The organism is Bacteroidetes Order II. bacterium, from assembly GCA_016788705.1.
GTDB lineage: Bacteria > Bacteroidota > Rhodothermia > Rhodothermales > UBA2364 > UBA2364.
In genome coordinates this window covers 115,343-164,398 of the sequence record JAEUSQ010000053.1, presented here as the reverse complement: position 1 = coordinate 164,398, position 49,056 = coordinate 115,343, and the positions used below count along the sequence as shown (strand labels likewise).

Annotated in this window: 33 protein-coding genes and 1 tRNA gene (1 of these 34 running past the window's edge); 14 read left to right on the top strand and 20 right to left on the bottom strand. The window is 45.9% G+C overall.

Annotated features, from left to right (window positions below; all coding sequences use genetic code 11):
• Positions 1 to 134 precede the first annotated feature (134 nt).
• The 3 genes from JNN12_14230 to JNN12_14220 all read right to left on the bottom strand — a co-directional run bounded on the left by JNN12_14230 (position 135) and on the right by JNN12_14220 (position 3,979).
• Complete coding sequence (locus JNN12_14230; protein MBL7979492.1) at positions 135 to 518, bottom strand: hypothetical protein; 384 nt, start codon at positions 516 to 518, stop codon at positions 135 to 137.
• Positions 519 to 1,108: 590 nt separating this feature from the next.
• The gene (locus JNN12_14225) at positions 1,109 to 2,278 is read right to left on the bottom strand and encodes a SpoIID/LytB domain-containing protein (protein MBL7979491.1); all 1,170 of its coding nucleotides are present in this window, start codon (positions 2,276 to 2,278) and stop codon (positions 1,109 to 1,111) included.
• 12 nt (positions 2,279 to 2,290) lie between these two features.
• On the bottom strand, positions 2,291 to 3,979 hold the full coding sequence (locus JNN12_14220) for a hypothetical protein (GenBank protein ID MBL7979490.1): 1,689 nt from the start codon (positions 3,977 to 3,979) through the stop codon (positions 2,291 to 2,293).
• A 159-nt stretch (positions 3,980 to 4,138) separates the two neighbouring features.
• Here JNN12_14220 and JNN12_14215 point away from each other — a divergent pair, with 159 nt between their 5' ends.
• From JNN12_14215 to JNN12_14190, 6 genes are all read left to right on the top strand, one after another.
• A complete protein-coding gene (locus JNN12_14215; protein ID MBL7979489.1) occupies positions 4,139 to 5,545 on the top strand; it encodes a sugar transferase in 1,407 nt (468 codons plus the stop codon).
• A 131-nt stretch (positions 5,546 to 5,676) separates the two neighbouring features.
• Positions 5,677 to 7,317, top strand: coding sequence for an MFS transporter (locus tag JNN12_14210; protein ID MBL7979488.1), 1,641 nt, complete (start codon positions 5,677 to 5,679; stop codon positions 7,315 to 7,317).
• 12 nt (positions 7,318 to 7,329) lie between these two features.
• Positions 7,330 to 8,487, top strand: a complete 1,158-nt coding sequence (locus JNN12_14205) for a Gfo/Idh/MocA family oxidoreductase (GenBank protein MBL7979487.1) — start codon at positions 7,330 to 7,332, stop codon at positions 8,485 to 8,487.
• Positions 8,488 to 8,649: 162 nt separating this feature from the next.
• Positions 8,650 to 9,771 carry a Re/Si-specific NAD(P)(+) transhydrogenase subunit alpha gene (locus JNN12_14200; protein ID MBL7979486.1) on the top strand — a complete coding sequence of 374 codons (1,122 nt, stop codon included), beginning with the start codon at positions 8,650 to 8,652 and terminating at the stop codon, positions 9,769 to 9,771.
• 24 nt (positions 9,772 to 9,795) lie between these two features.
• Positions 9,796 to 10,086: an NAD(P) transhydrogenase subunit alpha gene (locus JNN12_14195; GenBank protein ID MBL7979485.1), complete on the top strand. Its 291-nt coding sequence runs from the start codon at positions 9,796 to 9,798 to the stop codon at positions 10,084 to 10,086.
• Between the two features lie 145 nt (positions 10,087 to 10,231).
• Positions 10,232 to 11,653 (top strand): NAD(P)(+) transhydrogenase (Re/Si-specific) subunit beta, encoded by a 1,422-nt coding sequence (locus tag JNN12_14190; protein MBL7979484.1) that lies wholly within the window; start codon positions 10,232 to 10,234, stop codon positions 11,651 to 11,653.
• Positions 11,654 to 11,798: 145 nt separating this feature from the next.
• On the opposite strand, the gene JNN12_14185 is transcribed toward JNN12_14190, so the two are convergent.
• Positions 11,799 to 12,296 carry a hypothetical protein gene (locus JNN12_14185; GenBank protein ID MBL7979483.1) on the bottom strand — a complete coding sequence of 166 codons (498 nt, stop codon included), beginning with the start codon at positions 12,294 to 12,296 and terminating at the stop codon, positions 11,799 to 11,801.
• A 312-nt stretch (positions 12,297 to 12,608) separates the two neighbouring features.
• Between JNN12_14185 and JNN12_14180 the strand changes: the two genes are divergently transcribed.
• Positions 12,609 to 14,249: a hypothetical protein gene (locus JNN12_14180; GenBank protein ID MBL7979482.1), complete on the top strand. Its 1,641-nt coding sequence runs from the start codon at positions 12,609 to 12,611 to the stop codon at positions 14,247 to 14,249.
• 69 nt (positions 14,250 to 14,318) lie between these two features.
• On the opposite strand, the gene JNN12_14175 is transcribed toward JNN12_14180, so the two are convergent.
• Entirely contained in the window at positions 14,319 to 14,993 is a 675-nt protein-coding gene (locus JNN12_14175) for a thioredoxin domain-containing protein (GenBank protein MBL7979481.1), read from the bottom strand.
• A gap of 119 nt (positions 14,994 to 15,112) precedes the next feature.
• Here JNN12_14175 and JNN12_14170 point away from each other — a divergent pair, with 119 nt between their 5' ends.
• Positions 15,113 to 15,973, top strand: a complete 861-nt coding sequence (locus tag JNN12_14170) for a sterol desaturase family protein (protein ID MBL7979480.1) — start codon at positions 15,113 to 15,115, stop codon at positions 15,971 to 15,973.
• On the opposite strand, the gene JNN12_14165 is transcribed toward JNN12_14170, so the two are convergent.
• The 3 genes from JNN12_14165 to JNN12_14155 form a co-directional block, all read right to left on the bottom strand.
• On the bottom strand, positions 15,974 to 19,438 hold the full coding sequence (locus JNN12_14165; GenBank protein MBL7979479.1) for a T9SS type A sorting domain-containing protein: 3,465 nt from the start codon (positions 19,436 to 19,438) through the stop codon (positions 15,974 to 15,976).
• 112 nt (positions 19,439 to 19,550) lie between these two features.
• Positions 19,551 to 20,576 carry a hypothetical protein gene (locus JNN12_14160; GenBank protein MBL7979478.1) on the bottom strand — a complete coding sequence of 342 codons (1,026 nt, stop codon included), beginning with the start codon at positions 20,574 to 20,576 and terminating at the stop codon, positions 19,551 to 19,553.
• 67 nt (positions 20,577 to 20,643) lie between these two features.
• The gene (locus tag JNN12_14155) at positions 20,644 to 24,345 is read right to left on the bottom strand and encodes a pentapeptide repeat-containing protein (protein MBL7979477.1); all 3,702 of its coding nucleotides are present in this window, start codon (positions 24,343 to 24,345) and stop codon (positions 20,644 to 20,646) included.
• Positions 24,346 to 24,597: 252 nt separating this feature from the next.
• Here JNN12_14155 and JNN12_14150 point away from each other — a divergent pair, with 252 nt between their 5' ends.
• A complete protein-coding gene (locus JNN12_14150; protein ID MBL7979476.1) occupies positions 24,598 to 26,349 on the top strand; it encodes a hypothetical protein in 1,752 nt (583 codons plus the stop codon).
• Between the two features lie 261 nt (positions 26,350 to 26,610).
• Positions 26,611 to 29,304 carry a sodium-translocating pyrophosphatase gene (locus JNN12_14145; GenBank protein ID MBL7979475.1) on the top strand — a complete coding sequence of 898 codons (2,694 nt, stop codon included), beginning with the start codon at positions 26,611 to 26,613 and terminating at the stop codon, positions 29,302 to 29,304.
• Positions 29,305 to 29,381: 77 nt separating this feature from the next.
• On the opposite strand, the gene JNN12_14140 is transcribed toward JNN12_14145, so the two are convergent.
• Together JNN12_14140 and JNN12_14135 are read right to left on the bottom strand one after the other, a co-directional pair.
• Positions 29,382 to 30,221, bottom strand: a complete 840-nt coding sequence (locus JNN12_14140) for a response regulator transcription factor (GenBank protein ID MBL7979474.1) — start codon at positions 30,219 to 30,221, stop codon at positions 29,382 to 29,384.
• 46 nt (positions 30,222 to 30,267) lie between these two features.
• Positions 30,268 to 32,763: a histidine kinase gene (locus tag JNN12_14135; protein ID MBL7979473.1), complete on the bottom strand. Its 2,496-nt coding sequence runs from the start codon at positions 32,761 to 32,763 to the stop codon at positions 30,268 to 30,270.
• A gap of 238 nt (positions 32,764 to 33,001) precedes the next feature.
• Here JNN12_14135 and JNN12_14130 point away from each other — a divergent pair, with 238 nt between their 5' ends.
• Both JNN12_14130 and JNN12_14125 read left to right on the top strand, forming a co-directional pair.
• Positions 33,002 to 34,066 (top strand): PorV/PorQ family protein, encoded by a 1,065-nt coding sequence (locus JNN12_14130; GenBank protein ID MBL7979472.1) that lies wholly within the window; start codon positions 33,002 to 33,004, stop codon positions 34,064 to 34,066.
• 13 nt (positions 34,067 to 34,079) lie between these two features.
• Positions 34,080 to 35,060: a TonB family protein gene (locus JNN12_14125; GenBank protein ID MBL7979471.1), complete on the top strand. Its 981-nt coding sequence runs from the start codon at positions 34,080 to 34,082 to the stop codon at positions 35,058 to 35,060.
• 138 nt (positions 35,061 to 35,198) lie between these two features.
• On the opposite strand, the gene JNN12_14120 is transcribed toward JNN12_14125, so the two are convergent.
• The 3 genes from JNN12_14120 to JNN12_14110 all read right to left on the bottom strand — a co-directional run bounded on the left by JNN12_14120 (position 35,199) and on the right by JNN12_14110 (position 37,187).
• Positions 35,199 to 35,271: transfer RNA gene (locus JNN12_14120), tRNA-Lys, on the bottom strand.
• 84 nt (positions 35,272 to 35,355) lie between these two features.
• Positions 35,356 to 36,225: an SCO family protein gene (locus JNN12_14115; GenBank protein MBL7979470.1), complete on the bottom strand. Its 870-nt coding sequence runs from the start codon at positions 36,223 to 36,225 to the stop codon at positions 35,356 to 35,358.
• Between the two features lie 26 nt (positions 36,226 to 36,251).
• Complete coding sequence (locus JNN12_14110) at positions 36,252 to 37,187, bottom strand: LD-carboxypeptidase (protein ID MBL7979469.1); 936 nt, start codon at positions 37,185 to 37,187, stop codon at positions 36,252 to 36,254.
• 335 nt (positions 37,188 to 37,522) lie between these two features.
• On the opposite strand from JNN12_14110, the gene JNN12_14105 reads away from it, so the two are divergent.
• The gene (locus JNN12_14105; protein ID MBL7979468.1) at positions 37,523 to 40,291 is read left to right on the top strand and encodes a right-handed parallel beta-helix repeat-containing protein; all 2,769 of its coding nucleotides are present in this window, start codon (positions 37,523 to 37,525) and stop codon (positions 40,289 to 40,291) included.
• A 25-nt stretch (positions 40,292 to 40,316) separates the two neighbouring features.
• Complete coding sequence (locus tag JNN12_14100) at positions 40,317 to 41,708, top strand: trypsin-like peptidase domain-containing protein (GenBank protein MBL7979467.1); 1,392 nt, start codon at positions 40,317 to 40,319, stop codon at positions 41,706 to 41,708.
• On the opposite strand, the gene JNN12_14095 is transcribed toward JNN12_14100, so the two are convergent.
• The 7 genes from JNN12_14095 to JNN12_14065 form a co-directional block, all read right to left on the bottom strand.
• On the bottom strand, positions 41,705 to 42,277 hold the full coding sequence (locus tag JNN12_14095) for a macro domain-containing protein (protein MBL7979466.1): 573 nt from the start codon (positions 42,275 to 42,277) through the stop codon (positions 41,705 to 41,707). The genes JNN12_14100 and JNN12_14095 overlap by 4 nt on opposite strands.
• A 90-nt stretch (positions 42,278 to 42,367) precedes the next feature.
• Positions 42,368 to 43,654: an amidohydrolase family protein gene (locus tag JNN12_14090; GenBank protein ID MBL7979465.1), complete on the bottom strand. Its 1,287-nt coding sequence runs from the start codon at positions 43,652 to 43,654 to the stop codon at positions 42,368 to 42,370.
• A gap of 21 nt (positions 43,655 to 43,675) precedes the next feature.
• Positions 43,676 to 44,059 carry an energy transducer TonB gene (locus tag JNN12_14085; GenBank protein ID MBL7979464.1) on the bottom strand — a complete coding sequence of 128 codons (384 nt, stop codon included), beginning with the start codon at positions 44,057 to 44,059 and terminating at the stop codon, positions 43,676 to 43,678.
• Positions 44,060 to 44,085: 26 nt separating this feature from the next.
• Positions 44,086 to 45,468, bottom strand: a complete 1,383-nt coding sequence (locus tag JNN12_14080; protein MBL7979463.1) for an amidohydrolase family protein — start codon at positions 45,466 to 45,468, stop codon at positions 44,086 to 44,088.
• A gap of 2 nt (positions 45,469 to 45,470) precedes the next feature.
• Positions 45,471 to 47,192 (bottom strand): amidohydrolase family protein, encoded by a 1,722-nt coding sequence (locus tag JNN12_14075; GenBank protein MBL7979462.1) that lies wholly within the window; start codon positions 47,190 to 47,192, stop codon positions 45,471 to 45,473.
• 78 nt (positions 47,193 to 47,270) lie between these two features.
• Positions 47,271 to 48,377 carry a peptidoglycan DD-metalloendopeptidase family protein gene (locus JNN12_14070; GenBank protein MBL7979461.1) on the bottom strand — a complete coding sequence of 369 codons (1,107 nt, stop codon included), beginning with the start codon at positions 48,375 to 48,377 and terminating at the stop codon, positions 47,271 to 47,273.
• A 78-nt stretch (positions 48,378 to 48,455) separates the two neighbouring features.
• Positions 48,456 to 49,056: the 3' portion of a DUF4292 domain-containing protein gene (locus JNN12_14065; GenBank protein ID MBL7979460.1), read on the bottom strand. The gene runs 329 nt beyond the window's last position; the window shows 601 of its 930 coding nt (coding positions 330–930); its start codon lies off the right edge, out of view — the gene reads right to left on this strand; it ends in the stop codon at positions 48,456 to 48,458.

The window sequence follows — 49,056 nt, the reverse complement described above, 5'->3', positions numbered from 1 at the left end:
GAAGCCTTCAATAACGGCTACCAATTCCAGGATTATCCGGTGGCAGCTTGCTATGTCGTTGGGTAGTTCCATTGAAACACAAAAATAAACTATTTTTCAATGCCCGATAACAATTTTGGAATCAGGCTAACCAGTTACTTTTTGAAATCAAATTCTGGTGTCAAAACTAACAAATCAGGAAAATCAGTTTGCTCCCAATCAGAATATTCGTTTGAAGGCATATTAGATAAAAATAATTTTAATGACTTTATAACTCCTTGTTTGATTTTATCATGTTCTTCTATCAAATAATAGTACGCATTAACCTGACCTTTATTTGTTTTGAAACCTTCATGGGATGCTAAGTCATTTTTTATTCCAATCCAAAATCCCACTTCTTCTTTTCTTTCTGTACATTCATAATTGTTCCAATACCCCATCCATTCAGGTAATTCGACAAGAACACTACCATCAAAGTATGATGTTCTATTTATTTTAGTTTTGCTAATTTGAATATTTGGTATTGAATTTTGCATCATTGCCTATTGCAATTTCATTATCTAAAAAAGTAAGTTATTTTAAGTAGCAGCTAATGCTATATAGCTGGCAAAAACAAATTTGGAGGAATTCTGTATATTCAATACATTGTTGTATAATGTTTTGCTTTATTTTTTTATTAAGCATCGTGTCCAATAATCTTAATACAGCTTTGGCAATACTAATGTCAAGAAATTCTTCAAGTGCTCTTTCATAATATTCATTGTAGGCTTTATCATAGCCTAATTGACTATAGTGAAAAACAATATTATTAAAAGCAATTTTCTTGCATGATACTTTTCTTGAATACAGTGATGTAAAAAACATTTATCAATCTTTATGTGCTAATCATGAAAAATTACAGCTTTAGGATATGAAATAAGTTCTGTGAATTTTTTAGTATTTAATTTTTACATCTTTTTTCTATACTCTGTTGCAATTTTTCGTTTCTAAAATTGTGAAATTATTAGATAAATAAGGTGTTATTAGGCTATTGAAAGCTAAATTACTTGACTAATTATTGGACTATTATAAATCATTTAATTTTTTTTGTCACTCTTTGCAAGGTTTAATTTTGTATTTTTAATTGCTTTTATAGGCTATCGAAGGATTTTCGAGTCACCTTGGTATTGGGGAAATAATAGGACAAAATTTCCTGATAAGTTTTCCCTTGCTCGGCCATACGCTTAGCACCCAACTGAGATAAACCCACGCCATGTCCTGCACCACGGCCTTTGGCTATATAGAACCCTTTTTCAACTTGCATTTCGAAGCGCAGGCTTCTAAGACCTCCTTCGCGAAAAAAACGACTTATCTGTGCCCGAACCTGATTCGCGGGAATTCGTTTTCCGGTAACTAAGGCGTACTTCCATCGTCCGCTGGCATCTTTTTCCGTCCAAGCTAAGGAAGAAACTGTGCTGCCATATAGTTTACTAAGATGAGCGTGCAGCGTAGGTACCTCTGCTTGAACCGACCATTCTGAAAAAGCGTTATTGTTGTCGAATGGATCGGGCCTGGGGACAAAATAGGGGAGTGGATCGCTGTGCCAAAGGGTGCTATTTGTGGCGATATAACCACCATTTGATGCCGAAAAAAGGGCCTCGATGGGTTTGTTTTGCCAGAAAATCATTTCATTGGTCGTTTCGGACACTGCCTTTTGTGCTGCTGAAAAAGTTACTGGATTGATTCTAAAAACTTGGGTGGCTTCTGTATCACCCATGTTTTTTCCTTGGGTGGTGATGAGATGCCGATAGGCATAAGTGCGGGCCAATACCGCTTGGGCTTTTAAGGCTTCCATCTGAAGGAATGGCATTTCGGCAGAGACGACACCGGCAAGGTATGTGGTATGTGCCACATTCAAGGTCAAGGAGAGTTGTTTATTTACCGCTTGAATGGTCAAGGTACCCGCAAAAGGCAAGCGTTGATCGGTAATTTGTACCTCCAAAAAGTTATCCGCTTCAGGAATCAGCATAACACGGTGCCCGGTAATATAGCCATATTGGGTGATCAGGGCTACCAATCCACGCTGCAACAAGACGTTTATCCGAGTATTGGCGTGCAACCTCCGAGCTTGGCCATCAACCACTAAAACCAATCCCTTTCCTGTTCCAAAAACGTGGAGCGAGCGTAAAAAATGATCTGAAAACAGTTGTACGTTAATACCTGTTGTACGATTTGGTACTGGGATGACGGGTACTCCGATAGGAAATAGATGGTAAATAAGGGCCGTAAAGCAAAGGGTGGTGATCAGAAGGTGGTGCATGAAAACCTTGGCTTAGAACCCGAAAATTAATTCTGTTTTAAAAAAACTGACATTTGGCGTGCGCTGGTAGGTCTCGTGTATCGCCTGAAACCTTACTGAAATATTGCGGATTGGTTCGTAGGACAAGGAGGCCAAAGCCGACCAGCCGTCATCGCGGGTGCCGGCCAGAAATTGCTTTTTCCCCGATGCAAGTTCTTCGCCTGTTTGTAAGCCATTATTGGGGTCTCCCCCCACATTGACTAACTTTCCGTTGGCGTGCGTGTAGTTTTCCCCTCTACGGTTATAGGAGAGGGAAGCCTCGGCCCGAATCCGCTTGGGGAACCATATTTTGGCAGCAATTTTCCATTGATCGGCATTGGGACCGATGGAGTGCCCAAGGGTGGTCTGGTTGTGCTGATACGCATTGTAAAAACTACCTTGATAGGGAAAACGGTGGGTGTAGGTGAAGGGGTCTATGCGGGTATAAGCCAAAGATGCTAAAATATTATCGGCAATATGTGCTCCAACCCCTGTTTGAAAAGCCCATTTAACATTATAGGAGTTTTGCCCTATTTTGGTTAGGATCATGTCGTCCACCAACAGGGAGGCATAGGCTTCTATTTTGGGGGCCGGACGTACCACAGATTCAAGGGCAAATAGGCTGTTATCGCGGTCACCAAGTGCGTGTTCGGAGGTGACAACGGGATTAAAGGGGTTTAAATAGGCCAGTTCGGGACTGCGGAGACCATAAACAACCATCTCGTAGAAGGAAAAGTTGAACCGAGAGGAGGGCTTGATGCTTAGACGGTGCATGGCCATATACCGTTGGGGCGAAACCAAGCGGCCAAAATCGGGCTTATCGGGGTCGTATTCCCAATTGGCACGATCCGCCAGATTGGCATGAATCATCTGATATTGAAAAGATTTTGTCTGGAATCCAATTCTTACAAAGGCGTAATAGTCATTTCGGCCACCCAAGATGATCGGCTCGGAAAAAGAGGCTCCTTGAATGAGCCGTTCATTGGCCAATTCTACAAAAAAGGGTTTTTTTGCTAAACGAAGGGAGACACTACTCCGGTCGAAGCTCCCGATGGGTGGGTCATAATAAAGGATATAATACAATGTATTTAACTGGGGATCATATTTTTGGACCCGTGTATTGCCCAATAATTGTACGCCATCGAAGGTACCGGAATAAAACCCAAACCAATCTTTATAATGCCCCTCAATGATGAGTTCTGGAACCAATGCAAAACCACCCATTGCTTCGCCATCCGGATTTGCGCCGCGCAGTTGTGCCGATGCATGACCCTGTACGGCTGTTCGCCAGTCTTCTGTTTTTTTGTAGAACAGGAATTTCTCGGTATCTTTCCCCATTGGAAAATGCAAGCCCACTTTACCCCCCTCATTCCCCTTTTTGGGAACAATCATGGTTTCGATGGCGGTTGATGGTTCCAGGAATTCTTGGCGAAAGGTTTGCAACCAAGACCATGCGGTTTTCCCCAAGCGGTTTCGCTCGCCTTCGAGTGTTTCCAAATGTCTGATAATCTCGTCCCGGGCAATGGGCCTTGATTCGTGTAGGTATCCGGGGAGCAAGCCATGTACCCGTTGTAAGTGCAAAAAATCATAAATTTCGTGCTCTGCGGGAACGATTTCCGGCTGAGACAATGCCATAAAAGGCGTTATAAAAAGGGTTATCCCCCAAAAGAATAAAGACTTCATGCAAAACCTGTGTGGATATTTGGATTCCGGATTATTTTATTAGATTGACTTGGGCAGGCCAAAGCTTGCCCTTGAAGGGAGGAATAATGGGTAAAATATACGGGCTTCTTGGCCGTCAACGTTGAAAAAGCCACATTTTTTTGTATGATTTAGCACGCCGTGAGCCGTAGAACCGAACTTATTTTTCTGCTGATCATTGATACCATCGCCTGTTTGGGTGCGGTTGTTTTATTTTATCATGCCCGTTTTGAATGGGGATTGGTAGATCGGCCTATTCAACGTCCGCCCAGCGTTTTAGTACCCGCCGTGATTTTTACCGTTTTCTGGCTCACGCTTTTTACATTTGCAGGATTGTATCGTTCCCGATTTGCGGCTTCTCGTTTCGATGAAATTATCTCGGTCTTTAAGATCGTTACATTTGGCATCCTTGTATTGTTTTTTTTGATTTTCATTGACCAATTGGATGCCCGTAGTGGACGTTTGCCGATCATGGTGTACTGGCTGTCTATGGTGGGTTTGGTGATCTTGGGCCGGATGATTCTTCGAACCATACAAAAAGCGCTCCTCTTGCGTGGCCTCGGTACCCATAATACCCTCTTAATTGGTCGCGAATCACTTCTTTTGGAATTTACCGAAGAGTTGCAAAAGTACCCTCAAGCGGGTTTTAAGCTAATCGGTGAAGTACGGGTGGACGAGCAAGAATGCGCCATGCTCTATTTGCAAGAGAAAGCGGATTGGCCGATAAACGACCCCATCGCTGCTTTACCAGAAATAATAGCCAGAAAAAACGTACAGGATGTGGTATTAGCGCTTGGTTCGCAGGATCATTCGGTACTTAATGAGGTCTTGCGCATCTGCGATGGATTGCCAGTGGCCTTGAAGTTGGTTCCAGATTTCTACAGCGTAATTGGCGGAATGGCGCGGACAGAACACATGTATGGCCTACCATTGATTGAAGTTTATCCTGAGCCGATGGCCGCTTGGGAAGAAAGCACCAAACGGTTGATTGATTTTCTTTTTTCCTTGAGTGGTTTGTTGGTGCTTTTACCCTTCATGTTGCTGATCGCAGTTTTTATTAAGGTCACTTCCTCGGGGGCAGTCATCTACCGTCAGAAAAGGGTTGGTCAACACGGGCGCGAATTTACCATGCTAAAATTTAGGACCATGCGGGTTGATGCCGAAGCCGCAACGGGGCCTGTATGGGCCAGCGCAGATGATGAACGATATACCCCGATTGGGCGATGGCTTCGTAAACTCCGTCTGGATGAATTGCCTCAACTCTGGAATGTCTTGTTGGGGCAGATGTCATTGGTGGGGCCACGGCCGGAACGGCCTTTCTTTGTCGAAAAGTTAGCGCGTGAAATACCGCTTTATGGCCGAAGACACCGGGTAAAACCAGGTATTACCGGATTGGCCCAGGTGAAGTGGAAATATGACGAGACTGTAGAAGATGTGCGCCAGAAAGTGAAGTACGACTTGTTCTATATCGAAAACATGAGTTTAAAACAAGATATTTCTATTCTCTTCCAAACCCTTCGTACCGCCATTATGGGAAAAGGACAATAGGAAATGGGCGGGTTTCCATAAAATGTACTTCCTTCTTGAAATTCACTACATCCATGTCGTACTTTGAAAAGGCTTTTAGCCGATGTTTCGGCTTTCCCAATATGCATTGAACCCCTAAGTCCAAAATTCCTATGCAAAACGAAATTCATAAGCAGCGTCTGTTCTTGGGCGCGTGTTTATCATTGGTTGCCACTTCGGTGTCATTTGCCGTTATTGGTGCAAGTATGGGACCGCTTAAGACCCAATTTATGTTGTCTAACCTCCAAATCGGCATGATTGGTGGGGCAAACCTTTACGGATTTGCCATTACACAACTCATCTTTTCCCCCTTGTGCGACACCCTTGGAATGAAGCGCCTGCTCCAATTGGCCTTTTTGGGGCATTTGTTAGGCGCCTTGAGCATGATTTTTGCGGGTGGATTTGGCCTATTATATACCGGAGCACTTCTTATTTCGATGGGCAATGGCTTGGTTGAAGCGGCTTGTAATCCATTGGTTGTGGCTTTATACCCAAATGATAAATCGGTAAAACTGAACCAATTTCATGTTTGGTTTCCGGGTGGAATCGTGATTGGTGGTGTCTTATCCTTCGTATTAGATGAGATTGGTATTACGGCTTGGCAGGTAAAAATTGGTTTGATTCTGGTGCCAACGGTGATTTATGCCTTTCTTATGTTCCGCGAAACGTTTCCTAAAACCGAAGCATCGGCGGCGGGTGTTTCGCTTGGCGAGGCTTTTCGCGAAACCTTACGCGCCCCCGTGGTGAGTGTTGGGCTATTGATGGTGGGGATGGTGATCATGATGCTCAATAACATGGGCATTCTACAAGTTGACGCCCAGGTTGTGAACTGGCTTTTCTTGGGTGCGTTGGTTATCTCGGTGGTGATGGGGGGCATGGCTTGGTTTGCTGGGCGCAAGTTGGAGGTATTGATGCTGGTGATGCTAATGGCAATGGCCATCACGGCTTCTTCTGAATTGGGGCCGGGCCGCTGGGTTCCGGCAGTATTGGAGTCTGGTGGGATGGACGGAATTTTGGTATTGGCATGGATCAACGGTCTGATGGCTATCTTACGATACAATGCGGGTGCTTTTGTACATCGTTTTTCGCCGACGGGTGTGTTATTGATTTCTGCGGTACTAACGGTGGTAGGTTTGTATTGGCTAAGTGCCGCCGAGTCGTTGATGATGGTCTTGCCGGCGGCCACCGTCTTTGCATTTGGTGTGTGTTTCTTTTGGCCAACGATGCTGGGGTTCGTGTCCGAGCGCGTCCCCAAATCAGGTGCATTTGGCTTGGGATTGATGGGTGCTGTTGGAATGGCGGTCACGGGCTTGTTTACCGCGCCACAAATGGGTGCAATTGCCGATCAATACCTACACGAGAAACTAACGCCAACCGAGGTGATGGGGGTAATTAGCGAAGCAAAATCCACCTTTCCAGCACTCATAGACCAAGCACAAGGCCCGATTAAGGAAGAGGTTCGTAAGGCTTTGGGTGATGCCGAGGCGGTCGAAGCAGCCTATCAGTCGGCGGGTAAATTACCGGAAGGTAAAACGGCTGGCGCTCTACGAGAAGTCATAGCACAAGGTGGAACGGGTGAGGCTGCAAAAAAAGCAAAAGCTGTTTTGAATCCCGCAGATAATTATGGCGGCAGAATGGCTTTTCGTGCGATTGTTCCTTTTACCGCTTTATTGATCGTGGTGTTTGGCTTTTTGTATTGGCAGGACAAAAAAAGTGGTGGTTATAAGGTGGAAAAACTTGCTGCAACGTCTTAATCTTGACAAATGATGCGTAAACTAAACAGGAAAATTCGTTATGGCATGGTGGGCGGTGGTCCAGGCGCTTTTATTGGCAATGTCCACAAAATGGCGGCAGCCTTAGATGGTGAAATTGAATTGGTGGCGGGCGCGTTTTCGTCCAATCCCGAAAAGTCTCGGCAACGTGGTGTGGAGTGGTTCTTAGAAGCCGATCGGGTGTATGGCTCGTATCAGGAAATGGCCGAGAAAGAGGCAAACTTGCCAGCAGGAAAACGGATAGATTTTGTGGCGATTGTCACCCCAAATCATACCCACTACGACATCGCAAAAACTTTTCTCGAAGCCGGGTTTCATGTGATGTGCGATAAACCATTGGTGAATACCATTGTAGAGGCCGAAGATTTGGTGCGATTGGTGCAGGAGAAGAACTTGCTTTTTGGTCTGACCCACAATTATACCGGATACCCAATGGTGAAGCAAGCTCGGGAAATAGTACGAATGGGTAAACTTGGTGAGATCCGAAAAGTAGTGGTGGAATATCCGCAAGGTTGGCTCGCTACATTGGTGGAAGCGACTGGGTCTAAACAAGCCGGATGGCGTACCAATCCTCAGCAAGCGGGTATTTCGTCTTGTATTGGAGACATCGGAACCCATGCCGAAAACTTGGCGGAATACATAACGGGTCTTAAAATAAAATCGCTTTTGGCAGACCTGACCACGTTTGTGGAAGGACGCTTATTGGAGGATGATGCCAATATGCTGGTCCGATTCGAGAATGGTGCAAAGGGAGTTCTATACGCCTCGCAAGTGAGTGTGGGCGAGGAAAATAACCTGAGGATTCGTGTATATGGAACCGAATCTGGATTGGAGTGGCATCAAGAAGAACCGAATAAACTCTGGCTGAAGTATCCCGATCGGCCAGCAGAGTTGATGCGACGCGGGAATGGCTATCTTGGCGAGCAAGCTACACATTTTAGCCGCATTCCAGCTGGGCACCCAGAAGCTTTTATCGAGGCATTTGCCAATCTTTACCGTTCGTTTGGGCGTTGTATCCGCGCAAGACTCGAAGATAAAAACCCCAATCCCAAAGACTTAGACTTCCCGACTGTTCAAGATGGTCTGCGAGGGGTCAATTTCATCCACAAAGCGGTTGAGTCTGGCAAAACGGGCCAATGGGTTGACCTTTAACCTTCTGGAGCATTCGCGAGAATGCTCCTTCTCTTTTTTGCCAAAGTCGTGCTTCCTGTTAAGACCTTGTTCGTAATGAATGAAAAGGCTTGCATGAATTCGCCTTTTGCAATACTTTGAAAACTCGGAAAACAACTATACAGATCCCTACCTAATAATTATATGGTCATTGGTGTCCCAAAAGAAACCGCCGGGGGCGAAACAAGGGTAGCCCAAACCCCTGAAACGGTTGCTAAACTCAAAAAACAAGGTTTTGACGTTATCGTGGAGCGTGGGGCCGGGGCAAGCAGCTATTTCCCGGATGAAGCTTACGAACAGGCAGGCGCCTCGCTTGGTATGGCAGAACAAGCCCTTGGGGCCGATTTTGTTGCTAAGGTAGCTGCGCCTAATGCAACAGAACTGGCCCAAATGAAAAATGGAGCCGGACTTATTTCCTTCCTGCGCCCGCTAGACGATCTGGAAACCGTCCGACAATTGGCTGCAAAAGGCATTACAGCCTATGCGATGGAGCTGGTACCCCGTTCCACCAAAGCACAAAAAATGGACGCCCTCTCGGCGATGGCTTCTATTGCTGGATATAAAGCCGTTTTGTTGGCGGCAGAGGTGTTTCCGCGCTTTTTTCCATTACTAACCACTGCTGCTGGAACGATTAAACCAGCCAGTGTACTGGTTTTGGGGGCTGGAGTGGCCGGACTCCAGGCGCTTGCCACCGCACGGCGTTTGGGTGCTGTCACAGCGGCCTATGATGTGCGGGCTGCCGCTGCCGAAGAAGCCAAATCCCTTGGTGCCAAATTTATTGAATTGGATTTAGATACCACCGATGCCGCTGCTTCAGGAGGCTATGCCGCTGCACTTAGCTCCGATCGCGCCGAGCGCCAAGTTCAGCTGCTTGCAGGACATATTTCCAAAATGGACGTTGTCATTACAACCGCCCTTATTCCTGGACGTAAAGCACCCTTGCTGATTTCAGAAGAGGCGGTTAAAGGCATGACTCCCGGTTCTGTTATTGTAGATATCGCTGCACCCAATGGCGGAAACTGTGCTTTAACTGTGCCCGGCGAAACGGTTATCCGGCATGGGGTTACGATTATCGGCTCCATGAACCTTCCTGCTGGAATGCCTTTCCACGCCAGTCAACTCTATGCCCGTACCATTCTTGCTGGTGTGGGGGAACTCGTGAAAGACGGGACCTTCCGGCTCGATTTTGAGGACGAAATTATCAAAGGCTGCTGCATTACCCACAATGGTCAGGTGGTACACGACCGGGTAAAAAGCCTTCTCTGAACCCATGTAAAACCTTAACAGATTATGGAATTAAATGGACTTGTCACCCTGATTGTGGTGTTTACCTTAGCTTCTTTTGTTGGAAAAGAACTTATTGGTAAAGTGCCTACTATGTTGCATACCCCCCTTACGTCGGGTGCAAATGCAGTCTCTGGCATCACTGTCATCGGTGCATTAATTGCAACTGGCATGGTTCAAAGCCCTATCACAAAATGGATTGGATTTGCGGCCCTCATTTTTGCCATGATCAACGTGGTGGGGGGCTATATGGTGACAGATCGTATGTTAGAAATGTTTAAGAAGAAAGAGGACTGAGTGCAGGCTAAACGGGTTTCTGGAAGGCTTGGTTTTGCAATAAGGTTCTTTTGCCTGCAACTTCCAAGGTTGACTACGAGACCTGTTATACTGTCTAACGAATCGCTCTTCAGTTTGGCATTCATTTTTTGTAAAAAATACTCTTATGGCAGACCTAAAACTGGCCCTTATTAATCTCGTTTACCTTGTTGCGGCTTCCCTATTTATTATGGGACTTAAACGGTTGGGCAGTCCGGCAACTGCACGGGGCGGGAATCAACTTTCGGCTGTTGGTATGTTGATTGCAATCGTAGCCACGCTGTTTTACCAACAAATCCTAAACCCTGTTGAGATGCTTGTGGGGCTGTTGATTGGTGGGATGATTGGGCTATATTTGGCAAAAACCGTAAAAATGACGGGGATGCCAGAGATGGTAGCCCTGTTAAATGCGTCAGGGGGGGTTGCCTCCTCGCTAGTGGCTGTGGCGGAGGTTGAACGGTATGCGTCTATCGGACAAGCGATTCCGCCGCTGGATATATTCATTGTAATCCTTACCATCTTAATAGGTACGGTGACGTTTTCGGGCAGTATCATTGCATGGGGAAAATTAAGCACCAAAATGTCTGGGAATCCCATTCTCTTCCCTGGGATTCGGGTCTTGACCTTGCTGATGTTTCTTGGTGTGGTTGGATGTTGGGTCTTTATGTACCAAGGGATGACTACGTTTACGATAGATCAAACCCCCGTCCTATATGCCGCCATTCTGGCCAATGTGTTTGCGTTTGCTTTGGGCATTTTGTTGGTGATCCCGATTGGTGGCGCTGATATGCCTGTGGTGATTGCCTTGTTTAATTCGTACTCTGGTCTTGCTGGTGCTGCTTCTGGTTTCCTCATTAAAAATGATGCTCTAATTGTCGCTGGTGCATTGGTGGGAGCTTCAGGTATTATTCTTACCAAAGTGATGTGCGATGCCATGAATCGTTCGTGGTTGAATGTGCTGTTGGGTGGATTTGGGGGAGATAGTGCCGCAACCGGTAGCCGTGACTTCTCTCAGGCAACCGTAAGACAAACCACTGCCGATGATGCGGCAATCCTGATGAGTTATGCCCAAAAGGTCATTGTCGTGCCGGGCTATGGGCTGGCGGTTTCTCAAGCCCAACACCAAGTGCGTGAATTGGCAGATTTGCTACAAGAAAAAGGTGTAGAGGTGAAATTTGCCATCCACCCCGTTGCTGGACGGATGCCCGGGCATATGAACGTTCTCCTCGCTGAAGCGAATGTCTCTTATGACCTATTGGTGGACATGGACGACATTAATCCGGAATTTGAACAAACTGACGTGGTACTCATCGTGGGTGCAAACGATGTGGTGAATCCGGCGGCCAAAAATGATCCTTCCAGCCCGATTTATGGGATGCCTATTTTGGAGGTGGATAAGGCCAAAAACACCATTGTGATGAAACGTTCTATGAAGGCTGGGTATGCAGGTATCGAAAATGAACTGTTCTTCTCTCCCAAAAATGCCATGCTTTTCGGAGATGCAAAAGCAACCCTTTCGGCGCTGATTTCAGAAGTGAAAACGGTCTAAGACGGCAGAAAAAATCTTATACAAAAGGTCGGTCTTTTAAAAGGCTGACCTTTTGTATATGACAAACGATCATGGAAATACCCTCCATCGAGCGTCTTATGTGTGGGTATAAGTGGTATTTGTCAAATTAATATATGTTTACATTCTATGTAATATCTACTTTTTCTCCTATTGCCTCTTCCACAAAATGATGAAGAAGGAAGGTTTGTTCGGCGCCAAGTTTTTGTCCGTATTGGCTGAAGAGATACAAAAGCAGTGCTGCCACCAATAAGGCCGGATACACCCACAACATGGCCGGAAATATTTTTAATAAAAAGGCTGTAATAACATAGCCCGTGAGGAAAAAAAACGAAAATCCAATGATTCCATATCCGACCGCAAAAACCTGCCATACATCCTGACTGGGGCCATAAAGCCCATGAATAATCGTCCCTTTTTCGTGGGGATCGAAGTTTAGATCGAGTTGTGGGGACCAAAAATGGTATTCCGGACCTTGTGGTATCCGAAGTAAAATGTGATCTTTATAGCGTAGCCCTTCAATTTTGTTTGTCAGGTCCAGTTTTTCGTAGATCCGTTCCTGGAGGGCTTCTGGTTTTAAGGGGGAAATGGCTTTGATCTTGGGACGAATACGAACGCTGGTCATATTTTGTGCAAGTTGTAGAGGATAAAATATTGGGATAAGGTGAATTTAAAGATAGTGTGTAGCGTGCTCTTTCGCAAGAGGCTTCTGAAAATTGGTTCTTACTGGGGGCCGCCTATGCTGAAGGAGGCTTGTCTATGCCAATGGGGTGCTGTGGATACAGGTCTGAAATTGGCGTAATTAGCTGATGGTGTCTGATAGATTGGATGTAGAGGAACGGCCTAAATTAAGTTCATAGAAGCGAAAAAAATCTGCAACTTGCATTTCGGATTGTGGTATATACCTCTATCTCAATCACCCTTTTATCATACAAAGATGAAAAAAATTAAACCCCTTATCTGGACCATCCTTGTTGGGTTGGTACTTGTATTTTTTAACATGCCAGTACTCAACTATGGGTATTACGGTTTGCCCTTCCTGCTTCTATTGCTTACGTTATTATGGATGGTTGTCTCCTTTCCGGCCTCCAGTCTCAAAATGGAAGGGAAAGAGCTGAGATTTGAGAAAAATACAAAATTTAGCAAGACCCCCCTTTGGTTAATGTTGGGCTTGGTCTTTTATGTGGTAGTCTTGCCCTTTATTACCAGTTCCCCAATGTTTCATAGTAGTAGCTATCGCAACCTGATCGGTGACGTTAAAACAGGGGCTAATTTGTCTCAGCATATGGCGCCTATTTCGCTGGAAAAAATCCGCGTGGTGGATCAATCGCTGGCGTCTCTTTTAGGAGATAAGGTATTGGGGGCACAACCCGCGCTGGGAAGTCAGGTGGAAGTGGGGACGTTTAACATCCAAAAAGTTCGGGACGAATTATACTGGGTTGCGCCCTTGGTGCATTCTGGTTTTTTTAAGTGGATGAGCAACCGAGAAGGAACTCCCGGTTATGTGATGGTTTCTGCCACAAATGAGCGTGATGTAAAGTTGGTTCAGAAAATGGGTTCGGAGGATGTCCGTATCAAAATACAGCAGAATGCTTATTTTTTTGATGATCTTGAACGTCATTTGTACTTCAGTGGCCATGTTACACACGGACTTACAGATTACTCTTTTGAAATTGATGACAATGGCCGTCCATTTTGGGTGATTTCTAAATTTGCAAAACGCATTGGTTTTTCGGGGGAAGATGTGGTCGGTATTTTGGTCGTGGATGCCAAAACTGGGCAAATCTCGGAATACGATATTGCCAATGCACCCCAATGGGTAGATCGTATTCAGCCACAAGATTTTGTAACACAACAACTCAACGACTGGGGTGAATATGTGAATGGCTATTGGAATTTCTCGAACGAAAACAAACTGCAGGCCACGGAGTCGCCCTTGTTGGTTTATGGCGAAGACAATAAGTCTTATTGGTACACGGGCCTCACCTCGGTCGGTCGGGATGAATCCACCAATGGCTTTGTTTTGGTAGATACCCGCACCAAAAAAGCACATTGGTATCGTCAGAGTGGTGCAACGGAATTCGCTGCCCAGAATTCGGCAATGGGGAAGGTGCAGGAGAAAGGATATTCGGCCTCGCAACCCATTCCATACAACATCAATAACATCCCCACATACGTGATGACCTTGAAGGATAATGGGGGCTTGGTAAAAATGTATGCCATGGTTGCGATCGGAGATTATACCATCGTGGGGACGGGTAATTCCTTACGGGAGTCATTGATGTCGTACAAGAGTGCCTATAATATGGCGGGCAATAAGATCAACCCAGAGTCCATTAGTAACCGATCGGTAACTAAATCGGTTCTTACGCGAATTAGCAGTGACATTAAAAATGGCAATAGTTTTTATTATTTCACAGTAAAAGACCTGAACAAAATCTTTGTGGGTTCCTCGCAACTATCTAACGAGTTGCCCATCTCTGTCCCTGGAGACAGTGTGGAGATCAGTTTTGATAACGATGCGCAGGAGATTGTGGACGTGGTTTCGTTCAATAACAAAAAATTGGGCAAGCAGTAATTGGGTATTATTGTTCCAAACCCTAAAGAAAAGGGCCGGGTATTTGGTATCCGGCCCTTTTCTTTAGGGTTATTTCTTTGGGATTTTGGCTTCTACCCTTTGGATAGCAGCCTCCATTTTTGAAAATGGGACATCTGGATCCAACTGTTCTTCTCCACTAAAGTCGCCATAAATGGTCAGAACCATCGTGGGTGTGCCCGGAATATCTACGGCATTTGCCAGCCGAATATCGGTAATAATTAAGGGTGCCATCACATCTCGTGCCATACAGTCTTTAAAAGCAATCAGTGGAATTTTTAGCGAACGGGCATATTCTTCCATCTTTGGCAATGGGTTTTGTAACCTGCGCCAATCGGCCTGTTGGTTAAATAATTTGCCCATCATGCCTTCAAATCCGGCCCGCCCTGCAATTCCCCCTGCGCAATAGGCGGCCTCGGCGCCATGAAATCCGCGCATCAATCTTGGGATGACATACGCACGGAAGATAAAATTCGCTTTTCCTGTTTTAATAAATTGATTCTTGAGCGAATCTAAGCGGGTTTCATAGAACCACTTACAATCTGGACAGGCAAAATCAGCAAATTCATTGATATAAACCTTGGTGGTATCATTGCCATACATACGCGCCAAGTCGGCTTTTCGGATTAATTCCCGGTCTTTTACAAAGGGATCGGTGTTGCCCGTTTGTGCCAAAACCGAAAGGGGGAATAAGAAATAGCATAGAAGGAATAATCGTTTGTGCATGATCTAAAGCGTAAAAGCTGAATAAATTTGTAAATTCATCGGAATAACCCAATGTAATGCGGAAGTAGTATATTTCGTTTACAGCGCAATAAGTTCCCTAAAACCTGAAAAAGACCAAAATGCCAACCTTGATTCATTATGCCATTCCGGCATTTATCCTCCTCATTCTCCTCGAAGCTTTTATTTCTGCCAGAGAACAATTACACCTGTATGAAACCAAAGACACGGTAGCCAGTTTGGCTATGGGGGTTGGAAATGTATTGGTGGGGCTGCTGACCAAAGGCTTTTTTTTGGGCGTGTATTTTATGATGTACGAATTCCGGTTATTTGACTTGGGACATGCGTGGTGGGTTTGGGTTTTGCTCTTCTTTGCAGATGATTTTACGTACTACTGGCTCCATCGGTTTAGCCACGAGAGCCGGATTTTGTGGGCTTCTCATGTTGTGCATCACTCTTCTCAAAAGTATAACTTAGGTACCGCACTGCGACAAACATGGACAGGCTCGTTTTTTAGTGGCTGGTTCTATATTTGGCTCCCCCTGCTCGGTTTTCATCCACTAATGGTCTTGACGATGAGTGCAATTAGCCTAATTTATCAATTCTGGATCCATACCGAGGTGATTCGTAAAATGGGGCCATTAGAATGGATATTAAACACCCCATCTCACCATCGTGTACATCATGCCTCGGATGCGCAGTATTTAGACCGAAACCATGCGGGGATGCTCATCATTTGGGATAGGATGTTTGGAACTTTTGTACCAGAAAAAGAGCGCCCCACTTATGGCCTCACAAAAAATATCTATACCTATAATCCCGTTCGGATAGCCCTTCACGAGTGGCAAGACCTTTTGGCAGATGTCTGGAATGCCCCCGGCTGGCGGGCTAAGATCGGATACCTTTTTGGCCCGCCAGGTTGGAAGCATGATGGAACAGGGATCACTTCTGAGGAATTAAGGAAACGATCCAAATTTCAATAACTATTTTAGAAGCGTCATTTTTCGGGAGAGAACGCCTTCCGATGTTTTGAGACGGTATAGATAGGTGCCGCTTGGTAGGTCATTGGACATAAACTGCACGTTAAAATGCCCTGCTTCCTTCTGTTGGTTCACAAGTGTCCGAACCAAGCGTCCATTAAGGTCAAAAACCTGAAGATTCACCCACCCTGATTTGCGGAGGGTAAAGCGGATCGTGGTTTCCGGATTAAATGGATTGGGATAATTTGGGGCAAGGCTGAATTGTTGTGGCAATGGTTCTTGTTCCACCGGAACTATTTGGCGCTTTTGGATTTCGAGGTTATCTGCCATCCACCCCCAGCCATCTAAGGTTCCGGAAGGATTCAGCAATTGAAACCGAATATTGATTTTATCACCAGCCTTAAAGGTCTTAAGTAGATCTATTTTTTTTCGCTTGATCAAAGATGGTGTCCCGTTGGCTTTATTGCTGTATGCGGCTCTCCACTCGGTGTAGGCACTGCTATTTACGCCGGATGCCAGTGCAACCCAGTTTTTTCCATCTTTACTTCCCTCTGGCACCACATAGCCACCAAATTCAAAGTCCGGATATTTAGATCCGGTTGTACCTGGCCTTAGAATCGCAATTTCGTCATATTCCATAAACGCTTCGCTGCTGGTTCCGGCAACGGTGATTTTGTTGGTCATCTGAAAAACGTAGTTGCTTCCTGGAGCGATCGAGACTGGATGCGATGTATGAATGGCACGGCCCATAAAGCCCGTGGCAGTGGAAATACTAAAGATGGCATCGCCATCCACCGAGCCTGGAGTAAAAAAGAGGCTGTTGGACTCCGGCGTGTCGAAGTCGGTTGCGATGCCAGTGAGTAGTGCACCAAATGGACTTAGGCCTGTGATACTTCTGGTAAGTTCTAAACTTTTGCGGCCTTTGAAGACCCGAATAGTCATGGTCAAAGATTTCGCCGTAAGGTTATTCAGGTCTGGAGCAAGCAAGACCCCAGGTTCGTTTTTAGGGTACGTCCCTACTTTGGTCTGGTTTACAAAAACCCAGGTGGAGTCATAGACGGTTCGTAGAACAAATTCGGCAACGGGAGGCTCGCCTGTAATCTGACCAAATGTTTTAATCACGGGCGGTTGGAAGGAATGTGTAAGTAATGCTGGGATTTTAACCGACCATACGCCACGACCGTGTGTGCCCAGAACCACCTCGTCATCCACAACTTCCATCGTCCAAATGGCTACTGCCGGGAGGCCATTGTCGGCATAGTGCCATGTTGTCCCGTTGTCGGTAGATTCAAAAAGCCCGATCTCCGTTCCGACCCATAAGGTTTCGGGAGCATGGGGCAATACCAAAAGCGAATAAACGGCCACATTGGGGAAACCATTGTTGCTGAGGGTGCCTGTGCCAAACCCTGAAATATCTTCCCACGTTTTTCCTAGGTCGTTTGTTCGTAGTATCTTAGGTGCATTAGAAATCGAATAAAGTGCGTATGCAGTAGAGTCTTTACTTGGGTGGGTGGCAATAGAAGAAACATTGCCCAAGGTGGTGCTATATCCAGAAACAACTGCGTACGAGTCGCCGCCATTTGTCGAAACATAGAAGTTACGTCCGCCCGTAATTCCATTTCCTGTCCAGATAATATTCGGATTGGCAAGAGAGACACGCACATCTGCCCCGCTCCAATTCCATCCCTCACCTGGCTTTTTTGCTTCCCAATTGGTTCCAAAATCATTTGAGCGCCAAACACCCGTGGAACCCACCGCAAATATCCGATCTGGCAATTGTGGACTATTGGCAAGGAGAGAAATAAATGGCCCCTTGCCTTGTCCGCGGTCGGTGAGATTAGACAAGGATTGGAAAGAAGCACCGCCATTCACCGATCTGCTGACCCCATTGTATTGCGAAGCACCAATCATCATTTTGGGATCTGCTTGATGCCAGAGGACTTCGAACCCGTCCCCAGACATGGCATTCACCCAAGGCGTTGTGGCCTCCGCATTGTCGTTAGAAAACCATGTTCCATTATCTTGCATACCGCCAAAATAAGCTTGAACCAAAGGTTTTTTTGAGGCACCATAAAACTGGGTGGACTGAATGCCATCGAATTGAATCCAATTGTTGCCAGCGTCATTCGAGAGCGCGATGCCGCCGTCATTGGCAGCCAGCAACCTAAACGTATTTCCAGAGGCTTTGAAGGGCACTAAAAGGTGTTGATCTACATGGACATCGGCAGTGGCAGAAGGGGCAATACAAGCCGACCCGAAATAATTCTGACATCCCGCTCCACCATATCCACTGGTTAGGTGGGTCGTCAAAAACGTATTGCCGGAGGGATTAATGGTGAGGCGAACAATGTCTATCCCTCCTACAAATACTTCGTTTTTATCCAACGGACTGACCGCAATGGTATTATCGTACCAGCCCTGATCGCCCATCCAATTGGCTTTGAGGTTTCCAGAGACCCGCTGATAGGTGGCTGCATTCCACGTTTGAGCCCCATCACGGCTAATCATAAGCCTAGAATCGGATTCCTTGGTATTGTTCACCGTTACAGAAACCACGACGGCAGCATAGACCAAACTTGTGTCTTGGGCCGTGGTGGCTATTTCCATCCGCCCAAAACCATCGGTAATGCCAAACTCGGTCTTGGTCCAGGTTTCTCCTTTATTCACCGACTTATACACGCCATTTCCATTCCGTGCGGCATATAACGTTTTAAAATTTAATGGGTTGGCCATAAGTTGCTGAACCCATCCCCCCATCACATTTCGCCAAGATATACCGCCGTCAGTCGTTTTAAACACCCCCGTATTGGTTCCGGCGAGTAGGATGTCGGGGTTTTGTGGATCAATCACCAACCGATTGACAAACTTGAAGTCATTGTTTGAAGCCGTTGCCACGAGTTGTTTCCATGTTTCGCCACGATCTTTCGACACAAAAATCCCATCTCCACGGATGGCATCCACATTATTAAATCCTTCTCCGGTTCCTGCATACAAAATGTCGGGATTGGAAGGCGATTGCACCATTGAAATAGTCGCTAAATTGGGCAACAAAGGGGTTTTGTCCGTCCATGAACGTCCGGCATTGGTGGTTTTCCAAATCCCTCCGCCAGCCGTACCTACAAACCAAGTATCACCATTAGGGTCGGCAATGTCCACCACAATGGCCCGCGTCCTACCGGAAATATTAAATGGCCCTCGTTCTTGCCAGTCTAATTTTATAGCGCGTTTTCCCAGAACAAACGGACTGTTCAAAGCACGCGTCAATTCATTTAAGCGGTAGTTTGCGGCATATGCAGGCCCGGTATCACCATCTCGCGTTCTGATCCGCTGGTGCCATTCAAGAAATTGACCAGGCCCTTTTCTCTCGCCCTCTTCTGTTGGCAAGGGGGGACTTGTTGGCCATATGAAATAGATACTTCCAATGAGTGCGGCTATCAATACGCTAGAAAACCAAATTTTATTCGACATAAAAAAGCAAGGTTGAGATGATTGTAGATGCATCTAAAATAGGATAAACGTTCATCTGGAACAAAAAAAGCGAAGTCTAAGACCTCGCTTCTTCATCAAACGCCAACCTGGCTTAAGGTGCAAAGTCAGAATAGATGGTAACAACCGTATTGGCATTGCCAATGTCAAGCCCTACGGCCACACTGTTTTGATCGCCTGTTACTTCGACAGAATGGATACAATAACCCCTGCTGGCGGCGGTAAGCGGATCATCGAGAATGCGGATATTCAACGTGTCTCCATATTCTTCATCGAATGAATCCATTAAGTCGCTGTATAAGGCGCCACCTCCAGCAATGATCAGGGTATCGGCCTTGCCATAGTCCTCATCTGTCCATAAGTTTCGGATGGCCGATGCAATGACGTTCCGGAAATAGCGCTTCAGGACCAATTTTCGGATTTCGGTAATATCAATTCGCTTACGGTTCAGCATAGTGGATCCGGACTGAAAGGCCACATCAAATTGATGCTCGGTTCGTAAACCCAGATAATAACTTTTCGAAAGCTCTTTCATACAATCATCCACTGCATATCGTATTCCTTGGGCCGAAATCATGGTTCGTTGCACAATGCCAGACTTATTGCTGAGGCAAGCTTCAAAAGTACCATATCCGAGGCTTACCATAAAGAAAGGTTTATCTCTAAGTTCATCCGAGTTACGAGCTGCTTTTACACAACCATAAATTTCAGGAATGATTTCTGTTTTGGCAACCGCAACCGATCGGAACTGGCGCGTTGAACCACCAAAAGTGGACGGGGCATATTCAATCCGGTGTGTACCCGTAATAAAATCAATGGCCGCCTGACGGTTCATGTTATAGGTGGAAAACGGGAAGCCCGAAGTAAGGACGATCGGTTCATCACTGAGGCTGGAGGCCAAAAGCAAGCCAGATTGTACCAAGAGGCGGTAGTCCAGTTCATGGGGTGAACTATTGATTGCTTTGTGCGGATTTATGCCTTCGGAAAGCGCCAATTGTCCGATGATGTAGCCCGTCTGATCGGAATATATTTTCATGCCTTGCAGCAAGTCCGAGGCAACGTTTACTAGATCACCATTATGGGTTTCATAAACACTAGGAAAAGGGTATGTGATCAACATGGGGATTTCTTAACGGTTTCGTGGAGGGAGTGTGACATATCGGTTTTGCTCAGAAGGTAAAAAGCTATTATCGTTTTCCACCTGATTCTATCTTGCTTAAGACAACCATCGGGGTGGGAGTAACATTTTCGGGTAATTGGGTAAAGTGCATTCGGGCACTCTTTAAGTCAGATTCTTCAAAAGTAGCCGTTTGTACTTGCGCCATGATCATGTTTGCACCATCTAGTTTCACCTGTTCCCACTTTGCAAGATGCAGGTTGGCTTCCGTCAGTTTTGCATGACGGAAATCACAACGGGAAACAGAGCTTTCGCTTAGCTGAGCGTTTTTTAAATCGGAACGTTCAAAGCTACACCTGAAAAGTCGTGCCTTTTCCAGATTAATTTGTCCCATAAACGCCTGATCAAACGATGAAGCCTGTATTTCTGCTTGCGAGAAGATGGCTTGTTCCATCGAAGCCCCTTTGAAATTTACTTGTTGCAATTTGATGCGTAGGGCTTTCGCGCCCGTCAACAAGGTCAGCGCAAACTGAGACTCCTGAATATCCGCATGGGAGAGTTCCGCCTCGGCCAGATTGGCCTCCTGAAAAAGGGAATGCTGAATCCGGCACTCAGAAAAATCCGCTTTCCATAAATCGGCGCGTTGGAAATTGCAATCCGACAAGGCATGATGATTAAATTGAGCAAAAGCCAACTTGCTGCCACTCAAATTTATTCCGCGCAATTCGCATTGCTTAAAAATAAGCATCTGACCGTTGATTAACTGGAGGTTTGCTTGTTGCAAATTACTGTGTTCAAAGACTGCTCCCTGAAGATCGCTCCCCTGAAAATCCGTATAGGGTGCCTCGACTTGTGCCAGTTGGGTTTCTCGCAACGATATGCCACGCAGTTTGGCAAGATGTAATCTTACCCTTGTTAGAATGGCTCCTTCAAAATTCGTGCCACCTAACTGCGATTTTTCGAACGAAATATCACGTAATGTAGCACCTTGAAAGAAAGAGTTGGTCAGGTCACATTCTTCAAAGGTAATTTTTTGTAAGACCTGATCTCGGAAGTTCATTCGCTCCATTCTGACCTTTTCAAAGCGACATTGGCTTAATTGTGCTTTTTTGAAAGTGGTATCGGTAAGGTTTGCGCCTGAAAAGGTACTTCCTGTGAAATCAGGAAACCAAAACCGGCAATTGCTAAAATTGGTTTGAGAAAGAAGTGCTTGTGGAATTTTACAGTCAAAAAAGGTTGCTCCGGCAAACTGTGTTTTTACACAAGAAACTCCTCGAAAATGGCAATCCACAAAGTGCGCGAGTGGGAATTTCGTTTCCCTAAGAATCGCTTCTTGAAATGATACGGATTCAAAACTTAGGGCACTTCCGTCTGCCTCATCAAGGTGCGCTTTATCAAAAATGGTGTGGTTAAAGCGAACATTCTTAAAGGATACCCGCTCTAAACGGGCTTCTCTGAAATTGGTTTGGTGTAGTTCATTATGGCTAAAAGTGGCATCTTTGAGGTCTGTGTATTCAAAAATGGTCGCTTTCAGATAGAGATTGTGCAGTTTTGCATGTGGTAAGGTGGCATGAACAAAACTGGCTTCGTTCAGATTGGAGGTGCTAAAGGTTACATTGGTCATTAATGCCATCTCAAAACATGCCCCGCTTGCCCCACACTGGTCGAAGTGGCTTCGTTCCATCTGGGCATTGCGGAAACTGCTTTTTCCCAGATTACATGCTTTGAAAGAAGCATTGTTAAGGTGTGCATGTTCAAACTGCGAACGTTCTAAATTGCATTGAAGAAAGTTTGTATGATCAAATCGTGCATGGCGAAGGCTTGCTTCTTGAAAACTACACTGATTAAGAGATGCGAAACTGAAATTTGCTTTTTCTAAATTGGTATTGTTCAGGACAATGTGCGCCAATTGGGTATGCTGGAGGTCTATACGCTGAAGATTGGCGCCAGACAAGCGGGTGTGAAGCAAATTTACATTTCGCAATAAAGCACCGGAAAGATTGGCATTTTCCAAATTGGCTTTTTGCAAATTGCAATCCTGAAAATTACATTCCGATAAATCTGCTCCACGAAAATCAAACCCTTGAAGGTTAAGGCCAGACAAGTTGGCTTTTACGAGGCAGGCCATCCTAAAATGGCCAAAAAGTTTTTTTGCTTTATTAAGCTGAAGTTCGGTGCAATCGGTTTTCTCACAGGAAACATCTACCATTTCTGCCCCATCGAGCAAGGTTCGTTTCAGGTTGGATTCATCTAAGTTCACTTGATTGATCAAGGCCGAGGACAAGTCCGCAAATTCGAGGTCTGTCCGCAAGAGTGAGGCGCCCGTCAGATCCGCCTGAACCAAAGTGGCGTGTTTTAGGTTTGCTTCGTCCAATTTACAGCCGCGCAAATCGGCCCTGTCCAATAGGGCTTCTTCTAAATTAATGCGCCATAGGTTGGCGCCCTTTAGGTTAGCACCACGTAGATTGGAGTGTGACAAATTGGCGTTATGGAGGGAGGCATTCTGGAAGTTAGCACTCTCAAGATTAGCACCCCGTAAACTGGTGCCGAGCAGACTGGCATGGCGTAAATCGGCTTTTTCCAGATTCATGCCATCCAAAACCACATGATCAAAAACTACATTGGGCATCGAGACCCCTTTCAGGATCACACCTGCCAGCTTTGCCTTGGTCAAATTGGTACGCTCAATGAGGGAGCGGGTAAAGACGGCTTGGGCCAGATTCGCGGATTCCAAATTTACGCCCCAAAGGTGACAACCCTGAAGATTCGCCCCTTCCAAGTTGGCTTCGTTTAAATTGGTAAAAGCAAATCGTACCCCAGCCATATTACAAAAGGTGAGGTCTGCACTGTGAAAGTTGGAATGGTTGAGTCGAGCTTGGGTGAAAACAGCATCTCTAAAGCGTGTCCGGTAACAAGTAACGTGTTCCAAGAGGGCTTCGGTCATATTCACCCGTTCAAACTCGGCATAAGACAAATCGGTACCACTTAATAATGCTCCGGATAAATTGGCATCATGGAGCTTAGCTGCGCGGAAATCGGATTTTTGAATACGGGCTCCTTTCAGGTTGATACCAATCAAGTTGGCATTCACCAAAGAAATTTCGTCCAAAATAACACCTTCTAAATTGGCCCCTTGCAGATTTACACCCGTAAGAATAGCGCCATGCAGGTTGGTGTTTTTTAGGTTGGCACCCCGCAAATTGGCCCCCGTAAGGTTGGTTTTTTCCAGATTGGCCCCCATCAGATTAACAGAAGTGAGGTCTAAGCCTGCCAGATTGGCCTCTCGAAGATCTGCATTTGAAAAATCTGTCTGGTCAATAAGGCAAGCGTGAAGATCCACTTGGCATAAACTGGCATTCCGGAAAGTGGCTGCACGTAAATTCGCAGACCCGAAATTGCAGCGGTCTATCTGGGCATAGTCGAAATTGGCATACTGGACATCTGCATTGATGAGCTTAGCCTCGATAAGAATGGACTTTTCAAACAAGGCACGCTTGGCGGAGACTCCGGAAAGAGAGGCTTCCTGAAGGTTGGCATCTGAAAATTGTGCTTCTTCTAAAGTGGCACCATCTAATCTGGCTTCTGAAAGATCTGCCTCTTTAAACAAAACCTGGGATAAATTTAGCCCTGCGAGGTCCCTTTTATGAAGGTCTGTGGCCCTCAGATCTAACTTTTTCCCCAAGCGTTTCATGGAGGAAGACGCCAGCCATTGTGTATGTTGCCATGTGGCTATACGCAATTGGATGTTCGAGATTTTTTTCTGAACAGACATGGTGACGGGAGAAAATGTCCATTTTTAGTTGCTCAGCAAAATGGACAAGAGGAACGATGGAAATATTGGTTGGTAGCGGATGCACTAAAATACAACAAAAGATTCCAGATGTGAAAAATGACTCGTGAAATTGTATTTTTAGTTAAAAGAATCCGATAAGAGGCATGGTTTGGGGTAATAGGTGGGCTAGAAAGGGTTGGTATTTTAATAAATATCCGTAATATGGCGATACCTGTAATTAAACGGTGTATTATGATTCAAAAAACAAAGCACTCAATTCGTATGGTCATTTCGGGTAGATGGTTTAGTGAACCTTGGTTTTGGGTGGCCTTGGGACTGCTTTCTTTTTGGTTGTTACAAGTGGCGCATGGTCCAGAACTTCGGGTAACCTTGCATGATATACTTGATTCGGATGTGGCCATTCGCAAAATTCTTACCGAAACTGGTGGATGGTATCGGTGGGAGAGCAATGCCGTACTACCCATGATCATGAATGGTTTACCACGAAATATGATTGATCTATCAGGAATAAATCTGATTAATTTATTATTTGTGTTGTTTTCGCCTTGGACAGCATTTGTTCTGGCCATGCTTTTGGTACATGGGGTGGCCGGATGGGGAGCATATAAACTTTCAGGTCTCTTTCTGGAGGGTGAGTCTATATATAGGGTGCTGATTAGCTGGGGTTTTGCGTTTTTACCCCATTATGTACTTTATGGTTGGACAACAGCGGGATTGCCATGGCTGATTTGGGCAACCGTTTCTTTTTTAGCATATCAAACGCCAACCCAGAAGCAATTTTGGAAATTTGCATCCGTATGGATCGGTTATGCGTTCGGAGCACACTTTATTTTATTTGGATCTTTTGTTTGGTTGGGCATGGTGGCAATCGTTGGTTGGGGGGTATATACCAAAAGGCCCATGTGGAGGCGTATGGCGGGGGTAACAGGTGGGGTATTTGTTCTTTTTGTAGTACAAACTTCGCATCTTTTAAAGAATATGGGTGATGCAAAATTTGTTTCGCACCGGACAGGGTGGAATTTACTGTTTCAGCACGAGAATTTTGTCCAGGTTGTTAAAGATGCCGGGGTTCATTTTGTTGCAGGTCAGTATCATGCTCCAAGTCTCCATAGCCTTGTTTTGGTGTTATTATTGACCTCTATCTGGGCTTTTCGACGTCAATCTGCCATCGTGAGACCGCTTTCAATTTTGTTGCTTGTTCAGGCTGGTCTTTCTTTGTTGAGTGCATGTTGGTTTTGGGAGGGCCTGATTTCTGTAAAAGAGCAATTAGGTTTTTTTAAAAGCTTTAACGCCGGAAGACTGGCTTTTGCATCACCCGTGATTTGGTTGGTTGGCTTGATTTTAATAACCCGCACTTGGTTGCAATGGAAGCCGCTCTTCAAATCCTATCTCGCTGCCTTTTTGGTAATTCATGTACTTTGGGTGGGCTGGGGAAATGGGATGTTGCGATCAAACATCATGGCTTGGTTGCGGCCCGATTATCAAAATGCTTCATTTCCATCTTGGAACGGATTTTACGCCCCTCAAGACTGGGCTGAGGTGAAAGCAAATATCGGGATACCAACCAAAAATTTTAAGGTGGTTTCCGTGGGAATTCATCCAGCCGTTGCCCAATTTAACGGCTTTTATACATTAGACAGTTACCAGAATAATTATTTCTTAGGGTATCATGCCGCATTTAGAAAGATCGTTGCGCCGGAGTTGGCACTATCTGATAAATGGCGACAATACTTCGATGAATGGGGCAGCCGCTGCTATATATTACCTGCCCATGCGCAAACTTGGAAGTCTCCTTTTTTGGTGCTCAAGAAGAAAGTTAAATCAGCAATGCCTTTGCAACTCGATCATAGGGCATTCAAAAAAATGGGAGGACGGTTTTTGATCGCAGCCTATGAGCTAGACCTTCCTGATGTGTGGCATCTGAGGAAAAAAATTGAGACTTATCAGGCTTGGTACGACCTTTATCTCTATGAAGTGAAATAAATGCTTGATTCACCATTCCTTGATGCTGAATATCTTTATTGGGTTCTTTTTTATACATTCAGACTCTTTTTCCGTACAAATTTGTGGAATCTTAGCGATGTACTTGCTGTTCTATAAATAAAAAGCGAGTATTTTCAGATCACAATTTATAATTGTAAGCCCATTCCCTGCTTTGTCTAAACCTCTTATTCCTCCACTTACAAACAGGGTGGGGTAATAATGTTTTTTTCACCAAATAACCTAACCGCAAACACCATTAATATGGAATTTCTTTTGTATGTCCCACCTGTTTTAGGCGTCATCGGCCTGCTGTATATGGCTGTTCAATGGAACTGGGTCGGCAAACAAGACGCAGGTGAACCCAAAATGAAGGTCATTGCCGATCATATTTCGGAAGGTGCAATGGCATTCCTTCATGCAGAATATCGCATTCTGGGGGTTTTTGTCTTGGTAGCCAGTATTCTGCTCGGTATCTTGGCGATGCAGATGCCAGAAACCTCGTCTCCTTTGATCATTGTGGCATTTGTCATTGGCGCAGTATTTTCGGCGGCTGCCGGGAATGTAGGGATGCGGATTGCCACCCGCGCCAATGTGCGCACAACACAAGCGGCAAGAACGTCTCTCTCTCGTGCCCTAAAGGTTTCTTTTACCGGTGGTTCCGTGATGGGACTGGGCGTGGCTGGGTTGGCCGTTCTGGGGCTAAGCACCCTTTTTATTGTTTTTTATAACGTCTTTATGGGCGGCCAAATGAACTCGGTTACGGAAATGACCCGTGTTCTGGAGGTGTTAACCGGATTTTCATTGGGTGCAGAATCCATTGCCCTTTTTGCACGTGTGGGCGGCGGTATCTATACCAAAGCGGCTGATGTTGGGGCAGACCTAGTAGGTAAAGTTGAAGCGGGCATTCCGGAGGACGATCCTCGGAACCCTGCCACGATTGCCGACAATGTGGGGGATAACGTTGGTGATGTTGCTGGCATGGGTGCGGACTTATTCGGGTCGTATGTGGCAACCGTTTTGGGTTCGATGGTGCTTGGAAACTATGTAATCCGTGATTCAGGTGTGATGAATGACGGATTTGGGGGGATTGCACCCATTTTACTCCCGATGCTGATTGCCGGGGTGGGGATTTTGTTCTCTATTATTGGGATGTGGCTCGTGAGTGTAAAAGATACCGATGCCACCACCGATACCGTACAATCGGCCTTGAATCGTGGAAACTGGGTATCTCTTGGGCTGACCGCAGTAGCCTGTTATGGCCTGATTATGTGGATGTTGCCTGCCGAAATGCAAATGGATTTCTTCGGTCAGGGGTTGATGACGGTCACAAATCTAAACGTTTTCTTTGCCGTTGTGGTTGGTTTGGTCGTGGGGGCGCTCATCTCGTTCATAACCGAGTACTATACCGGACTGGGTAAAAAGCCAGTGATGGACATTGTTCACCGTTCTGGAACAGGGGCCGCAACCAATATTATTGCGGGTCTTGCTACCGGGATGATCTCCACAGCATATCCGATTATTTTGTTTGCGGGCGCCATCTGGTCTGCTTATGCATTGGCTGGATTTTATGGTGTCGCGATTGCCGCTTCTGCCATGATGGCAACAACAGCCATGCAACTTGCCATTGATGCTTTTGGTCCGATTGCAGACAATGCGGGGGGGATCGCTGAAATGAGCGAATTACCGGAGGAAGTACGTGGAAGAACGGACATCTTGGACTCGGTTGGAAATACAACTGCGGCGATTGGTAAAGGATTTGCGATTGCATCCGCGGCGCTCACGGCATTGGCGCTTTTTGCGGCTTATGTGAATGTTACAGGGATTGACGGCATCAATATCTTTAAGGCAGATGTTTTGGCAGCACTTTTTGTGGGTGGTATGATTCCTGTAGTATTTTCTGCTTTTGCTATGAATTCCGTTGGAAAGGCAGCGATGGAAATGGTAAAGGAAGTTCGGCGTCAATTTCGCGAAATTCCCGGTATCATGGAAGGGACAGGAGAACCGGAATATGGCCGTTGCGTGGAAATCTCTACCGAAGCAGCCCTCCGCGAAATGATGGTTCCTGGCATGATTGCCATTATTACTCCTTTGATTGTGGGATTCTTGATGGGAGCAGAACCATTGGGTGGCTATATGGCTGGTGTTACGGTTTCCGGTGTTCTATGGGCTATTTTTCAATCCAATGCGGGTGGTGCTTGGGACAATGCCAAAAAGTCCTTCGAAAAAGGGGTAGAAATTGATGGCCACATGTATTATAAAAAATCGGAGCCTCATAAAGCTGCTGTTACAGGTGATACAGTGGGCGATCCATTTAAAGATACTTCCGGACCTTCCATGAATATTCTGATCAAACTTTCGTCCATTGTTGCACTCATTATTGCTCCATTTATTGGTATGGGCGGACATGGTGCAGATGAAACAATGGAGTATATGCCTGATACAGAGCAAGAAGGAGGAGTGCCTGTTCCGGAAAACACAACCCCTTCGCCAACGACAACAACACTTAGCTCCTTGAAATTGGATAGTGGCTTAGAAATGAATGTTGCTGCCGATGGAATCGAAAATAAGTTGGTTTCTTTTATTAAAGATGCCAACAAGCCTGTTGACAAAACGACTTGGTTTTCTTTCGACCGCTTGGTTTTTGAAACGGGTAAATCAACTTTGAAGCCTGAGTCGCAAGCACAACTCCAAAATATTGCCAATATTCTGAAAGCGTATCCTGCGGTAAACCTCAAAATTGGCGGCTATACCGATAATACGGGTAAACCCGAAGCCAACTTAGCCCTTTCAGGCGAACGTGCGAAAAACGTAAAAGCAGAATTGGTGAAGTTGGGCGTAGAAGATGCACGTTTGGAAGCCGAAGGCTATGGACAAGAACATCCTGTTGCAGACAATGCAACGGAGGGAGGACGCGCACAAAACCGCCGGATTGATGTCCGTGTAACCAAGAAATAAGCTGAAGTCAAGGTTTCTTTCTTTAATAGTACATCAAAGCCCACAAGATATTTTGTGGGCTTTTGTTTTGGTGCGAATTAGAACATCATTTTCTTCTTCAGTAGCTTGGAACGTTCACGACTTGCGATGACCTCGTGATTACTGGTCAAAATCAATTTGTAGCGGCCACTGAACCAGCCAATCATTTCTTTGATCTGATCCAAACGAATAATGGCCGCACGGTGGACACGCATAAACTCATCGGGATTCAGCCGCTGTTCCAGATCGTCTAAAGTGTGCGAAACAATATGGCGCACCAATTTAGGAAAGGAACTTGGTTGATCTGGCAGGGCAAAAAGCCGTGTCAGGTTGTCTTGCACTTCTATCGAAACGATCTGACGAACCGGAACAATAATGAGTCGGTCTCGGTGAGGGACCGAAATCTGAGAAACATAGGTTTCCGTTACGGCTTTTCGTGTGGGTGGGCTGGTTTTTGTCATCTCTTGCACCTCAAGCCAGTCCAATAATTTAGAAATTTTGGCTTGGTCAATCTCTTTTTTTTCTGGCATTTTACGAAGTTTCTCTGCCCGTTCGATGGAGTCGGCCAATTGAAGTTGATCAACTGGCTTTAATAAATAATGCAAGGCATTCGTCTGAAAAGCACGGAGGGCATACTCATCGTATGCTGTGGTAAAAACCACAATGGGGCGATTATCGGGCGGAATCCTTTCCAAGAGAGAAAACCCATCTAATTCTGGCATTCGGATATCCAGAAAAACTAAATCAATTAGTTGTGTTTCCAGTATTTCCAGTGCCTCCCAGCCATCCGAAGCATCTTCGCAAAGTTCAAGCCTTCCGGCTTCTATATAAGGCATCAATAGTTTGCGCATCCGGGTGCGGGCGGGTGCTTCGTCATCAATAATCAGGGCTTTTAGCATGATAATTTGGGGTTATAAATACGTTTAAAAACGTTATCTATGGGGATTACAAGGTGTTTAGTGGGATTTTTAGTGTTGCCGTTGTGCCGTGTTCCGGATCGCTTTGGAAGGTCAAGAGATTTTCGCATTGGTAAATTTGCAAGAGGCGTTCTTTTACGTTGTTCAGACCTGTGCCAAAAAAAGGTTGCGAAAAAACCGCTTGTTCGCCCCTGCCAAACAAGATAGGAATCCCATAACCGGAATCGTAAACAGAAATGACCGCAGCGTATTCTTTATCTTGTTTTGCCATAATGGTTAAGGTCCCGCGACGTTTATTTTTTTCCAAACCATGCTTTACTGCATTTTCAACGAGGGTTTGAAGCGCAAAAGCGGGGATGAGCATTTGCTCCATTTCTTGGGGAAGGGAGGTCTGAATGATTAAGTCTTTCCCAAATCGTGATTGTTCAAGTGCCAAATAGTGGGCAACCAAGGTGAATTCCTCTTTTAAAGTGGCAAACGTATTACCCCCTGTTTGGAGAACATAACGAAAAATAGCCGCCAAATGCTGGATGTTTTTTTCTGCTTCTTTGGGGTTTTCATCAATCAATGCAGCAAGGGTATTCAGGGTATTGAACAAAAAATGTGGACTGATTTGGGCCCGGAGTGCCACCAATTGGGCTTCGGCATGTTGTTTTACCAATGTTTTTTCCCGCTCAACAAGGACGATACGCTCGCTTGCAAGTCCAAGTTGGTTACAAAGACCGCGAAGCATCTCGAGGTCGCTCAGGTTGTAAAAATTTCGGTATCGCTTTTTACGTCCGAGGAGCAAAAGCCCAATAGGCTGGTGGTTACCGGGAATTGGGATAACAAGCTCAAATCCGCCGGATCGCAATATCTCGCGAGTGGTTCGGGATAAATTCCTTTCGCTCAACTCCGTATTAGAAGTCCAGATGGATTCTTTTTCGCTTAGTTCTTCCCAAATCCGGTTCATCTGTATATCGGAGAAGTAAGGTGGTTTGGGTTGGACACTTCGGAAAATCCATCCATCCGACTGGTTCATGGTTCGTAAAAAGAGTGCGCCCGAAGTTGTATGGACGCCTTCTAAAATTTTCTCTAACGTTTGGCTTACCAATATCTGATGATCCAAAATGTTGAGCATGTGCTCACCAAAACGGTTCAGGCTGCGTTGGGTTGCCCGTTTTTCGGAGGCGATGAGCCGAGAAATGATGTTTTGAAGTCGCTTAACCACCCATTCAAAACCCAAAATAATGCACAATGCCCAAAGCGCACCTGAAATATTAGGCGGGAGGATGGGGAAGAATGTCGGGAGAAAAGTTACCCCGATTAAGAAAAGGAAAAAGGAGAATAGTAAACCGATGGCGTAGGATAAATAACGGCTAATTACTTCATCTACTCGGCCATACTTCAAAATGGCCAAGGAAACCAATAGGATGGGGGTGGTGGAGAATATCTGCGCAATCACCAATATCCAGCCTGCTTGTATATCCGAAATTTCTGATAAGGGGAGTACCCGGCTTATGGCCAAGACCAAAACCGCCATCAAGACCGAAAGTCCTAAGAAAAGCAGGCTACCGATGCGAGACCAAACTTGTCGGTCTTCTCCTACACTGGGTTGCAACAAGACCGAGCGGTCGAGCAATAAATACAAGGCCATACTGGCCGAGATAAATAAATAGACATAAAAAAGAACGGGTGGAAAAATATTTTTATGGGAAATGGGCCCAAACGTCCCCCCGAAAAAAGTGAAAACAGAAAATAAACCATATACGATGGCCGGAATGTATAACATCCAAATACTGTTTCTTAGACCTATCCGAAGGGGCGAACGGTCATAGAGTACCGTATGTAGGAGCAAGGCAGGGAAACCAATCCAACATAACAGACCCAACAAAGAAAGACCCTGAAAGAGGACGTAGGAAACCCCCGTAATGTTCGAGGGCCCCCAAAGTGCCAGCATAAGCAAACGAATCAAATTACCAAAAACAGCTACCGATGCGGTTCCAATAAGCCAGATAGATAAATTGGCTTTGGCACTTCGGTTACGAAGGGGAAGAATGATGCCTAAGGCCATTAAATGGATAAAGGCAATGATTAAAAATCCCCAAAGAGATATGTTCCAGAGTAATTCAGTATGAGGATATATAAAAATAGGGTAATTGGTAAATCGAATATCAAAGGTATATGCTTGTGTACCTCTTAAAATGGTATAACGATGATGTTGGCCTGGTTGGATGGCATCTACGGCGATTTTGAAGGCTTCCGCATCGAAATAACGGATATAATCCAACTCTGTTAAAACATCCCCCGACCGAATGCCTGCTTCATACGCGGTACCTTTAGGGAAAACATAGGTGGCTGTAATCTGGCCATCCACAAACTCCCAATGCACCCAGTCAAATCCGCGATATGCAATTTCCGGCATGTTAAGCTGAATATCAGATGCTACTTGAAGCCAACTCCAGTAGAAGAGTAGGAGAGGTAGGAGGGCAACCAAACCTACGAATCCAATAAATAAACGGCTGTTTCTAATAATTCTGTCCACGGTAATCTCTGTCTCTTAATTAAAGTCCTGATGTAGCCTCCGGATCGCTTGCAATCAGTCTCAAATTTCTCGTTGCCGTTGTGGAACGGAAAAAGAAAAGGGGTGTTTAAGCCTAAAATAATACGTATATTAAACAATTCGACACGCCACTCACACCAAGACCGCGAACCCATAGTACTATTGTTACGAAACCAATCGTTTCTTTTCCGTTAATCCAATACCAATGGTACATAATCGTATGTTGAATCGTCTTTTATTGTGGCTGGGTGGTTTTATTACCCTTGTGCCCTCAATGCTTCCGGCGCAAACGGTTGCCAAATATGGCGCCGACTTTTTGTCTGGCGGTGTTGATGCGCGTGCAATGGCCATGGGAAATACACACATCGCCTTCACTCAGTCGGCTTCTTCTACCTACTGGAATCCGGCGGGGCTGGCACAACTGAAAAACCCCGATATCGGCTATATGCACGCGGAACGCTTTGGAGGAATTGTTTCCTTCGATTATGCTGGCATTGGCTTTCCGGTGGGCCAAAAATCGGCTATCGGTTTTGCGGCGATCCGAAGCGGCGTGAATGACATTAAAGACACCCGTGATGCTTGGGATTTTGAACGCGATACCCCCAAACCCAATCCTGAAAATAATTTCCGTCTCTTTTCTGCCGCAGATTATGCATTTTATCTGACCTATGGACGCAAAGTACACGACCACTTAACGGTCGGTGCTTCGGGAAAACTTATCCGAAGGAAAATTGGTCCTTATGCCGATGCATGGGGATATAGTTTAGATGCTGGCGCACAATATCAGAAAGGGAAACTGCGTTTGGGTATTAACCTTCAGGACGTGACCACCATGTTGCAATCTTGGAGCATCAACCAATCCGAGTTCTCAGAATACCCAGAATACGGTGTTCCAAAAGGAGGAACCGAGATGGTATTGCCAGTGGTACGATTGGGCTCTGGCTACGATTGGAAGGTGGGTCAAGATGGGTCACAACTATCGCTGGGTTTAGATGTAGATATGGCCTTCGATGGACAGCAAAAATATGCTTTTTCGGCTGGCAACCTTTCCATTCATCCACGTTTGGGGGCTGAATATCAATTCAAAAAAGCATTTGCACTCCGAACGGGCATTGCCAATTTTTCAAAAAACTCCGATGGCAGTGTGGCCATTCGTCCGATGGTCGGTTTAGGTCTTATGATTCGTCAAGCAGCCATAGATTATGTTTTTGGGGATTTTTCTGGCCCGACGGCAGAGTTGGGGAACTCTCATATGATTTCGGTTAGACTGGCTTTAGAACGCTGATGCAATAACAATTATGGAAAGGAAAAGGGATATTCAGGCTTCGGTCGTAAGTATTTTGGTACATGCAGCCCTCTTAGGTGGTTTTGCAGTTGTTCCATTGAGCACTATGACACCCCCGCCACGCAAAGCACCGCCAGAAATCATGGTGGAAGCGATCTCTTTGGATGCGTTGGGTGCCGAGGATGCAAAGCCTTCTAATGCAGAAACGGCGGAGGACAACCAACAAGACGAAGTCCCTTTAAATGCCGAGCGTGAAAAACCATTACCAACTCCGCCCCCACCTCCAAAAACCGAGGTAACGAAGTCTAAGCCTTTGCCTGCACCTCCGTCTAAGCCCGTGAAAACCCCGGTTCAGCGTACCGTTCCGAAAACACCAGAACGGGTGATTACGCCGCCCAGAACCCCGGTTGCCAAGCCTTTGAGCAATACCCCGACTCCTGCGACAAAACCACAGGCAAATACATCATCACAAAATACGGGACAACCCAGCAGGCCATCTGCTGCACCCACACCTCGAACGAGTAATGAACCCCGCCCTGAAAGCGCGGCGCCTAAACCCCGTCCTTTACCCCAAAATTCAACCCCACAACCCCGTCCTGAGCCGCCTACAAGGCCGAATACGACTGGGAATACAAATGCTTCTCCAGGTAGTGGTTCAACGGGGTCTAGTACGCGGGATGAACCAAGTGGTCGCTCTGATGCCCCGCCCAGATCTGGCGGAACTGGTGCGTCTGGCGGACAGCTACCGGGACGTGCGGTTGTTCGTCGTGCCATGCCCCGACATACTGTTTTGGTCAATGCTACGATTACAGTGCGGGTAACGGTAGATCCAGAGGGCCGGGTGGTGGGTGCAACCATCGCACGTAAAGGGAATCCGTCCCTCGAAGCCCAAGCTTTATCGGCGGCCCGTGGCTGGCGATGGTCGCCTTTGGCAGAAGGGGGAGGGGAAATCAATCAGTCCACCACCATTACCTTTAGGTTTCAGGTTGAATAATAAGAGTGCTTTGGCTGTTGATGGTTTTTTAGGTGGGGTGGTTGGGAATAAATATGCCTTCTGGCTTGGCTGGCGGGATGAATAAATACTTCAATTAAAAAACGGCGTTTTCGGTATCAAAAACGCCGTTTTTTAAAGTGCTCCCCGTAGGACTCGAACCTACGACCCGCTGATTAAGAGTCAGCTGCTCTACCAACTGAGCTAGAGGAGCATTGGTTAGCATCGGTAATATACAAAACCAAGGTGTATTTTTCCAGAATCAATGCTTTAGTTCAAGAAACCTTCTGGAAGACGTCTATGAACGGGCAATGTTGATGGCTTCAAGTACTTCATCTGGGGTCCAGGTATTGCCGCGAAATATCTTAACCACTTTTCCTGTCGGAGAAATGACTGCTGTGGACAAATTGTGCTCAATCAGATTTCCGCCCTCATCCCGAATTGTTACGCCGAAAGCACCGATCGTCTTGCCAATGGCTTCGGGTGATCCTGTTGCAAAACTCCAATTTGTAAAGCTTTTTGTGTAGCGGTTAGCATAGGCTTTTAGTTTTTCGGGCGTGTCCCGTTTAGGGTCAAAAGAAATGGTGAGTAGATGGACATCGGTTTGTTTAGAGGCGTTAATTTTTGTTTGTAATTGCCTGAACTGGTCGGACATTCTTGGACAAAGCGTCGGATCAGGACAATTCGTATAAATGAATGTGGTGACCAAAATCTTTGGGGAGAAGGAATCTAGTGCAAAATCCTTCCCGTCTTGATTGATGAGGGTGACTTCGGGGATTTGATCACCTGCTTGTAAAATCTTGACGTTATCTGGGATTTCCGCTTTGGGTGCTGCGCTCGGTAGGTTTAAGTCTTCTGGACGAATTTTTTTTATGTCGGTAATCCATGAATCCGTTTCGGTCATATGGAAGATGAACGAGATGGCGTCTCCTGTTTCTAAGCCTTTTAAGAGTTCTGGGCTACGGACGGTAAAGGGCATTGTCATGGATTCCATGACTTCTGGAATGGTTTCATGTTCAATAAATACTACTCCTACATCTCCAAAACCAGTAATTTTGCCTTTGGTTGCATATGTTTTTCCTTCATTGTCCTCTAAGGTCATAAGGAAATAGAGTAAAACAGCGACTCCGACGGCCAATAAGATGCCTAAGAGAAGGGTTTTTTTCATTTGGTTTGTTGCTTGGTTTATATTATTTACAAGACAGCTGGCTCAATCATCTCGATGGTACCTGATACCGAGTCAATTCGGGCGCGAATTCCATTGGGCACGGTGAATTTATTGGAGATATGCCCAATCATAGAGCCATACCACGCGGGAACGCCCAATATTGAAAGATGATCCCATAAAACATCATTCAGGGAAAGGGCTGGTGATTGGTTTGGGTTGCAATTTCGGCAATCTCCAAAGACAATTCCACGCACCTGAGACAAAACGCCTGCGATTTTTAGGTGCGTCAGCATGCGGTCCACCCGGTAAATGTCTTCATCCACATCTTCTAAATACAGGATCTTGTCCGACCAATCGGAGGGCACATATGGAGACCCAAGCATTCCACTCAAGACAGACAGGTTTCCACCAAGTAGAATGCCTTCGGCACTTCCGGAACGTATGGTTTTTACACGTGTAGGTGAAGAGGTGGCGGGGATTTGGTTACTGAATACCGAACGATTGCCCTCGAAGAGGACATCGTTTACATAATGTTTGGTATAGCTGTTCCACGTGGCGGTTCCTACTGGCCCATGAAAGGTTACCAGATTGGAACGGGTATAAATTGCAATGAGCAAAGAAGTGATGTCGCTGTACCCCATAATGATCTTGGGGTTTTGCCGGATTAGATCGAAATCTAAAAAAGAGAACAACCGCGTACAGCCCCAGCCGCCTCTTACGGCCAGAATTGCATCAACCTCGGGATCAGCAAACATGTTGTTTACATCCGCCGCACGATCGTGGTCTTGGCCTCCCAAATACCCGTATTGATCCAGCACATGTTCCCCAAATTTAACTTTAAGGCCCATACCGCGAAGTTTTGCAGCCACCTCGTTTACATCACTGGAGCTAACTTGGCTTGCAGGCGTGATAAGGCCAACAACGGAGCCAACGCGCAAGCGTTTTGGTTTTCTTGTTGCCACAACAGGCGTTGGTTGGGCAAAGGATTGATGGGTAACAAAAGGGACGGACAAGGCGCCAACGCCAGCGGATCGGAGAAATCTTCTTCTGGAAAGAGACATTATGATACCTCGCGCTTTATGAATTAGGTTCCGAAATATAATACTGTGGAACGGTTGTTGTAGATTGCGTTTTATGGTGATTTCGCATGTGGCTTATAATACAACCGTCAGATGGTATGTGGAACGTATATAGCAATAAATTTTGTATGCGAAATTCTTTTGATACGCTTTTTGAGACCAAAATATGGGTATTTTGTGTCCGCTTTTCCTTCTTCATGACGCTAAAATTTAGTTAGATGGCTCAATGGGATTATTTCTGTCCGGGGTGTTTCCGGGAAAAAGGTGCGGTGGCTATTTGTCCTCATTGCGGTTTTGATGAGCATGCACGCCGCTCCCCGCTAATACTGCCGTATAGAACCCTTATCGGCAAGCAATATATTACGGGTAGATTACTTGGTAAACCAGGTGGTTTTGGTATTACTTACTTGGGTTTTGATACGGTTTTAAATACACGAGTAGCCATTAAGGAGTTTTTGCCACGAGAATTGGTGAGTCGGGCGCCCGATGGCATTCAGATGCAACTACATACCGAGGAAGACCGTTCTCTTTTTGAGTTTAGTAAAGACCGGTTTTTGCATGAGGCACGTACCTTGGTTCGGATAGATCATCCAAATGTGGTGCGGGTCCGAAATTATCTGGAAGCAAATGGAACGGCCTATATTGTGATGAACTATTACGAAGGGGCCAATCTGAGCGAGTATTTAGAGGCTAACCGGGGTAAGATTCCCGAAGAACAAGCGTTGGGGTATCTCTTGCCGATTCTTTCCGGTCTGACCGAGGTACACCGAAAGGGCTTCTTACATCGAGACATCAAGCCGGGTAATATTTACATCACTCACGAAGGTCGTCCAATCTTGCTGGATTTTGGGGCGGCACGTTCAGCCGTTAAAGAACAGTCGCGCGGGCTTTCGGTCGTGTTATCGCCTGGCTTCGCACCCATCGAGCAATACCACCGTAGTGGCGAACAAGGAACTTGGACAGATGTTTATGGGTGTGCGGCAACGCTTTATTATGCCCTGACGGGTAAATTGCCCCCAGAAGCAACGGAACGGCTTGCAAATGACGATCCGGATAGGTTGAAGAACCGATTACAAGGGGTTTCATCAACGGTAACTGATGCGATCTTGAAGGGATTATCTGTACACCCGAAAGAACGGCCACAGACAGTCGAGGCGTTCTCTGCGTTGCTTTCGGGTAGTGCGATGCCCTTCTCCGAACAAAAAACAGTGGCCAAAGCCGAGCCTGTAAACCATGATACACGTCCTACGGCATCACAACCACCCCTTACTATGCCACCAACAGTGGGTTATGATTATCCTGTGGCGTATTTCCCAACGGACGTCCCTGCGCCCCAACAGCCTACGGTGGAGCGGCGGTGGGATTGGACCTCCCTCGCCATTTTCTTTGCGGGTGTGTTGATGGCGCTTCTTGCATTGGCTGTCTGGTTCTACAAAACAAATCGCCCAACTCAGTTGATTGTTTCATCGTCTGGTCAGGGGGATTACCGAAAAATTATGGAGGCTGTGGAAGCATCTGGAGAAGGTATGAAAATCTATGTGGAGCCTGGAACATACCGGGAAGTGTTGGTTCTGGATCGGGATGTTGAGATCATTGCTCGGAAGGAAAAAGGGGATGTCATGATTGAAAATGCCAACAACCATGTGATCACAGTAAAAACGGCAACTCCTGTTTTGAAAGGCTTTAAGGTGCGGGCTACCGGAAAAGAAAAAAGTGGGCAACACGCCTTATATGTTACGGGGGGTACACCGATATTAGAAGATTGTGTTTTTACATCCACCGGAGGCGTACCCATTCAAATCAGTGGCCGAGATGCCAAGCCGCATTTGAAGCGTATTTCCATTCCTAAAAGTCATACGGATGGTATAGCGATTGATCAACAAGCGAGTGGGTTGATCGAAGGGGTGGAAATTGCCAATACGAAGGGCTGGGGGGTGGTTGTCTTGGGCGCGAAAGAACCCATTATCCAGCAATCCAAAATTTATAATACGGAGGAGGGAGGTGTTTGGATTGAAAATGGAGGAGGGACCCTGAAGGAAGTGGAAATCTACGGGATGAATAAGCCGGGCGTCCAGATAAGTCGGAACGCAACAGCAACCCTTAGTATGGTGGATATTCATGACGGAAAACAAAATGGCATTTTTATTTCTGAAAACAGCCAAGCCAAAATAGAGAAAAGTAAAGTCTATAAAAACGCCTTCGCGGGCATTGCCATCCGCGATGGGAGCGATCCGGTTATAACTGAGACCAAAATTTATGATGGCCTCGATAATGGCGTTTGGATATACAATGGAGGAAAAGGTCGGTTGGAAAATGTGGAAATATATGGCAACCAGAAAAATGGTATGTTGATCAGTAGTAATGCCATGCCGGCCATCGTAAAATCGAGAATTTATGGCAGTAAACAAGCAGGAATTTTGTTTGATCAGCGGGCAAAGGGAACCATAGATGAAACAGAGATCTATGCGAACGAAAAAACGGGGATTGTTATCCGAGAAGGGAGTGACCCGCTCATTCGTCGTTCTAAGATATATGATGGCAAAGAGGCAGGGATTTTGGTAGGCTCTAATGGGAAGGGGACGATTGAATATTCGCAAGTATTCCGAAACGCCTTTCAAAATATCCATATAGAGGATAGTGGAAATCCGACCATCCGGCAAACAGATATTTATGACGGTCAGGGAGGGGGCGTCTGGGTAACGAATAAAGGAAATGGATTGGTGGAAAACTGCAATATTTATAACAATGCCCGGTTTGGGGTGGGGATTGAAAAACAAGGAGATCCAACCATTCGCCAGTCTAAAATCTATGGCAGTCATTCGCATGGTGTTTGGATATCGGTGGGCGGACGGGGAACCATTCAGGAGAATCAGATTTACGGTAACGCGGAATATGGGGTTTATATCAATCCTAATACCGCACCTTCTTTGGTCAGTAATACAATAAATTCGAATGGACAAGGGGATGTATTGGACCTGGGCTTCTAAAGTCAGTCTAACTGGAGTCAGAAAAATGGCTACTCCTTTGTGGAAGTGGTTTATATGGTTTTTGATGTTCCCATCGTTGTTAGACATTGTTCATGCACAAGAGGGGCTGGAAGTTGCCGCCGAACGGATGCGTGGCGTTGCTATCCGTATCTGGACCGAGGTTGAAGATTTAGATGAAAACGAATCGGTAACTTCTCAAGGTGGATCGGCGTTGATTATTTCTAAAAACTATGTCGTAACAAATGCACATGTCGCATTCGACCGAGATTTTTTTCTTCGGACCATTGGAGATCCATGGGAACAGCGACGGTTTGCAGCTGCAAATCTAAAGTTTTCCTATATCGTTTCATTGGGGCCTGGTAAAGAAATACCAGCCGAAGTGGTTTGGCGCTCTCCCAAAGATGTGGCCATTTTAAAACTCTCGGAGCCAATTGTTCGGGACTTGGTTCCGTTTGTACCGACCAATTGGGTGCGAATGGCACAGACCGTTAATGTGATGGGTTATCCGGCTGCTGCAGACCGAGATGCTGGGGGGGATGACTTTTATATACCTTCCTTAACTCGTGGCATTATCAGCAAAGAAGTCCGAAAAGATGAATATGGGCGGAAGTTGTTCCAAACCGATGCAGCGATCAATGCAGGAAACTCCGGAGGACCCATGTTTAATGCTTGTGGAGAGGTGATTGGCATTAATGTGGAAAAAGCGCTTACGACGATCCGCAATACCCAAGGCGAGGAACAACGTTTAGCCATTGGCGAAGGAATTGGATGGGCGCTTCCGTTTGATGAATGGGTTCAAGGGTTAGATGAATTAAAAATACCGTACACATATGCCGCTGCGCCTTGTTCCGGTATCAGTGAGGGGGGGGTATTACCTGCATCGGGCGTTGCAAATCCGATCAAAGATCGGTTGTACCTGATCGGGCTTTTAGTCGCGATTTTGCTCAGTGTAACTGCGGTCATTTTGGCATTAACCAAAAGAGGACGGGTGATGATGCGTGAAGCAGTAACACGGAGCCGCGAGTTGGTGAGTAGAAGAATTCCATCCGGACGGAGTGCGAAGTTTACTGCTGGGCCTCATGTTCCGGTCTTGGCTTGTGTTGGGGGGTATTATGAAGGGACAACCATAGAATTGGGCGAAAAGCCACTGGCAATTGGCCGGGATGCCCGAATGTGTCAATTGGTGTATCCGCAAGACAAGACCGAGATTAGCCGTCGGCATTGTGTGATCCGATACGAGGAAAAAGACCAAGCTTTTTTCTTAGAAGATTGCTGGTCTAAAAATGGAACCTATGCCTTGAGCAGTGGAAAAATTCCCGGTGGCGAGCAAATCGTGCTGAAAACGGGTGAAAGATTCTATGCAGGGGATTCGGGCAATATGTTTGAAGTAAATTTGGAATCTCTTTCCATGTCTTAATTGTCAAGCGCCATGAGCACTTTGGCAAACAATTCTGCGGTTTCCTCTTGTATGTCCACAATTCTGATTCGTCGAATGGTAGATTTTGGGTTTGTTTTGAAGTAGGAAATGATAGATCCCACGATGACCGTAGCGCATCGCGCAACAGGATAGGCAAATATGCCGCTGCTGATTGCCGGGAGCGAAAGACTTGTTGCGCCCAGGTCATCGGCCTTTTGTAGGGTATTCAAAACAGCAGCAGCCAAAAAAGCATCTTCGTTTTGCTTGCCATCCATCCAGACGGGCCCCACAGTATGAATGATGCCTTTTGTAGGCAAATTGCCCGCACCCGTGACAACAACACCTCCCACAGGAATGGTTCCGTGCTCGCGTACATAGTCGGTACTTTCTGTTTGGATTTCTTTGCCACCTTTTGCGATAATGGCTCCCGCAACACCTCCACCATGACGGAGGCGTCCATTGGCAGCGTTCACGATTAAATCGCTTCGCTCTTCGGTTAGGTCGCCAATACAGGCTTCAAGGGTCACATTCGAGGAGAAAACGTAACGGCTAAGTACAATTGGGTTCATGTTTATGGTTTCAGGTGAAGGTTAATGCAAAATAAAAAAGCCTCTCCAGCAAAAGAAGAGGCTTTCCAAAAAAAGCGTCGAATCTGCTCTTTATTTATCCAGCCCAGGGTTTCTGTTCAGGAATTCCTCGTACAAACGTGTTTGCCGAGATTCAATTTTAATGCTACGACCCACAATAAAGAGGTGAGAAATCTGGGTTTTGGGTTCAAAAGGGTCACCATTGGCAATAAAAAGGGTTGCTTCTTTACCTACTTCGAGCGAACCCAACCGATCGGAAACCCCAAGAATTTCAGCGGGGGTGATCGTAACCGCTTTTAATGCCTCATCCTTTCCAAGGCCATAAGCTGCCGCATACCCAGCAAAAAATGGCAGATTTCGTGCATTTTCGTTTGCTTCGGAACGAAGGGCCACTTTGACGCCTGCCTTATGCATCAAGCCAGGATTGGCATATCCTCGGTCATAACGATCCGAAGCGCGGGCTGGGAAAGAAAAGACACTACCTGCAATCACGGGTATGCCAGCAGTGGCAATCTTATCGGCCACCCGCCAGCCTTCACGGACGCCTGTTAAAACCGCTTTTACATTTCGGGCTTTAACCCATGCCAAGGCCGCTTCGATGTCTTTAGCCGTATTAACTTCGATGAGTAGAGGCCATTCACCTTTAATAACCGGCTGGAGTGCTGCCATTTCGGGTACATATTCGGGGGCTTTGGGATGGTTTCCAGAAGCAAATGCCGTTTGTATGCGGTGGTATTCTTGGGCTTGTTGCCAGAATTGATTAAGATCTTCGATGGCTTTTTGGGCAGCTTTGGTGATTTCCTCATCGGTTCTTCGGTCAAATCCACCAAATCTCCCCGTATTCGGAAAGTTCATGGCAACGCCTTTAAAGCCTGCATACATTTGTTCTGGTGTGTAGCCATGAAGACGAATCAAAGCCGCGGTACCCGGAAACATTCCCCCGGTTGGAACAGCAAGAGAAACCAAAACGCCATTAACCCTTGTCACGGGTATTAGTTCTGAATTTGGATTGATCGCCGTAAGGGCTTGCATTTGTGGGGTTAAATTGCCTAATTCATCATGATCTACTGTTTCGGGCAGAGAATTAACTTCCAAAAGACCTAATTGACTTCCGCCGTCAATCATTCCGGGATACACTGATTTCCCTGCACAATCAATGATTGTTGCACCGTTTGGAATGACAACCGCTTTGCCTAAAGCTGCTATCTTACCGTCTCGGATGAGAAGGGTGGCATTTTCTATTACCCCATTTGTAACGGTTACAAGGCGTGCATTGGTTAATGCGATTGCTTTAGGGTCTGGATCGGGCTGGAATCCAATCAAGACTAAGGCCAATGCAGCAAAAAGAAATTTTAGCATTTTAATTCGGATTACAAGGTATTAAACCCGTTTTATGGTGAAATTTACCGGCAGCGTCATCCGAGAACGTACTTTGGTACGTCCTCTCATACCGGGAACCCAAGGAGGCATATTTTGAATTAATTTGATTGCTTCTTCGTCTAATTCGGGAGAAACCCCTTGCTTAAGGGTAATATTGCTGATATCACCATTTCGTTCAACGTAGAATTCAACAATCACGGTTCCTTCTGTTCCCGCTTGATATGCTGCGTCCGGATAGCGCAAATTAAGGCCAATGTGTTCACCCAATTGTGTTTCGCCGCCAGGGAATTGGGGCGGGGTTTCGGTTTGTGGGCCCAGCAATGAGCACTGAAGCCCGGAAAAGGCAAACAGAAACAGAAAAATAAGAGGTCGTTGTTTTGTCATGATGTTTGTACCTCCGAATAAGCGGCTTAATGCTTGTGTTGGTGAAATATTTTTGCTCCGAGTGTAGCTGCAGATTCCTCCAACAGCCAATCTACACCCTGCATACAGCGGTCGTGAGACTCGGTGGAAAAATCGGCAGCTTCAACAGGTCCATCGGGTCTAATGGAAAGACGCATATCGTCGGGATCCGCATCTCGGTCAAAGCGAACGACTCCGTCCACAATGGTCACTTGGTTGATGGCATAGACGGATAGTGGATGGGCATTGAAAATGGCAATATCCGCATCCTTACCTACCTCAATAGATCCAGCACGTTGCTCAATACCCAACTGTGCAGCCGGGTTTATGGTGATCATGGCCAAGGCTTCATCATCCGACATTCCACCATATTTTTGGGTTTTGGCTGCTTCAAGATTCAGGTGTCGGATAAAGTCGGCAGAATCAGAATTAATCGAAGTCCGAACACCATTCTTTGTTAAGATACTGGCATTATAGGCAGTAGAGTAATAGACCTCCATTTTATACGCCCACCAATCCGCAAAAACAGAAGCCGTAGCCCCGAAGGCGGCCAATTCTGGAGCTACTTTGAATGCCTCGTTTGCATGTTGGAACGTCACTTTTTTGACGCCATAGTCTTTCAAAACCTGCATGAGCATCAGAATTTCATCTGCTCGGTACGAGTGGGCATGAATTAAAATATTGCCTTTGAGAATGTCTGCAATAACTTCACTGCGCAGGTTATAGGCCGGTGGCGGGCCTGTCGGATTCTTTTTATAGGCTTCCCATTCATTCATATACCGCTTCCCGCGCTCAAAAGCATCTCGGATCACATATTCAACGCCCATTCTGGTGGATGGATTAACCCCATTCCCGCGACCATGAACACGGGTAGGGTTCTCACCCAACGCAAACTTGATGGTTCTCGGTGCGCCCTCCATCACCAATGCTTCGGGCAATTTTACGCCATATCGGTGTTTAATGGTTTGGCACTGGCCCCCAATGGCATTGGCCGATCCGTGCATCGCATGGGAAATGGTTGTCCCACCAGCCAATGCGCGGTAAATACTAATGTCTAATGGATTTAGTACGTCCCTGATTTGCACTTCTGCGGTTATGGGGCTGGTGGCTTCATTAACGGCGTCAACGGCTATGTGTGAATGTGCATCAATGATCCCGGGCATCACATAACGTCCAGACGCATCAATCGTTTGATACCCAGTAGGTGCGGTAAGCTTCTTGCCTATTTTTGCAATTTTACCATTGGTTATCAATACGTCAGAACCCTCTAATGTACCTTTGGTGACGGTCAGAATGGTTCCATTTCGGATAAGAAGGTTGCCTTTATCTTGAGCATGAGAAGCCTCAAAGCCCCAAAAAAACAAGACAATCAGGAAGAAATTGAGTTTCATGATCAATTGGGTTTGGTGGTTCTGGTGCCTGTAACGGGGAGGTCGGATTGTAAGGCGGTCACATAAACCGTCCCGCTAAGCGTTTCGCCCTCTAATTTCAACGTAAAGACGATCTCTGAATTTTGGGCATATCCTTTACAGGTAAGGGTCTGACCTTCTAATTTTACGTCTTGTAGCGCTGAATTTTCGTCATTCGTTTTAAGACTGCCTTGAAGGGTGCCTGCCGAAGTGGTAAAAACCAATGTACCTTCTTGGGCTCCGCCAGGTGTTACCACGGAGATTGTCCATGTACCTAAGGCAGTCGAAAATGCACCCGATCCATTCCCTCCTTCGGCATTTGCTCCTTTCTTGGAGGCGTTTTTGGGGTATTTGAAAAGCGATCCTTCCACCATAACCATCCGGATCTGGCTTTTTTCGTCAAATACTGGGCCGTCAGAAAAAATCAGATTTGCAATTTTCCCCTTTTCAATGGAACCCAGTTGTGCTTCAACCCCCAGAATTTTCGCTGGATTGGTGGTGAGGGAGGCCAATAACTGGTTTTCGTTGAGACCGTTTTGTAGGAGGGTGCCAAAGTTCTTTCGAATATTGGAAGCCTTTGCCTCCTTTGTTGAAAAACCAAACAAGATTCCCGACTCCTGAAATACGGATGCTTGGCGGACGTGTTGAAGGTAAATCTTTTTTTGGGTTTGGATTAAACGGCCCGTTTCGGCAGGCGTCTTAGCGTGCGAATCAATACGTTCGTTTGTGGATGCTGCTGAGGTCTTTTCTTTAATCTCTCTTGGGGCTTCGGGCAACTCCAAAGATAAGAAAACGGGCATACTTCGGCTTTTGAGTTGGGGCAATATTTCGTACCCGTTTTTTAGTCCAGCTAAAACGGTTTTATATCCCAGATCGTCTCCCAGCCGGAGTCCTCTTAGTGCATCTATGTAATCATTGGCAAAAAAGATGACCTGCTTTTCGCCCTTTAAGACAGGGAACAAGGCCGTGTGTATCGGATCGGTTACGGGTCGTTGGAGGCCAAATGGATTTTTATGGTATGTGGTTTCGTAAGACAAACTTTGCTTTGCAGCCCCAAACGCCTGGCGCCAAAATGCAAGAATGCCTAAGTCATTGGAGGGATAAACCTGTTGGCCTTGTCCGCGTGCAGCACCAAGCAGTTGGCCCATGAGGGCTACCTGAGGCTGGAAAATCATTTGGTTGGCATTTTGGCCGGAAAGAAAAATGAGGGCGGTTTTTCCTGGCATCATTCTGCCAAAAGGGGCGACCTGTGCGGCGGTAAATCCCAATTTTCGCCATTCATCTACACTGGGGTCCTCAGCTTTGAGGAATGACCGTACATCTATATCTGGTTGTAGGCCAGCCCTGTTATAGTCCGGCTCTCCTGGACGGGGAATGCGGGGGAGAGGCTCTTCTTTGGGGCGTGGGATACCAATGTGAGACAGGCCGTCAATAAATCCGGCATACAGGGTGAGGGAGTCACCTTTAATCTCGATGGCATCATAAGGCACATTGCTAACAGTGCCTACTTGGGTGATCAGGCCATTTTCAATGACAATGGATCCTTTTTCAATAATCTTCCCGGGCGATTGCACAATTCGGGCATTCACAATATGCCAGTTTTTAGAAACAGGCGCAAGGGGTTTTTCTGGACTGGGTTGCGAGAAAACAGGTACGACGATTGTTAACCACACAAACCAATAGCGGCTTAGGCAGCGAAGTTGCATACGGTTATATTTTTTGCTCCTTAGGGGAAAAAAGGAATGTACGTTTATTCGATCGGGCAATCAAGCGTATAAAGGGATTCATTGTAGCCAAGCAATCGGGGACAAAGCTTGTCGTCCTTTAAAAACTGCCAAGAAAAGTGCATTTCCTAATGGCTGATTTTCTTTACCCGATGTGCCGATAAGGCTTCCTTTTTGGATTTGTTGTCCCGGACTAAGGGTAATGGTTGACAAATTGCCATAAACCAGTGAATATCCATTGGTTTCGATAACGACACATTCTCCATATCCGGGCTGAGAAAAAATCTCTTTTACCAAGCCACCAAGTGCAGCACGCACTACGGTTTCGGGTGGAGAAACGATCAGGATACCCACGCCATTAGGATCACTCTTGGGCTTAGATGTGCCTGATAGAATTTCTGAAACCGAAAATGGGGGGAGGTTTTGGTTTTGCGCTTCGGTGGCATTACGGTCATTGACAGACAATGTTTGTACCTGTCGTTTCAACCCTTCCATATAAAGCCGCTTCATGTTTGCAGTATTTTCTATTGCTAAACGTTCATATTGAATGGTATTTAACGTCTTGGCAGCTTGTCCAATTTCCGAATTGAGTTGTTGGTGATATCGTTCTGCCTCTTTTAAGAGTTGCTTGGTGCGCTCTACCAAAAGAGTCGAATTGCGGAGTTGGTTGGCCAATTTTTCTTGGGTATGAATGTATTGCGAAATGCGCTTGTCTCTTTGTTCTTTAATCAGTCTAAAATAATATAAGCGGATAAGCAATTCATTAACGGAACGGGCACTAAACAGCAGGAGTAATTCGTGTTGACGACCGTATTTGTAAAGGTAAATGGCGCGTTTTTGGGTAAATTGAGATTGTTCCTTCAAGAATAGACGGAGTTGGGAGATGCTGTTTTGTAACGAATCTTGCTGAACATACAGGCGTGTTAGGCGAGCAGCGTATTCCGTCATCTGTTGTTCTCGTTGATATAGTTTTTGATCCTTTTGCTGTAGTTTCTTCCACTGCCTGCGTTCCTTCTCGCGGATGGATTCAATGGTTTCTTCCAATGATTCTAATTCTTGGCGCAGGGTGTCTTGTTCAATAGCTGCATATAAACTTATGGTGGATACTTCTGAACCAAAATTATAGGTCGATAAGCCAAGCAGCAGCAAAAGAAACCAATTAACCATTTGACTTTAAGGTTACGTCTATACCATTTACAACTACAAGGTACAGAGAGTAACGACATCCTCTGTACCTGAGTCATCTTACCGAACGGGCATTAACTTAACCTTTTTACGATCTATATTCAAGTCGAAGGAAAGGGATTCTGGATTTAGGTCAAAATTCCGGTGGTATATCTTAACCGTTCGTTTTGCCAAAGGCTGTATCATTTCAACCCTCCTTGGTATGAGTAGCGTCCCAAATGTCGTCGGTTCATGATACAGTATTTGCTCGGTTAGCTCATTCTTACTGTTTCGGAGTTCTATTTTTGACACACGATAACTTCGGGCATCTACCGTAAATTGTTGTCGTAAATCGGTGGTGCGTAATACTATTTGTCCTCCGCTTTGAAAGGCTTCCCATGAAAAACCATTTTCTGGAACGACCGATCCCGTCAAAATCGCCATAATTTGTTCAATGGTTCCAGAAACAGGTAAAAAACGGTTTGCCAGCGAGATGGGGCCATAGGTCAGTTCCTTTTCAATGCGGTTATACACAAAGAAACTATCGCGTGTTACCAAACTGCGTGCCCCTTCAAAGTTTATTGCTGTTGCCCGATAACTGGTATAAAGTCCTTTTCCAGATTCATAGCGCGAGTGTGCGGTCAGGCTTTGTTCTAGTTCCGGTGAATCTATATCCATAGAA

What these genes read in the sequence shown, in the direction of transcription:
- JNN12_14230 (MBL7979492.1), bottom strand. Translation starts at nt 518, where the DNA reads ATGATGCAAAATTCAATACCAAATATTCAAATTAGCAAAACTAAAATA.
- JNN12_14225 (MBL7979491.1), bottom strand. Translation starts at nt 2,278, where the DNA reads ATGCACCACCTTCTGATCACCACCCTTTGCTTTACGGCCCTTATTTAC.
- JNN12_14220 (MBL7979490.1), bottom strand. Translation starts at nt 3,979, where the DNA reads ATGAAGTCTTTATTCTTTTGGGGGATAACCCTTTTTATAACGCCTTTT.
- JNN12_14210 (MBL7979488.1), top strand. Translation starts at nt 5,677, where the DNA reads ATGCAAAACGAAATTCATAAGCAGCGTCTGTTCTTGGGCGCGTGTTTA.
- JNN12_14205 (MBL7979487.1), top strand. Translation starts at nt 7,330, where the DNA reads ATGCGTAAACTAAACAGGAAAATTCGTTATGGCATGGTGGGCGGTGGT.
- JNN12_14200 (MBL7979486.1), top strand. Translation starts at nt 8,650, where the DNA reads ATGGTCATTGGTGTCCCAAAAGAAACCGCCGGGGGCGAAACAAGGGTA.
- JNN12_14195 (MBL7979485.1), top strand. Translation starts at nt 9,796, where the DNA reads ATGGAATTAAATGGACTTGTCACCCTGATTGTGGTGTTTACCTTAGCT.
- JNN12_14190 (MBL7979484.1), top strand. Translation starts at nt 10,232, where the DNA reads ATGGCAGACCTAAAACTGGCCCTTATTAATCTCGTTTACCTTGTTGCG.
- JNN12_14185 (MBL7979483.1), bottom strand. Translation starts at nt 12,296, where the DNA reads ATGACCAGCGTTCGTATTCGTCCCAAGATCAAAGCCATTTCCCCCTTA.
- JNN12_14180 (MBL7979482.1), top strand. Translation starts at nt 12,609, where the DNA reads ATGAAAAAAATTAAACCCCTTATCTGGACCATCCTTGTTGGGTTGGTA.
- JNN12_14175 (MBL7979481.1), bottom strand. Translation starts at nt 14,993, where the DNA reads ATGCACAAACGATTATTCCTTCTATGCTATTTCTTATTCCCCCTTTCG.
- JNN12_14170 (MBL7979480.1), top strand. Translation starts at nt 15,113, where the DNA reads ATGCCAACCTTGATTCATTATGCCATTCCGGCATTTATCCTCCTCATT.
- JNN12_14165 (MBL7979479.1), bottom strand. Translation starts at nt 19,438, where the DNA reads ATGTCGAATAAAATTTGGTTTTCTAGCGTATTGATAGCCGCACTCATT.
- JNN12_14160 (MBL7979478.1), bottom strand. Translation starts at nt 20,576, where the DNA reads ATGTTGATCACATACCCTTTTCCTAGTGTTTATGAAACCCATAATGGT.
- JNN12_14155 (MBL7979477.1), bottom strand. Translation starts at nt 24,345, where the DNA reads ATGTCTGTTCAGAAAAAAATCTCGAACATCCAATTGCGTATAGCCACA.
- JNN12_14150 (MBL7979476.1), top strand. Translation starts at nt 24,598, where the DNA reads ATGATTCAAAAAACAAAGCACTCAATTCGTATGGTCATTTCGGGTAGA.
- JNN12_14145 (MBL7979475.1), top strand. Translation starts at nt 26,611, where the DNA reads ATGGAATTTCTTTTGTATGTCCCACCTGTTTTAGGCGTCATCGGCCTG.
- JNN12_14140 (MBL7979474.1), bottom strand. Translation starts at nt 30,221, where the DNA reads ATGCTAAAAGCCCTGATTATTGATGACGAAGCACCCGCCCGCACCCGG.
- JNN12_14130 (MBL7979472.1), top strand. Translation starts at nt 33,002, where the DNA reads ATGTTGAATCGTCTTTTATTGTGGCTGGGTGGTTTTATTACCCTTGTG.
- JNN12_14125 (MBL7979471.1), top strand. Translation starts at nt 34,080, where the DNA reads ATGGAAAGGAAAAGGGATATTCAGGCTTCGGTCGTAAGTATTTTGGTA.
- JNN12_14115 (MBL7979470.1), bottom strand. Translation starts at nt 36,225, where the DNA reads ATGAAAAAAACCCTTCTCTTAGGCATCTTATTGGCCGTCGGAGTCGCT.
- JNN12_14105 (MBL7979468.1), top strand. Translation starts at nt 37,523, where the DNA reads ATGGCTCAATGGGATTATTTCTGTCCGGGGTGTTTCCGGGAAAAAGGT.
- JNN12_14100 (MBL7979467.1), top strand. Translation starts at nt 40,317, where the DNA reads ATGGCTACTCCTTTGTGGAAGTGGTTTATATGGTTTTTGATGTTCCCA.
- JNN12_14095 (MBL7979466.1), bottom strand. Translation starts at nt 42,277, where the DNA reads ATGAACCCAATTGTACTTAGCCGTTACGTTTTCTCCTCGAATGTGACC.
- JNN12_14090 (MBL7979465.1), bottom strand. Translation starts at nt 43,654, where the DNA reads ATGCTAAAATTTCTTTTTGCTGCATTGGCCTTAGTCTTGATTGGATTC.
- JNN12_14085 (MBL7979464.1), bottom strand. Translation starts at nt 44,059, where the DNA reads ATGACAAAACAACGACCTCTTATTTTTCTGTTTCTGTTTGCCTTTTCC.
- JNN12_14080 (MBL7979463.1), bottom strand. Translation starts at nt 45,468, where the DNA reads ATGAAACTCAATTTCTTCCTGATTGTCTTGTTTTTTTGGGGCTTTGAG.
- JNN12_14075 (MBL7979462.1), bottom strand. Translation starts at nt 47,192, where the DNA reads ATGCAACTTCGCTGCCTAAGCCGCTATTGGTTTGTGTGGTTAACAATC.
- JNN12_14070 (MBL7979461.1), bottom strand. Translation starts at nt 48,377, where the DNA reads ATGGTTAATTGGTTTCTTTTGCTGCTGCTTGGCTTATCGACCTATAAT.